This is a genomic window from Duganella sp. GW822-FHT06D06 (assembly GCF_058799615.1).
The window spans coordinates 280993-335787 of sequence record NZ_JBXALQ010000007.1; the positions used below are offsets into that span (position 1 = coordinate 280993).

Below are 54795 nucleotides of genomic sequence, written 5' to 3' on the forward strand. Positions count from 1 at the left end.
AGGGCGTGTCTGGTTCTGTGCTTGCCGCCGACCGTGAGGGCTCCGCTGCCATGCTGTCGTATGTGCGTGAGGGCGACACGATTCACGTCTACGCGGTTGATCGTCTGGGCCGTGACGCTATCGACGTACAGACCACTATCCGGGCCTTGCTGACGAAGAAGGTCACTGTACATGTCAACGGCCTTGGCCCGATTGGTCCCGGCGTAGGTGAATTGATCGTGGCTGTGCTGGCGCAGGTAGCGGACATGGAACGCGCACGCATCAACGAACGCACCGCAGCAGGCCGTCGGCTTGCCAAGACCACGTTAGCGGCCACCGGCAAGACCCACCGGGGCAAAGACAGCCTTGGCCGTCCTGCGAAGGCAGACGCAGCAGCAGTCAAGGCATGGCGTATCGACGAGAAGAAGTCCATCAGTGAGACAGCCGAACACTTCAAGCTGTCGGAGTCCACCGTGAAGCGTTACTGCGGCGCGGCGTAGGGAGTGATAGGACGCCCGTAGCGGCCTCGCTCATCGGCAGGCAGTGCAACACTGCTTACCAGCGCCAACAGCGCGCTGCGCCATATTTTAAAAAGCTGTCTGGCGAATTCTCCCCAGCTGGCAACTCGTTAAGTGGCCTACCGGACCTCCCGACCTTCCAGACTGTACCGACCGCTCGACAGATATCTTGCTGCGCTCAGCGAAAGTTTCTGTACGGCTGGCAGGGTATTGAATGAAGCGCTGGACCTGAAGAATTTTTTCACAGCTAGATCAACGAGAATAAACCGATTCATTTTTCCGATTTACTCTGCTCCTTCGGACAAGCTGTACTGAAATAATTGCAGAGAAAACCTTTGTTACTGTTTCTTCCCCTGCGGAAGTTAACCCGAATTAAATCATCTGGATTAATAAGTGAAATAATTTGCTGGTCACTCATTATAATTAAAGAATGTTCAAATCTCCTTAAAACTACGCCCTTGATTACTTGAGTGGAGTCCTTGTTTTTTAAGACCAACTCATCTTCAACTTTTTCGCTTAACAGGATTTTTGCGCTTATCGTTGCCATTGCAAACAATATACATGCTCCCAAAATTGCCAAGGCACTATACAAGAACGTCCGCTGATAGGCACTCGGTATATGTTTCTTTGTAAGAAAAGCAAACAGCATTGTGAACATACCTAGGCCCGTCACTCCCATCGAGACAGACCTGTCTCCAAGCATTAACCAGATTCCAATATTGGATATTGCAACAAAAAATAAGGCAATATTTTCAATCTTGTCCTTTTGGCTGAGAGTAATATTGTTCTTTTGAGCGGCAATCGCATCCTTTTTTCCAAAATAGAACCCTACAAAAGCGGTGAATACAACGTAAATCGCCGTATAAGGAAGCCAGATAATTGCACTTCGCAAGTGATCAGAAAATGATGTAGGCACTTCTCTCAAGCTAAGTCCGAGTCCGTACAGATACCCGGAATCGTATATGACGGAGAATCCAACGCATAATGTTCCAAATAGTGCAATAATCTTTGAGCTAAGCTCTGCGATTTTCGACAGTGTTTCAGTTTGCAAGATTAATCCAGTTAAAGAAATTGTGAGGTAGCATGATATTCAAACAGTGCCAGCAAAGCGCCCCGTGCCACCGGTCGCTGCGATAGTTACAGCCAGCGCTGGAAGCTACTAATAACCTTTACCGCAACGTGGACTTTGATTTAGTAACTTTAACCCCAACAATGCCCTGACTACGTAGAAAAGTCTCGACCTGTTCCTGACTTTCGACGCAGCCCGGCCCAATCACTACTTCACGAATCGATTGTTGAACCTTATCGGGATAGTCAAAGTAAGGTGTTATACCGTACATGCCTACTCTCCATTTGCGCTCTTTGATGACTCCCGCCACAGTTTCTTTTTCACCTAAATTCCCAGGATCAATTATCACTGGCGAGTACATTAGACGGTGTTCGTTTTCAGCGCGAAATGCATGACTCTTCACCGTCTTACAAGCAGCAATAATAAAACGATTGAAAGAATTAATATCCTTGTACGCATCATCTGGATTGAAGGCCAACATTGTATCTTTGAACTTACGCGCAAATTCATCGACTTCATCCGGCTGCAGATAAGTCACCTTAGCCAATTCCACTTTTGCCGATCGATCTTTAGTGCGTTTCACTATAACGGACATATTATCGAAATCAAAATGCAAACGGTGCGGACAGAGTTCGGAAGGGTCAAAGCCAAGGGAAATACCCTTTCCTTTCCCTCCATATGCTTGCCATTGATAAAGATCATCGCCATCCTCCGAGAAGCAAGATGAATAGCAATCAGCATCTGCTATTGCGGAATGAATTAAATTCTTTTCATTAATAAGGTTGGGATTGCTAGATACGGCCTTAATCACTGCTGGAAGTACCGCATTACGAAAGAAACTCATCTCCCCGGAATCATTCATAGAGAATACCGAAGACAACCTCAGCGTATTGGTTTGAATGATCGACAGGAATGCGTTTGTATCGCAGTAATGGTAGATTAACGACATGGTTTTATCCCTCAACGTAAGGTAGCTTTGGAGCGCTTCACCTCAGGGTTCATGCCATAAGTACGAAGAAAGTCCTCTAGGTGTTCTCCACCTATCTCTGTGCAGTTAGGTCCGAGTATGATTTCCCGTATGTGTCGCCGTACATCCTTATATTCAAAGTAAGGAGTTAAACCATGCGGTCCATATCGCCACATCCTCTCTTTTAGAGGACCATCAACGGTTCCCATTTCATTTAGGTTATATGGTTTGTTAATTCTTGGGGCGTAGAGCAAGCGACGCTCTTTTTCAGCTTTAAACTTATGATTCTTAATGGTAGAGCTAATGATGTTGATTACGCTCACGATTGAATCTATCGGATGAGTCATTCCATGTATATCAACATTTACTAATTCTTCGACCCGTCGCGCACAGAGCTCAATTTCTTCATCGTTCATATACAAAACAGATGAAAGGCCGAGTTGATGACCAACATCCTTATCTGGCCCGCTTATCCGATCAACAAAGCCAGCGAAAGAAAAAGACGCTGGCTGGAATGGGCATAATGTTTCTGAATCAAATCCAATTGCAAAGCCTCTTCCTTTCTGCCCGTAAGCCTGCCATTGATATAAGTCATCGTCTTCGGTTGAAAAGCAAACTCCGTAGTAATCAGTTCGATAGGTCTGCGCTAAAAAATCAAAGCCTTGATCACTTCGGTATAAGCTGATTCGCTCTCGTACGATGGGTAAGACTTTATTGAGGAAGTATTTAAGCTCCCCCGTGTCGTTCATTGAATAAAGGGAGGACAGCCATAAAGCATCATTCTGGATAATCGAGAGAAATGCATTGGCGTCACAATAGTGATAAATGGTCGGCATGATTGACCTATGGGTAGATTTAACTCCAGCTTAACATGACGGAGCAGTCTGGCAATCATCTACCGACGAAAACTGCGCACCGTTAAACTTGCTGCTCCCGGCTTACGTCTGGGGGGGAGCGTCTGACACGTAACTCTGTACTTTAGCCCAGCCCTCTTTATACTGTGTTTTTATTCAGTATCTTGATGGGGATAGTCGTAAAGGTGCGAGTAGTCAAGATGTTTGCCAAGGGCGTGGCGGTAGAACGTCGGATGCTGAGCGACCGCTACACCATCAAGTACGAAGGCAAGCTGGTCATCATGGACGCCACCGACCAAGGACGGCACAGACCCGTGAAGGTGGCCTGATTGATAAACGAAAGGGGCATCGCCTGCGAACTTCAAGACGTGCATGTAGTCTAGTCTAGCGACAACCGTATCACCTTCACCGGCGATGAACGGATCAAGAGCGAAAACGGCAGCACGTGCATTCTGCCGTAGTGGTTTAAGAAGAGATACTCGCGTGTTGTTACCCAGTTTAGTAGTCTCCATACGACGCCCGGCAGTGAACATTTGATGCTTAGCTCGCTTAGGCGCGCTTCTTCATCTGCGGTGAGTAACCGGGTTCGACCTTGTGGCGTAGCGGGCTTACGGACTAGCGCACATGGGTTTGCCGTCGGAAGACCCCACTCCTTGCGTGCATGGCTGATGACGCTCGATAGGATGCTCAGTTCTCTGATGATGGTAGCAGGTGCAACCGTCTTGAGGCGTTCGTCACGATAGCTAGCAACGATAGCCGGATTGAGTTTTTCCATACTGTATGCGGCGATTTTTTGGCGCTGCATAAATTGAATCGCCTGCTTCTCCCGCTTCTCGCTGCGCTTAGTCGGGCTGACTTCTTCCACGTAGCGCTGGAGAATGTCGGTTAGCAGGATGTTTCGTGCAGAATGGGTTGTTTGGTGAACTCCCTGATCCATTGCGGATTCGATAGAGCGTGCCCATCTTTGGGCTTCTGCTTTCGTGTCGAACGAACGAACTTCATCGGGATAGCCTTTGCGGTGCACGCGGGCTTGCCATACGCCTGATCTTTGTCGAATTGATGCCATGTTCACTCCAGTGAGACAGGAGTGGGACAAGAACTGTTTTTAACTTCATTTCGATATCGGCTTGCAAGATTGTCGAGCAGGACGCCAAGGTCAGGTGGTAATTTGATCGCGGATAACTTCTTAACCGAATCAGATACTTAGCTGGTCGCGCTCCAATCGCCCGACTTGCCGCCATGTTTTTCCATCACGCGGATATCGGTCATCACCATGCCCCGGTCCACCGCCTTGCACATGTCGTACACCGTCAGCAGGCCGACCTGCACCGCCGTCAGCGCCTCCATCTCCACCCCGGTCTTGCCGTAGGTTTCGACCTGGGCCTTGCAGTGCACGCTGGAATTGGCCACATCGGTCTCGAAATCGACCGTCACCCGGGTCAGCGCCAGCGGGTGGCACAGCGGCACCAGGTCGCTGGTGCGCTTGGAGGCCATGATCGCCGCGATGCGCGCGATGCCCAGCACGTCGCCTTTCTTGGCGGTGCCGCCGGTGATGATGGCCAGTGTTTCCGGCTTCATGCGGATGCTGCCGCTGGCCAGCGCGATGCGGTGCGTCTCGGCCTTGGCGCCGACATCGACCATGTGCGCCTGGCCGGAGCCGTCGAAGTGGGTCAGTTGATCTGCGGGGGCGGAATTTTCGATGGTCATGGTGGGCTTTAAAACGTAACAAAATAATTCGTCGGCGGACGCCGCGCTGGTGCGCCCAAGTTGCGGGTATCATATCATCGTGAATACAAAACGCTCCCCCCGCTCTCTGCGCATGCGTGTAGTTGCCGCCGCGCTGCTGGTCGCCATGCCCCTGGCCATGGCCCAAGACGTGCTGGCGCCCGCCAGGATCCCCAACCTGCCCGCGCTCGGCGATACCGAACGCCAGGACTTGTCGCCGCTGATGGAGCGCAAGCTGGGCGAGGAAATCATGCGCGATATCCGCCGCGACCACGATTTCCTCGACGACGGCCCCATCCTCGAATACCTGAACAGCTTCGGCAACTCGCTGGTCGCCGCCCGTCCCGGCGCGCGCGGCGAGGCCAATTTCGACTACTACTTCTTCGCCGTGCGCGATCCGATGCTGAACGCCTTCGCGCTGCCCGGCGGCTTCATCGCCGTGCACTCGGCGCTGCTGCTGGCGGCGCAGTCCGAGTCCGAGCTGGCCTCGGTGCTGGGCCACGAGATCGGCCACGTGGCGCAGCGCCATATCGCCCGCTCGATCGGCCAGCAGAAGCAGGACGCCTTGATTCCGCTGGCGGCGATGATCCTGGCGGCGCTGGCCTCCAAGGCCGGCGGCGACGCGGCCATCGGCGTGTTCTCGGCCGGGCAGGGCCTGGCCATCCAGCGGCAACTGAACTTCGGCCGCGAGGCCGAGCGCGAGGCCGACCGCATCGGCTTCCAGATCATGGGCGCGGCCGGCTTCGACACCTCGGGCATGGTGGGCTTCTTCCAGCGCATGCAGGCCGCGACCCGCAACTACAGCGACCTGGTGCCGGCCTATCTGCAAAGCCACCCGCTGACCACGGAGCGCATCGCCGACATCCAGGCCCGCATCCGCGAGCAGCCGTACAAGCAGCGCCAGGACAGCCTGGATTTCTACCTGGTGCGTTCGCGCGCGCGCGTGCTGCAGGACCCGAGCACGGCCGGCCAGGCCGAGGCCAAGGCGTTTTTCGAAGGCCAGATGCGGCAGGAAAATCGCCAGCAGGTCACCGCCGGCCAGTACGGCATGGCTTTCCTGTCGCTGAAAAAAGGCGACACCGCGCAGGCCCAGGTCTGGCTCGACAAGGCGCGCGCGACTTTCGACAAGCCGCCCGCCGCCGGCACCTTCAGCATGGCCGCGCGGCCGGCGCAGGATTCGATCTTCGTCAGCACCTCGATCGAGATCAAGCTGGCGCAGCCGGACAACAAGGCGATGATCGAAAAGGGATTGGCCGAGGCGGACGCGGCGCACGTGCAGTTCCCGCTGTCGCGCGGCATCGCGCATCAATATGGCGAGGCCTTGATCGCGGCCGGCAAGCTGGAGCAGGCGGCCGTCTATCTGCGCGACCAGGTGCAGCTGTACCGAGAAGATCCGGACGCCTACGATTTGCTGGCGCAGACCTATTCCAAGCAGGGCAAGCTGGCCTTGCAGCATATCGCGCTGGCGGAATCGTATGTGTTGCAGGGTGGCGTGTTGTCGGCGCTGGACCAGCTGAGCTACGCGCGCAAGGCGCCCGATGCTTCCTTCTACGACCAGGCCGTGATCGATGCGCGCGAGCGCGAGTTGCAGGCGCGTCGCCGCGAGGAGCTGGGCGAGAAGGGCAAGAAGGATTTACGCGAGGCCGATGCGCGCCCGGCGTTCAAGGCGGAGATGCGCAGCGGCGCGGAAGGCGCGGCACCGGCCAGTCCGTTCGAGCGTCAGCGCCAGGAGTCGGAACTTATGCAGCGGCGCACGGCACGCTGACATAGCCGTAGCGCGCCGGCAGTTCGGCGGCGGCCACGCGCCGCACGGCCACGCCGTCCAGCGTCAGCGCGCCGGACGCCGCACCTTCCATCCACGCCAGCAGGTCTTCATCGACCACGGCGGCGCCGTTCATTTTCAGCAGCGGCAGCACGTGGGCGAAATCGCGGTCGTCCAGCTGCGCCACCACGGCGCCGCTGCGCAAGACCAGCGCGCCAGTCTCCGTCAGCACCACTTCCTCGACCGCTCCCAGCGCCGCGCCCGTGTGCAAGGCCCAGCCCAGCGCGGGATCGGTGCGGACGATGTAGGGTGTGGCTTCCAGCTGCACGTACACGCGCTGCGGACCGTTCTGGAAATACCAGCAGCCGCGCTCGTCGGCCGCGTAGTTGCGCACGATGAAGGCGACCAGCGCCGCGTGCTGCAGTTTGTCGCCCGGCAGGTTCAGATGCTGGGCGCGCTCGTCGCGCATGCGCCAGTTGCCGCGCGCATCCAGTCCCAGCCAGCCGTAGCAGTAGGGCACGTTGGGCCACTTGGCCAGCGCTTGCTTGACGATGTCATCCATGTTGTTCGGTCAGTGCGTCGTTGGTGGCGCTGACGCCTTCCATGAAGTGGATCAGGCGCTGCGGCAGCCAGTGCAGCTTGCCCGGCAGGCCGCCGACGGCAAAGCCCACATGGCCGCCCTCGGCGGGATAGTCCAGCACCACGTTCGGCGCCGCGCGTTGCGGCAGGTGGCGGCCGGGCAGGAAGGGATCGTTCTTGGCGTTCAGCACCAAGGTCGGCACGGTGATGTCGTCCAGCACATGCTTGGCGCTGGCGCGGTCCCAGTAGTCGTCGGTGTTGCGGTAGCCGTGCAGCGGCGCCGTCACCACGTTGTCGAAGGCGTACAGGTCGCGCGCGGCGTGCAGCGCGTCGAGGTCGAACAGGCCGGGGAACTGCTGGAGCTTGGCGATGCACTTGGGCTTGAGCGTTTGCAGGAACATGCGCGTGTAGATCATGTTGAAGCCGCTCGACAGCGAGACGCCGCCCTGCGCCAGGTCCAGCGGCGCCGATACCGCGCAGGCGGCGTCGACAAAGTCGGCCTGGTGCTGCGACTCGCCCAGCCAGCGCAGCAGCGCGTTGCCGCCCAGCGAGACGCCGGCGGCGTAGAACTTGCCGCTGCTGCGGCCGTGCAGGCGGCGCACGATCCAGTCGATCTCGGCGGCGTCGCCCGAGTGGTAGAAGCGCGGTGCGCGGTTGGGCTCGCCGGAGCAGCCGCGGAAGTGCGGCACCGCGCCCGACCAGCCGCGCGCGGCCACGTCGGCCATCAGCGAGCGCGCGTAGTGGCTGTCGGACGAGCCTTCCAGGCCGTGGAACAGCACCACGAAGGGCTGGCCCGGCTGGCCGTCGACGAAGTCGACATCGATGAAATCGCCGTCCGGCGCTTCCCAGCGCTCGCGCCGGAACCGCACCGCCGGCTTGGCGATGCAGGTGGCGGGATAGATGGTTTGCAGATGGCCGGATGGGAGCCAGAACGGGGCGCGGTACTTCATGACGGACTCAGTACGGCATCAATGCAGGATCTGGCTGTGGGTATCGACCGGCGCCGCGCCCGGCGCCACCGACACATGGTGCAGCACGATGCGCCAGCCGCGCGGCGTCTTGACGTAGACGTTGGTGGCGACCAGGTGCGCGGCCTCGCCGCCGGCGGTGGTGCCCTCGACCACGGTGTGCACCGAGCTCATCAGATTGTGGGTTTCATGCAACTGCGACGGCACGATGTGCAGGCCGCCGTGTTCCAGGATCGCGGCCCACGAGCTGCGGATCGCCGCATGGCCGATCAGGCGCGGTCCGCCCGGATGCACGCAGACGATCTCGTCGTCGTCGGCCCACAGCGCCATCAGCGCGTCCAGGTCGGCGCGGTTGAGCGCGTCGTAAAACGCCGATTCGGTCTCGGCGGCACTGCCATTCAACTGCTTGACTCGCTTGGTGGGCATGCTGGCTCCGGGGCGCTGGCTGGCGTTATATTAGTGGTGACCGACGACGGTGCCCGGCTTCAGGCGATAGGCGGTGCCGCAGTACGGGCACTTGGCGATGCCGTCGTGGTTGAATTCCAGGAACACGCGTGGGTGGGACGACCACAGCGGCATGGCCGGGTTAGGGCAGTGGGCCGGCAAGTCCTTGCCCTCGAGCTCAACTGCATTGGTGGCGGCGGACGTGTGGGCGTTGGTCATATTCGTGTGCTCCGTAAGGCTGAGGAAAACCACGATTTTAACGGATTCGCGCATTGAGCAAAAATCATCGGTAAAATAGCGCCTCTACAACCCCGGTGCGGCCTGCTATGTGGCGGGAATGCCACACGATGACGCACATGACCGAATTGAGCAGCGCACCTCCCCAGCCCTACGTCGCCGAGCACCACGAGCCCTCGTGGCGCGAAGGCCTCAAGACCGGCACTCCCACCTTGTTCGGCATCGGCGCCTGGGGCTTGGTGGTGGGCATCGCCATGGTCAAAAGCGGGCTGACCGTGCCGCAGGCGCTGGGCATGACCTTGCTGGTGTTCGCCGGATCGGCCCAGCTGGCGGCCTTGCCGCTGATCGCCTCGCACTCGCCGATCTGGGTGATTTTCGCCACCGCCTTCGTGGTCAACCTGCGCTTTGTCATCTTTTCGGCGCTGCTGGCGCCGCATTTCGCCCAGCTGCCGTGGCGCAAGCGCTTCGTGCTCGGCTACGTGGCCGGCGACATGACGGTCGCCCTGTTCCTGCATAAATACCCGAGCGCCGCGCCGCAGGTGGGCAAGCTGTCCTACCTGAAAGGCCTGCTGTACCCGAACTGGGGCGCCTGGCAGGTCGGTTCGATCGCCGGCATCTTCCTCGGCAGCGCCGTGCCCGCCGAATGGGGGCTGGGCTTTGCCGGCACCCTGGCCATCATCTGCGTGATGATCCCGCTGATGGTGGGCCGGCCGGCGCTGTGCGGCGTGCTGGTGGCCGGCGCGGTGTCGGTGCTGGCGGCCGGCCTGCCGTACAAGCTGGGCCTGCTGCTGGCCGTGCTGGTCGGCATGCTGACCTCGATGGCGATCGAAGAGGGCGTCGAAAAATGGAGAAAAAACCATGGTTGATTGGGAAATCTGGATCATCATCGGCGTGCTGGCGCTGGCCACCGCCGCCACCCGCAGCTCGTTCTGGCTGATCGGCCAGCACCTCACCATCCCCAAGCGGGTGCAGGAAATGCTGCGCTACGCGCCGGCCTGCGCGCTGGCGGCCATCGTCGCGCCGGACCTGATCATGGTGAACAGCCAGCCGCTGCTCGATTTGAGCAATCTCAAACTGGTATCAGGCATCGTGGCGACGATCTTTTATTTGCTGCGACGCAATATGTTGCAGACAATTGTGTTCGGCATGGCCTTTTACACGGCTTTGCGGCTGATCCATGTATTTTAATAACAGTTAAAACACCCCCGTCCTTGCGGTAAAATAGCGCTCTTTCTTCAACTCGACCTTTGGGTAACCATGTCCGCTGTTTTGAACTTCATCCGTCTGCAAGATCTCATCGCCCAGAATGCGCTGCAAGGCAAGCGCGTTTTCATCCGCGCCGACTTGAACGTGCCGCAGGATGATAGCGGCAATATCACCGAAGATACGCGCATCCGCGCGTCCGTACCGGCCATCAAGGCGGCCGCGGCCGCCGGCGCCAAGGTCATGGTCACGTCCCACCTGGGGCGCCCGACCGAAGGCGAGTTCAAGCCGGAAGACAGTCTGGCGCCGGTCGCCGCGCGCCTGGCCGAGCTGCTGGGCCAGCCGGTCGAGCTGAAACAGAACTGGGTTGACGGCTCTGGCCTGGAATCGCTGCAGGCCGGCCAAGTGGTATTGCTGGAAAACGTGCGCGTCAACCAGGGCGAAAAGAAAAACAGCGACGAACTGGCGCGGAAAATGGCCGCTTTGTGCGACATCTACGTCAACGACGCTTTCGGCACCGCGCACCGCGCGGAAGCCTCGACGCACGGCATCGCCAAGTTCGCGCCGGTCGCCTGCGCCGGTCCGCTGCTGGCCGCCGAGCTGGATGCGCTGGGCAAGGCGCTGGGCGCCCCGGCCCGTCCGCTGCTGGCCATCGTCGCCGGTTCCAAGGTGTCGTCCAAGCTGTCGATCCTGAAGGCGCTGGCCGACAAGGTCGACAACCTGATCGTCGGCGGCGGCATCGCCAACACCTTCATGAAGGCCGTCGGCCTGAACATCGGCAAGTCGCTGGTGGAAAACGAGCTGGTCGAAGAAGCCAAGGCCATCATCGAGATCATGGCCCAGCGCGGCGCGCAGGTGCCGATCCCGGTCGACGTCGTCTGCGCCAAGGAATTCGCGCCGACCGCCGTCGCCACCGTCAAGGATGTGGCTGACGTGGCCGACGACGACATGATCCTGGACATCGGCCCGAAAACCGCCGCCATCCTGGCCGCGCAGATCGGCGCCGCCGGCACCATCGTCTGGAACGGCCCGGTCGGCGTGTTCGAGTTCGACCAGTTCGGCGAAGGCACCAAGACGCTGGCGCTGGCCATCGCCAACTCGAAGGCGTTCTCGATCGCCGGCGGCGGCGACACGCTGGCGGCCATCGCCAAGTACCACATCACCGAGCAGATCGGCTACATCTCGACCGGCGGCGGCGCCTTCCTGGAGTTCCTGGAAGGTAAGACCTTGCCTGCGGTGGAGATTTTGACGCAGCGTGCTGCGGCGCAGTAAAAATAGTAACTATAAAAGCACGGTCGTGCGGTGTAGCAAATTAACAGTAAAATCCAGTTAATGCCTGATTAAGGTCTGAAATTTGTAGCTTTGCTACAAATTTTGGCCCTTAGCAACACAAACAGCGCAGCTTTTCCGGGTCTCCGCCGCCTTTGCGGAGACTGTTCGCATGACCCAACGCTCAAGGAATACTATGTCCCGTGGTACCAAAATTGTTGCAACGATCGGCCCAGCCTCCACAGACTTCAACGTCCTGGTCAAAATGATACGTGCGGGCGTTGATGTCGTGCGCCTGAACTTCTCGCATGGCAAGGCCCAGGATCATATCGACCGCGCGCGCCTGGTGCGTGAGGCGGCGGCCGAATGCGGCCGCGAAGTGGCGATCATGGCCGACATGCAGGGTCCTAAAATCCGCGTCGGCAAGTTTGAAAATGGTAAGATTGACCTTGCGAACGGCGATAAATTCATCCTGGACGCGAAATGGGGCGAAAACGGCGAGCTGGGCAACCAGGATCGCGTCGGCCTGGACTACAAGGCGCTGCCGCAGGATTTGCGCGCCGACGACAGGCTGTTGCTGAACGACGGCCTGATCGTGCTGGTGGTCGACAAGATCGTCGGCCATGAGATTTACACCACCGTGAAGATCGGTGGCGAGCTGTCCAATAACAAGGGCATCAACCGCCAGGGCGGCGGCTTGACCGCGCCGGCGCTGACCGCCAAGGACATGGAAGACATCAAGACGGCCATGAGTTTCCAGTGCGATTACCTGGCGATCTCGTTCCCGAAAAGTGCGACCGACATGGAAATGGCGCGTCAGCTGGCCAATATCGCCGGCGAGCCGTTCGGCCACAAGCCGCTGATGATCGCCAAGATCGAACGCGCCGAAGCGATCCCTGTGCTGCAAGAGATCCTCGACGCTTCCGACGGCATCATGGTGGCGCGTGGCGATTTGGCGGTGGAAGTGGGCAACGCGGCGGTGCCGGCGCTGCAGAAGCGCATGATCCGCATGGCGCGCGAGTCGAACAAGCTGGCGATCACCGCGACCCAGATGATGGAGTCGATGATCTTCAACGCCGTGCCGACCCGCGCCGAGGTATCGGATGTGGCCAACGCGGTGCTGGACGGCACGGATGCGGTGATGACCTCGGCGGAAACCGCCTCGGGCCGTTATCCGATTGAAACGGTGGAAATGATGGCCGCCATTTGCGTGGAAGCCGAGCAGTCCGAGTACAACAAGCTCGACGCCGACTTCCTCAATGCGACCTTCACCCGGATCGACCAGTCGATCGCCTATGCCGCGCTGTTCACCGCGCACCATCTGGCGGTGAAGGCGATCGTGGCGCTGACCGAGTCCGGCTCGACCGCGTTGTGGATGAGCCGCCACAACATCGATACGCCGATCTTCGCGCTGACGCCGAGCGTGACGACCCAGCGCAAGGTGGCGCTGTACCGCAACGTGAAGGCCTACAATCTGCTGCAGAAGGCCGGCAGCGCGGAAGTGTTGAAACAGGCCGAGGATCTGCTGGTCGAGAACGGCATCGCCAAGAAGGGTGACATGATCGTCGTCACCTGGGGCGAGCCGATGGGCCAGGTCGGCGGCACCAATGCGCTGAAGATCGTCAAGGTTGGAGAATTTACCAAGTAAGTCCGGCAGCGCCCCCTCGCGGAACGAGGGTGGCCAGCCTCGAACAACGAGGCTGGCCGGCTCCGGCAACCAGGTTTTTTTATTGTTTGGAGTATTACCATGTCCCTCGTATCCATGCGCCAACTGCTGGACCACGCCGCTGAAAACGGCTATGGCATCCCTGCATTCAACGTCAACAATCTGGAGCAAGTGCAGGCCATCATGGCCGCGGCCGACGCGCTGAACAGCCCGGTCATCATGCAGGCTTCGGCCGGCGCCCGCAAATATGCCGGCGAAGCCTTCCTGCGCCACCTGATCGACGCCGCCGTCGAAGCCTACCCGCACATCCCGGTCGTCATGCACCAGGACCACGGCCAGTCGCCGGCGGTCTGCATGGGCGCGATCCGCTCCGGCTTCACCTCGGTGATGATGGACGGCTCGCTGGAAGCGGACGGCAAGTCGGTCGCCTCCTACGACTACAACGTCGAAGTGTCGCGCGAAGTGGTCAAGTTCTCGCACGCCATCGGCGTCACCGTGGAAGCCGAACTGGGCGTGCTCGGTTCGCTGGAAACCATGAAGGGCGACAAGGAAGACGGCCACGGCGCCGACGGCACCATGACCCGCGAACAGCTGCTGACCGACGTGGCCCAGGCCGCCGACTTCGTGCAGCGCACCCAGTGCGACGCGCTGGCGATCGCCATCGGCACCTCGCACGGCGCCTACAAGTTCACCCGCAAGCCGACCGGCGACATCCTGGCCATCGACCGCATCAAGGAAATCCACGCCCGCATCCCCAACACCCACCTGGTGATGCACGGTTCGTCGTCGGTGCCGCAGGAACTGCTGGCCATCATCCGCGAATTCGGCGGCGACATGAAGGAAACCTACGGCGTGCCGGTCGAAGAGATCCAGGAAGGCATCCGCCACGGCGTACGCAAGATCAACATCGACACCGACATCCGTCTGGCCATGACCGCCGCCGTGCGTCAATACCTGTTCCAGAACCCGTCGAAGTTCGACCCGCGCGACTTCCTCAAGCCGGCCCGCGCCGCCGCCGAGCTGGTCGTGCGCGCCCGCTTCCAGGCCTTCGGCTGCGAAGGCCAGGCGTCGAAGATCAAGGTCATCCCGATGGAAAAAATGGCCGAGCGCTACAAGGCCGGCGAGCTGTCGCAGATTGTGAAGTAAAATTCTGTTTTGGAACGGACTGATTCTTTCGGGAATCGGTCCAACTCTCTTGACCGGCTAGCAAGGTTTTCCCTGCGCCGGTTTTCGCTTTTCTATACCGCTAGTCTATCCACCTCCCGCTATGAACAGCCTTTACCAGACCTCCATCCACTCCCTGCCACTGCTCGGCCACGGCAAAGTCCGCGACAACTACGCAGTCGGCGACGACAAGATCCTGATCGTCACCACCGACCGCCTGTCGGCGTTCGACGTCGTCATGAACGAGCCTATCCCCGGCAAGGGCATGGTCCTGAACCAGATGAGCGATTTCTGGTTCGAGAAACTCGGCCACATCGTGCCCAACCACCTGACCGGCGTGGCGCCGGAATCGGTGGTCGCCGCCGACGAAGTGGAGCAGGTCAAGGGCCGCGCCGTGGTCGCCAAGCGCCTGAAGCCGATCATGGTCGAGGCGGTGGTGCGCGGCTACATCATCGGTTCGGGCTGGAAGGACTACCAGGACACCGGCAGCATCTGCGGCATCAAGCTGCCGGCCGGCCTGCAACAGGCTGAGAAGCTGCCGGAGCCGCTGTTCACCCCGGCCGCCAAGGCCGACCTGGGCGAGCACGACGAGAACATCAGCTTCGCCGACATGGAAAGCCGCATCGGCGCCGAACTGGCCGCCAAGATGCGCGACGTCAGCATCGCCCTGTACAAGGCCGCCGCCGACTACGCCGCCACGCGCGGCATCATCATCGCCGACACCAAGTTCGAATTCGGCCTGGACGACAACGGCGTCATGCACCTGATGGACGAAGTGCTGACCGCCGACTCGTCGCGCTTCTGGCCTGCGGATTCGTACCAGCCCGGCATGTCGCCGCCGTCGTTCGACAAGCAGTTCGTGCGCGACTACCTGGAAACCCTGAGCTGGGGCAAAACCGCACCGGCGCCGGCGCTGCCTGCCGACGTCATCGACAAGACCCAGGCCAAGTACTTCGAAGCGATCGAGCGCCTGACCGGCCAGAAGCTGAAGGCATAACATGGATCAGAACAAGCCACTGGTCGGCGTCATCATGGGTTCGTCGTCGGACTGGGACGTGATGCGGAACGCGGTCGCCATCCTCAAGCAGTTCGGCGTGCCGTTTGAAGCGCAAGTGATTTCCGCGCACCGCATGCCGGACGAGATGTACGCCTATGCCAAGAGCGCCCGCGCGCGCGGCCTGCGCGCCATCATCGCCGGCGCCGGCGGCGCCGCCCACCTGCCTGGCATGGTGGCGGCGATGACCATCGTGCCGGTGCTGGGCGTGCCGGTGCCGTCCAAGTACCTGCGCGGCGAGGATTCGCTGCTGTCCATCGTGCAGATGCCCAAGGGCGTGCCGGTGGCCACCTTCGCCATCGGCGAAGCCGGCGCCGCCAACGCCGCGCTGACGGCGGTCGCCATGATCGCCGCCAACGACGATGCGCTGGCCGACCGGCTGGAAGCATTCCGCGTCACGCAAACCGAAGCCGCCAAGGCCATGACTTTACCGCTGGAATAAATGAGCAAACTGTTTACACCTATCCTTCCAGCCGCCAATCCGCCAGCCTGGCTGGGGGTGATGGGCGGCGGCCAGCTGGGCCGCATGTTCGCCCAGGCCGCGCAAAGCATGGGCTATCAAGTGGCCGTGCTGGAACCGGCGGCCGATTGTCCCGCCGGGCAGGTCGCGCAGCGCCTGGTTGAAGCCGGCTACAGCGATGCCGCCGGCCTCGACGCGCTGGCCGCGCAATGCCTGGCCGTCACCACCGAATTCGAGAACGTGCCGGCCGACAGCCTGTCGCGCCTGGCGCAGCAAGTGTTTGTCGCACCGAACGCGCACGGCGTGTCGGTGGCGCAGGACCGCATCGCCGAGAAACGCTTCTTCGTCGATTGCGCGCCCAAGTCGGGCGTGCTGCCGGCGCCGCACAAGGTGATCGCCTCGCATGAGGACATCGCCGCCATCGGCGACGAGCTGCTGCCGGGCATCCTGAAGACCGTGCGCATGGGTTACGACGGCAAGGGCCAGGTCCGGGTGCGCAGCCGCGAGGACGTGCGCGCCGCCTTCGACAGCATGGACGGCGTGACCTGCCTGCTGGAGAAGATGCTGCCGCTGGCCTACGAGGTCTCGGTGCTGACCGCCCGTGGCGCCGACGGTGTATCGGTGGTCTATCCGATCGCCGAGAACGTCCACCGCGACGGCATCCTGTTCACCACCACCGTGCCGGGCCCGAACGTGTGCGACGCCAGCGCCAGGATCGCGCAACAGGCGGCGCAAGCCATCGTCGCCGAGCTCGGTTACGTCGGCGTGCTGTGCATCGAGTTCTTCGTGCTCACCGACGGCAGCCTGGTGGTCAACGAGATGGCGCCGCGTCCGCACAACAGCGGCCACTACACGATGGACGCCTGCGTCACCAGCCAGTTCGCGCAGCAGGTGCGCGCGATGGCGCGGCTGCCGCTGGGCGATGTGCGCCAGCATTCGCCGGCCGTGATGCTCAATATTCTCGGCGACGTCTGGTTCACCGACGACAGCGATGAAGGTGATGGCAACCCGCGCGAACCGGCGTGGGACCAGGTGCTGGCGCTGCCGGGCGCCTGTCTGCACCTGTACGGCAAGGACGATCCGCGCCGCGCCCGCAAGATGGGTCACCTGACCTTCATCGCGCCGACCTTGGCGCAAGCGCAGCAGCAGCTCAACGCCGCCTGCGTGATACTCGGTATCGCACCGTGAAGCAGCAGGCCGCATCGGTAGCCGATCGCAGCGCCATCGCGGCGGCGGCGGCGATCCTGGAGCAGGGCGGCCTGGTGGCCTTCCCCACCGAGACCGTCTACGGCCTGGGCGCCGACGCCGAGAACCCGGCGGCCGTGGCCCGCATCTACCAGGCCAAGGGCCGGCCGAACGACCATCCGGTGATCGTGCACGTCGCCCCCGGCGCCGAGCTCGACTACTGGGTCACCGACATTCCGCCGGAAGCGCGCCAGCTGGTCGACGCCTTTTGGCCGGGACCGCTGACCCTGATCTTGAAACGCGCCAGCCACATCCCCGACGCCGTCTCCGGCGGCCAGGACACGGTCGGCATCCGCTGCCCGTCGCATCCGGTGGCGATCGCCTTGCTGAGCGCCTTCAAGGGCGGCAAGGGCGGCGTGGCCGCGCCGTCGGCCAACAAGTTCGGCAACGTCAGCCCGACCACCGCGCAACACGTGCGCGACGAGTTCGGCCTGGACCAGCGGGACGACGGCGCCACCGACGGCGAAGCCTGCAGCGGCGCGTTGCTGAGCACCGTGCTGGAAGGCGGCGCCAGCCAGGTCGGCATCGAATCGACCATCGTCGACCTGTCGCGCCTGGCCACGCACGGCCCGGTGCTGCTGCGTCCCGGCCACATCAGCGCGCAGCAGATCGCCGACGTCATCGGCGCGCTGCCGGCCGCGCCGGACCAGGCCGCCCCGCGCGCCTCCGGCACGCTGGAATCGCACTACGCGCCGCGCACCCCGGTCACCATGCTGGCGCAAGCCGAGCTGACCGCCGCGCTGGCGCAGTTGCAGGCGCGCGGCGTCAAGCTGGCGTTGATCGGCCACGCCCTGCCGGCGCTGGCGCAGCTGCGGTCGCAACGCATGCTGCCGGCCGATCCGGCCGGCTACGCCTACGGCCTGTACGCGGCGCTGCGCGACATGGACCAGACCGGCTCCGACCTGATCCTGGTGGAGACCCCGCCGCAGGGCCCACAATGGCTGGGCGTCAACGACCGCCTGCGCCGTTCGGTGTTCGGCTCGGCCGGTATCATCGCGTCACTGTTGAAAAAATGAGTTGTGTGGCCGTCGCAACAGGGTGGTGCGACGGGCTTGCTTTTCTGCTAAGCTAAAGCGTTGCCGGACGAAAAAACAGCCCGGCGACCTTGACCTACCGGCAGAGGCTGCTCGCGCGCCCTGCGCCTTATCCAAGGATGCATCATGTTCAACGCCGCCCGCTATTCCCCGATCTCCCTCGTCGTGTTGCTGGTCTGTTGTGGCGGTGGCGGCGGCTCGGCCGGCGACCGCAGCGGCGGCAGCGTGGTGACGCAGCCGCCGGTCCAGCTGCGCGGCGTGCCGATCGGCGGCGCCACGCTGGTGCCGGCCGCGATCGGCGGCGGCGCCATGGCCAGCACCGTCGATCCGGCCGTCATGAGGAAGCTGGTCGACAGCGCCATTCTCCTCGGCAGCGCCATGACCGGCACGCCGACCTGCGCCGTGACCACCTACACCCTCAAGTACCACACCGTCGACTCGGTGGCGGCCGACACCGACGCCAGCACCGCCATCATCGTGCCCTCCGGCAGCAACCCGGCCTGCCAGGGCGCCCGTCCGGTGATGTTGTACGCGCACGGCACGTCGCCGCGCAAGAGCACCGACATGTCCAATCTGTCCGGCACCGAGGCGCTGCTGGTGGCGGCGATGTTCGCGACCCAGGGCTACATCGTGGTGGCGCCGAACTACGCCGGCTATGCGGGCTCGTCGCTGGCCTACCACCCCTACCTGGACGCCGACCAGCAATCGAATGACATGGTGGACGCCTTGCGCGCCGCCCGCAGCGTGTTCGGCAGCATCGGCGCCACCCCTTCCAGCCGGCTGATGGTGAGCGGTTACTCTCAAGGCGGCTTCGTGGCGCTGGCCACCCAGCGCGCGATGCAGGTCAAGTATCCGAGCGAATTCACGGTCACGGCGGCGGCGCCGATGTCCGGCCCGTATGCGCTGCTGCAGTTCGGCGACAGCATCTACAACGGCGCGCCGACCATGGGTTCGAGCGGCTTCCTGCCGATGCTGATCAACGCCGGCCAGCGCGCCGGCGGCGCCATCTACAACAGCCTGGACGATATCTACGAAGCCAAGTACGCCACCGGCATCGACACGCTGCTGCCGGGCACGCAGGGGCTGGGCGACCTGGTCGCGGCCGGCAAGCTGCCGAACGATGTGCTGTTCGCCCAGGATTCCTTGCCGCAGGCGTCAGGCTACGCCTCCTATTTCGGCGCCGACCACCTGATGAAGACCAGCTACCGCAACGGCTACCTGGCCGACCTCAAGGCCAATCCGTGCAACGCCAGCCGCGGCGCGCCGCTGGCCTGCTCGCCGGCCCAGCCGCTGCGCAAGTGGCTGCTGCGGAACGACCTGCGCACCTACACGCCGACCGCGCCGCTGTTCCTGTGCGGCGGCAACCAGGATCCGCTGGTGCCGTTCGCCAATACCGACGCCACCAGCGAGTATTTCAGCGTGCGCGGCATCGCCTCCGGCCTGCTGACGGTGCTGGACGTGGACGACTCGGCGTTGCTGGTCCCGTATCGCACCACGCGCGCCGAATTCGCCGCCGCCAAGCAGGTGCTGCGTCTTTCCGTGCTCGCCGCCACCGGCTCGTCGGTGGCCGCCGACAAGGCGGTCAACGACGCCTATCACGCCGGCCTGGTGGCGCCATTCTGCCTCCGCGAAGCAAGAAACTTCTTTGATTCTGCACCAGGCCGGTGAAATAGATTTGGTGTAAGTTGTCTCTATGAAAATACAGCCGAGCAAGCGTTCTTTTTTGCCACAAACGCTAGCCAATTGCCCGGGTTTTTATGTGCTCCCCTATACATTCCCGGATAAGGCTGGCATATTAGTTGGGTTGCGAATAGCACGGCCGTTCGTATCACACTATAAAAAAATTTTTCTAGGAGACAACATGCGTCATACTAAATTTGCACTCGCGGCAATGACCCTGGCCGTTCTGGCGGGTTGCGGCGGCACCGATCCCAAGCCCGGCGACCAAACCATCAAGGTCAAGTATAGCGGCCAGGTATCGTTCGGCGACAGCCTGTCCGACGTCGGCTCCTACGCAGTCGGCACGGTCGCGGCGCTCAAGGGTGGCAAATTTACGATCAATGGCGATAGCTCCGCCACCGTCTCCACGCTGACCGGCAAGAACTGGACCGAACTGGTCGCCGCCCAGCTGGGCGTTGCCGCGCCGTGCGCGGCCCTGACCGGCCTCGACGGCGACGCCACCAAAGGTTTCTCGGTGCCGCAAGTGGCCCACGCCAACTGCTACGGCTACGCCCAGGGCGGCGCCCGCGTCACCAATCCTGTCGGCCCGGGCAACAAGCTGACCGGCAGCCCGCTGGGCGCGCTGACCATCCCGGTCGCCACCCAGATCGACAACCACCTGAAGGCGGTCGGCGGCAAGTTCAAGGGCGATGAAATGGTGTTCGTCATGGCCGGCGGCAACGACGCACTGTTCAATCTGGCCAAGCTGAGCGCCGAGGCCACCGCTGCCGGCACCGCCGCCGGCGGCGTCGCCTATGTCACCAGCCTGGTCGGCCAACTGGCCGCCGGCGCCACCGATCCGAAGAGCGCCGCCGCCGCCATAGGCCTGGCCGCGCAAACGGAAGCAGCCCGCGCCGGCAGCAGCCAGACCAGCATCACCCAGGTCGCGGTTGGCACCGCAGCGGTCCAGCCAGGCAATTCGGCGGTCGCTTCGCAGGCTGTCTGGGGCCCGATGGTGGCCAAGGCCACCACCGACGCTACCGCCGCCGGCGCCAAGGCCGGCGCCGACTACGCCGCCGCGCACGGTCCGGAGCTGATCACCGCGATGGCGACCGCCGGCACGGAACTGGCAGCCCTGGTCAAGACCAAGATCGTCGCCAACGGCGCCAACTACGTCACCGTGAACAACCTGCCGGACGTGGCCACCACGCCGTCGGGCCGCAGCAAGCCGAGCACGCAGCCGCTGATCAATGCCATGGTCTCGGCCTTCAATGGCGCGCTGACCACCGCCCTGGCGTCGGAACCGAAAGTGTTGATCGTCGACGTGTTCTCCGTCAGCCACGACCAGGCGACCAACCCTGGTCCATACGGCCTGACCAACGTGGAAGAACCGGCCTGCAACCTGACCGCAGCGACCAATCCGCTGGGCACTTCGTTGACCTGCAACGCCGGCAACGTCAAGGCTGGCGACATCAGCCACTGGTCCTTTGCCGACGAAGTCCACCCGACGCCATTCAACAACCTGCTGCTGGCCCGCTACGTGGCCGAGAAGCTGGTCGTCAAGGGCTGGCTGTAATTCAGTCGTCGCAGGCAGCCGCCGCCTCCGGGCGGACGGCTGCCGGACTCACAACACAATAAATCAGGAGACGATATGAAGAACACGGTAAAACTGCTGGCGCTGGCCGCCGCACTGACGGTAGCCTCGGCGGCATCGGCGCAACAAACCGCCGGCACCTGGCTGGGCACGCTGGGCATCAACAAGATCACGCCGAAAGTGGATTCGGGCGATGTCTCGGCGCCGGCGCTGCCGGGCACCAAGGCCGACGTCGGCGCCGACACCAAGCCGCGCTTCGCGATTGCCTACATGCTGACCGATAACATCTCGGCCGAGATCGACCTGGGCCTGCCGTACAAGCACGACCTGATCGGCGCCGGCGCCATCGAGGGCACGGGCAAGCTGGGCACCTCGGAAGTGTTGCCGCCGACGGCGTTTGTGCAGTACCGCTTCCTGCCGGCCAATTCGATGTTCCGTCCGTATGTGGGCCTGGGCATCACCTACGCGATGTTCCAGAAAGAGACCGGTTCCGGCCAGCTGACCGCGCTGCTCAATACCGGCGGCCCGGGCACCACCTACAAGCTGGACGACAAGTGGGCGCTGAGCTACCAGATCGGCGGCACCGTGAAGATCAACGAGAAATGGTTCATCGACGCCACCGTCATCAAGACCAAGCTGAAAACCAAGGTCCACTTCTCGACCGGCCAGACCCAGGACGTGCGCCTGGATCCGCTGGCCGTCAGTGTCAGCATTGGCTATAACTACAAAGGCTTCTAAAAAGCTGAGCGAAAAAAAACCCGCCAGCCTGAACGCGCTCAAGATCGCGTTCGGTGCCGGCGGGTTTTTTTACGTCCAGCGTTTTATTGGAACGCCTGGATGCCGGTCTGGGCGCGGCCCAGGATCAGCGCGTGGATGTCGTGCGTACCTTCGTAGGTATTGACCACTTCCAGGTTGACCATGTGGCGGATGATGCCGAACTCGTCCGAGATGCCGTTACCGCCCAGCATGTCGCGCGCGACGCGGGCGATGTCCAGCGACTTGCCGCAGGAATTACGCTTCATCATCGAGGTGATTTCCACCGCCGCCGTGCCGGCGTCCTTCATGCGGCCCAGCTGCAGGCAGCCTTGCAGGCCCAGCGTGATCTCGGTCTGCATGTCGGCCAGCTTCTTCTGCACCAGCTGGTTGGCGGCCAGCGGACGGCCGAACTGATGGCGGTCCAGCACGTACTGGCGCGCGGTGTGCCAGCAATCCTCGGCCGCGCCCAGCGCGCCCCAGGCGATGCCGTAGCGTGCCGAGTTCAGGCAGGTGAACGGACCCTTCAGGCCGCGCACGTCCGGGAAGGCGTTCTCTTCCGGGCAGAACACCTCGTCCATCACGATCTCGCCGGTCACCGAAGCGCGCAGGCCGAACTTGCCGTGGATCGCAGGGGCGCTCAGGCCGGCCATGCCTTTTTCCAGCACGAAGCCGCGGATCGCGCCCTCATCGTCCTTGGCCCAGACCACGAACACGTCGGCGACCGGCGAGTTGGTGATCCACATCTTGGCGCCGCTCAGCGAGTAGCCGCCCGGCACCTTCTTGGCGCGGGTGATCATCGAGCCCGGATCGGAACCGTGGTTGGGCTCGGTCAGGCCGAAGCAGCCGATCCACTCGCCGGTGGCCAGTTTCGGCAGGTATTTCTGTTTCTGTTCTTCGGTGCCGAACTCGTAGATCGGCACCATCACCAGCGACGACTGCACGCTCATCATCGAACGGTAGCCGGAGTCGATGCGTTCGACTTCGCGCGCGATCAGGCCGTAGGCCACGTAGTTCAGGCCGGGACCGCCGTACTGTTCCGGGATGGTCGGGCCCAGCAGGCCCAGTTCGCCCATCTCGCGGAAGATCGTGGTGTCCATCTTCTCGTGGCGGAAGGCGTCCAGGATGCGCGGCGCCAGTTTGTCCTTGCAATAGGCGGCGGCGGCGTCGCGCACCATGCGCTCGTCGTCGGTCAGTTGCTGGTCCAGCAGCAGGGGATCATCCCAGTGGAATTGGGCGCGGGCTTGGCTCATAGTGGTCTCTCATTATGAAAATTGGTGAAGGCTGCCCGCATTCTATGCCGCGGCCACCGGAACGGCTTTTCAAATGGCGACACCAATTTCCGTTTTTAGCCCAGGCTGCCGAACTGGCCGCTGTGGAAAATCAGCGGCGGGGAGGGGGAAAACTCGCACAGCTCGACCTCGCCGACGAAAATCACGTGGTCGCCTTCCGGGTAGCGGCTGCGGTTGTGGCATTCGAACCAGGCCGAGGCGCCCTTGAGGATGGGCTGGCCGGTGCGCGACAGCTCGTATTCGGTGTTGAGCCACGGATCGATGCCGCGCGTGGCGAACTGCTTGGCCAGATGCGCCTGGTCGGCCGACAACACATTGATGACGTAGTGCGAATTGCCGGTGAAGATGGGCATGCTGTTGGCCGTGGTCGCCAGGCTCCACAGCACCAGCGGCGGGTCCAGCGACACCGAATTGAAGGAGCTGGCCGTCAGGCCGCGGAAGGTGCCGTCCGCCAGCCGGGTGGTGATGACGGTGACGCCGGTGGCGAACTGGCCCAGCGCCTGGCGAAAATGGCTGGTATCGAAGGGGCGCTGGTCGGCGCGGGGAGAGCGAGTGTGCATGGTGGACCTGTGACTTTTCAGCCATTATGCCAAAGTTTGTCGTCCGATAGCGTATTGCCTTGGTTTGCACTACAAGGAGCACCTGAATATTTTTCGACACGAGGGCGTCATGACTACTCGGTCCTTGCCAGACACAGCGCTTAAAAAGACGCATCTGGCCGGCGGCCCCTTAAGGCGATTTTTTATAGCTCGCCACACTATCGTTATAGTTGTTCTTTATTCGTTTAAGTAGTGTCGGATTGTTCTTGTATTTGTCTTTTAGAATGCCAAACTGGCTTTTGGCTCCCCCGCAATATTTGTCAATGTCTCTCCGTATCTGCTCTTTCTCTTCCTTGGGAAGCTCTCCGTCGTATTCGCCCCCTAAATGCTCACATGCACCAGCGTTGTAAATAAATTTCCTTACATCTTGAGGTGAATTTTCGACAGGGAAAGCTAGCGAAGACGTGAGGATGAGAGGAAAAAATAAGTATCGAACTCGCATATCAATCTCCTTGATCTATCGACCATTGTTTGACCAATGTGGAAAATCTCGCCCAGGTCCATTGTATTTTTTCACGCCATAAGTCCTCGCAACGTCTATCAATTGCTTGTTCATGCCGGTCCTTGGCAACGTATTGATTTTGACTATGGTGCCACTCGCGTCCTTGATTTCGACCATTTTTCCCCATGAAATATTCATATCGATAGCAAGCCCTGCATTGTGTTGAGAGCGGAGGGCCGGTTTTGTCTGCAGTGTTTGTATGTCTAAAGCCGAAGTCATGTCCCTGGCAGCTTTTACGGATTCCTCTTTTGTACCGTGGTCCCAGTTTATGTTCACTCCCTGCATTGAAGGAACTTTTTTCGGATCATATCCATTTTTTGCAATTCTATAAGAATAGTGCATAAGATATGATCGTTTCGTCGGTCTAAAAGTGGCATTGATTTTTACTTTAATTCCCGCCTCTTGCATCGCATAAATAAAGCCTTCCACAGCAAGACGAAAATTCCCCGATAGATCTTTTGTGTCTACACTTCCCGGAAATTTCCTAGCCCATTGTTTTCCGCTTAGTTCCAATTCCTGATCCATTTCTCAAGCTCCCGCTGTTGCGCAAAGAACTAAAAATTACAGCGGGCTCAAGTACTGTGATTTGAGAAAAAATAACGATTTAGCCTGTCTTTGATTCCGCCTCATTGTGAGTCGGGTTTGTCATGGTCTCTGCGCTGAAGCCAAATGCAGGTGCACGCGCTGCTGGTTTGCGTTACAGTGAACCCATGGGCATTCTTCTACGCGAGGGAGTCATGACTAGTCAGTCCGCGCCGGGCACGGCGCTCGAAACGGCCTATCTGGGCGGCGGCTGCTTCTGGTGCACCGAGGCGGTGTTTGCCCGCGTCAAGGGCGTTGCCCATGTCGAGTCCGGCTACACCGGCGGCCACCAGCCCGATCCCACCTACGAGCAGATCTGCGCCGGCGACACCGGCCATGCCGAGGTGGTGAAATTGCAATTCGATCCCGCCGTCATCGGTTTTCGCGACCTGCTGGAAATCTTCTTCACCATCCACGACCCGACCACCTTGAACCGCCAGGGCAACGACGTCGGCACCCAGTACCGCTCGGTGATCTTTTACCAGTCGCCGCAGCAGGAAGCCACGGCGCGCCAGGTGATCGCGCAGATGGCCGGGGTCTGGGACGCGCCCATCGTCACCGAACTGGCGCCGGCCTCGACCTTCTATGCGGCCGAGGCCTACCATCAGGATTACTTCAGCCAGCATCCGCTGCAAAGCTATTGCGCCTTCGTGGTGGCGCCCAAGGTCGCCAAGTTCAAGAGCACCTACGCGCATCGCTTAAAATAAAACAACCAGGGGATACGCATGAAGGTGGTGCTGGTCGACGATACCCATATCAACCTGGTGCTGATGTCGCGCCTGGTCGACAAACTGAAAGACGTGAGCACGATCAGCTTCCAGTCGGCGCGCGAGGCGCTGACCTGGTGCAACACCCATCCCTACGACCTGCTGATCGTCGACTACATGATGCCGGACATGAACGGCCTGGAACTGATCGCCCGGCTGGAGGCGCCGCCCGACCAGCGCCCGCCGGTGCTGATGGTCACCGCCAGCGTCGACGTCGACGTGCGCCACCGCGCGCTGGAAAACGGCGCCAGCGATTTCCTCATCAAGCCGATCGACAAGGTCGAGTTCCTGGCCCGCACCCGCAACATGCTGGCACTGCGCAGCGCCACGCTGAGCTTGCAGCACCGCGCCACCTGGCTGGCCGAGGAGGTGGCCAAGGCCACCGCCGAGCTGCGCGCGCGCGAGCAGGAAACCATCATGCTGCTGTGCCGCGCCTCCGAATACCGCGACCCCGAAACCGGCGCCCACATCCAGCGCATGGCCCACTACTCGCGCCTGATCGCCGAGCAGCTGGGCCAGTCCGAGGAACAGCAGCAGGACGTGCTCAACGCCGCCCCGATGCACGACATCGGCAAGGTCGGCACGCCCGACCACATCCTGCTCAAGCCCGGCCGCCTGGACCCGGAAGAGATGGTCGTCATGCGCCAGCACGCCGAGATCGGCTACAACATCCTCAAGGATTGCCAGGCGCGCATGCTCAAGCTGGCGGCCGAGATCGCGCTGACCCACCACGAGCGCTACGACGGCCAGGGTTATCCGCGCGGCCTGGCCGGCGAGGCCATCCCGCTGGTGGGCCGCATCGTCGCCGTGGCCGACGTGTTCGACGCGCTGACCAGCGTGCGCCCGTACAAGCAGGCCTGGAGCATGGAGGACGCGCGCCAGCACCTGCTGGACAACTGCGCCACGCATTTCGATCCGCGCTGCGTGGATGCGCTGCTGCAGCGCTGGGACGACGTGCAGGCCATCCGCGCCCGCTTCCGCGACGAGCATGGCGCCGCCGCCGCGCCGACGGCCTGACGCGGCCATGGACCAGGACCGCCACGTCGCCCTGATACGGCAAGCACTGCACACCTCCGACGCGCAGGAACTGGCGCGCCTGCTGGAGCCGCAACTGGCCGCGCTGGCCGAGATGGAGGCGGAAGTGCTGCAGCTGCGCTCGGCCAACGCGCTGCTGCGCAAGGAAAACCGCCAGCAGCGCGGCAACGTCGGCACCTGGCGCGACAAGCGCACCGCGCGCCTGGCCGGCTTGCAGCGCGAGCTGCACGCCGACCTGCAGGTGCAGCTGCGGGCGCCGTCCGAAGACCGGGCCGCCCGCGACCAGCAGGAGCTGACCGAGCAGATCCTCGACCAGCTGCCCATCCCCATCTTCCTCAAGGACCGCGACGGCCGCTTCCTGCGCTTCAACAGCCGCTTCGAGGAATTCACCCAGCGCTCGCGGGCGGAAATCCTCGGCCGCACGGTCGAGGAATTCGCCACGCCGCGCTGGGCCGCCGCCACCCAGCTGGAAGACGAACTGGCCTGGTCCAGCGGCCGCATGGTCACCACCGAGCGCCGCATGGCCACCTTCGATCCGCCGCTCGACGTGCTGGTCAGCCGCAAGGTCATCAACAGCGGCGGGCTGTCCTACATGCTGGGCTACTTCATCGACATCAGCGAGCAGCGCGCCGCCCGCGCCGCCATGCAGCACGCGGTCGAATCGGCCGAGGCGGCCAGCCGCGCCAAGAGCGAATTCCTGGCCAATATGAGCCATGAGATCCGCACGCCGATGAACGGCATCCTCGGCATGACCGAGCTGGTGCTGGAGTCCGACATCGACGCCCACCAGCGCGCCGACCTGATGCTGGTGAAAGCCTCGGCCGATGCGCTGCTGCACATCGTCGATGACATCCTGGATTTCTCCAAGATCGAAGCGGGCAAGCTGGACATCGAGGAAGTGCCGTTCGACCTGCGCCAGCTGGTCGGCGACACGCTGCGCGCCATGAGCCTGCGGGCGCGGCAGAAAGGGCTGGCGCTGGCGGCCGAGATTCCGCCGCAACTGCCGCGCATCATGAAGGGCGATCCGGGGCGCCTGCGGCAGGTGCTGCTCAACCTGGTGGGCAACGCCATCAAGTTCACCGGCGAGGGCGGCGTGACGGTGCAGCTGTCGATCGCCGCCGAGCACGACGACCGCAGCGAGATCGTGTTCGCCGTGCGCGACACCGGCATCGGCGTGCCGCCGGAAAAGCAGCACATGATCTTCGAAGCCTTCGCCCAGGTCGACGGCTCGACCACGCGCGAGTACGGCGGCACCGGCCTCGGGCTGGCGATCTGCCGCCGGCTGGTGATCCTGATGCAGGGCCGGATCGAAGTCCACAGCGCGCCGGGGCAGGGCAGCGTGTTCAGCTTCACCGTGCCCTTGCTGCACACCGGCGTGGCGCAGGCCGCGCCCCTGCCGCCGCTGGCCGTGCTGGTGCCGGGACAAAACCTGAACCGCAGCGCCCACGACAACGGCTTGCTGGTGGGCGTAGACGATCTTCCGCCAGCCGCGCCGGCGCTGGCGCGCGGCGGCCTGCGGGTGCTGCTGGCCGAGGACAACCCGGTCAACCAGCGGCTGGCGATGCGGCTGCTGGAAAAACTGGGCCACCGCGTCACGCTGGTCGACAGCGGCATGGCCGTGCTGGACCGGGCCGGCCAGGGCGAGTACGACCTGATCCTGATGGACGTGCAGATGCCGGGCCTGGACGGCCTGGCCGCCACCCGCCAGATCCGCCTGCGCGAATCGGCGCAGGGCGGCCACGTGCCGATCATCGCGATGACCGCGCGCGCCATGACCGGCGACCGCGAGCGCTGCCTGGACGCCGGCATGGACGACTACCTGGCCAAGCCGGTCGACAGCCAGCAGCTGCGCGAAATGTTGCTGCGCTACCAGCCGGACAGCGGCCAGCAACTGCTGGACTGGCGCGGCGCGCTGCAAAGGCTGGACGGCGACGCCGAACTGCTGCTGGAACTGGCCGCGCTGTTCCTGCACGACGGCCCGCAGCTGTGGCAGGACCTGTGCGCGGCGCTGGCCTCGGGCGAGCTGCAGCGCAGCACGCGCGCGGTGCACAGCCTGAAGGGCGTGCTGGTGAACTTCGGCGCGGCGCGCGCGGTGGCGTTGGCCGAGCAACTGTCGGCCGCGCTGCACGCCGGCCAGCCGTGGCAGCTGGCGGCCGGCCGGCTGGAGCCGGCCCTGCGGCAAGTCTACGTGGCGCTGAAGGACTTGATAGCCGGCGGCGTCGACGCCATGGCCGCGCCGCCGTCTTCCTGAAGCAGCGTGAACGACGGCACGCCGCCATCGCTCAGCGCGTAGTGCGCGCCGACGGCGGCCGGCTGCGGATACATGTGCCGGCGCGACCACGGCAGCGCCGCGCTGCGCTGGCCCGCCTTGCGGCCGACGATCTGGTACAGGCTGATCAAGTCCTGCTCGAACGCGTAGCTGCACCCGGCCAGGTAGACGTGCCAGATGCGATAGCGCTTGTCGCCCGCCAGCGCCTGCGCGCGCGCGGTGTTGGCCTCGAAATTGTCGGTCCAGATGGCGCAGGTGCGGGCGTAGTGGCGGCGCAGGTTTTCCACGTCCGACACTTCCAGCTTGCCCTGCTGCATGGCCTTCAGCACATGGCCGATGTGCGCCAGTTCGCCCTGCGGGAACACGTATTTGTCGATGAAGGCGCCGCCGCCGTAGGGCGTCTCGCCGTTGTCGGGATCGGTGGTGGTGATGCCGTGGTTCATCACCACGCCGTCCGGCGCCAGCAACTGGTGGATGGTGGCGAAATACCCGGGCAACTGCTTGACGCCCACGTGCTCGAACATGCCGACGCTGGTGATGCGGTCGAACTGGCCGCGCACGTCGCGGTAGTCCTGCAGGCGGATCTCGACCAGGTGCTCCAGCCCGGCGCGCCGCACGCGCTCCTTGGCCAGCTGGTACTGGTTTTCCGACAGCGTGATGCCGACGCAGCGCGCCTGGTAGTGCTGCGCCGCCCGTATCGCCAGCGCGCCCCAGCCGCAGCCGATGTCGAGCAGCGTCTGCTTGGGCCGCAGCTCGATCTTGCGCAGGATGTGGTCGATCTTCTTGGCCTGGGCGCTGGCCAGGTCCTCGTCGCCGTGCTCGAAGTAGGCGCAGGAATACACCATGGCCGGATCGAGGAACTGCTGGTAGAACTCGTTGGAGACGTCGTAATGGTAGCGGACCGCCTCGGCGTCCTGCTGCCTGCTGTGGCCCATGCTGCGCACGATGCGGGCGAACTTGCCCTCGGCCTTGAGCGTGGTGCGCGCCAGCGCGTTGACGATGGCGATCATGTCGTGCGCGCGGCCCCTGACCTCGATCGCGCCCTCGACATAGGCCGCGCCCAGGTTGGACAGCGACGGCGTCAGCAGGTAGCGCGCCGCCGACACATTGGGCAGGCGTATCGTCACGCGCGGCGCCTCGTTGGAAAAGTCGACGTGCTGGCCGTTCCACAATTCGATGCGCAACGGCAGCGCGATCTGTTGGCGGATGCCGGCGATCCAGCTACTGAGACGGTTTTGTACGAACACGATCACCTCCGAGTCCAGAAACGAAAAAGACCACCGCAAGCGATGGTCTGGTGTTCTGCGAGGGGGCGTTCCGCTTACGGCTGCAGGCGCTCCTTCACCCAGCTACCATCTGCCTGTTTCAGATACACGATCCGGTCATGGAAGCGCGAACGGCGTCCCTGCCAGAACTCGATGCGCACCGGATCGAGGCGATAGCCGCCCCAGTTGTCCGGCCGCACCGGATGCTCGCCGCCGACCGCGGCGGCGGCATCGTAGTTGGCTTCCAATTGCTCCCGGCTGGCGATGCGCGCGCTTTGCTGCGAGGCGATCGCGGCGATCTGGCTCTTCACCGGCCGGCTGTAAAAGTACTTGTCGCTTTCCTCGGCGGAGGTCTTGACGACCTTGCCTTCTATCCGTACCTGGCGTTCCAGTTCGCTCCAAAAGAATAGCAGCGCGGCGTGCGGATTGTCGCCCAGTTGGCGGCCCTTCTGGCTGCCGTAGTTGGTGTACCAGGTGAAGCCGCGCGCGTCGTACTGCTTGATCAGCACAATGCGCGAGCTGGGCTTGCCCTCCGCGTCCACCGTGGCCACGCTCATCGCGTTCGGTTCGTTGACCTTGGCGCGCATGGCTTCTTCAAACCACTTGCCGAACTGGGCGATCGGATCGTCCAGCACATCGTGTTCCGTCAAACTGGCGCGGCCGTAATCGAGGCGCAGATCGGCCAGCACCACGCCGTCGGCCACCGCGTCGGTCACCGCCACCTGCTGCTGCTCCGGCACCTGGCTGTGCGGCAGGTCGGGCGTGATGCCGCGCCGCACCTGCATCGCGCTGCCCAGTTGCGCCATCTGCTCGGGGCTGAACAAACGCTTGGCCATCGGCGCGATGTTGGTTTCCTCGGTGACCATGTGGGCCGCGTAGCTGTCGCAGAAACGCTGCACCTGCTCGGCCGACAGGGCGTTGTTTTGCCCGTTGGCAATTTGATCAAGTTGCGAATTAATTATATGCCAGTCCTGGTCCATTTGCTGGTGGTCGGCCAGGATGCCGGGCACCAGCTCGGCCAGCAGCGCGGCGTCGGCGTCGCGCGCGGTCGCTTGCAGCATCGGCACCAGGTTTTGTTCCTCGTCGTCGTGGTGCAGCGGGGCCGCTTTGTTGAAATATTTCTGCACCGCCTGGGCGGCTTTTTGCGCCTCGGCGTCGGCGCCGTGCTTGGGCAGGTGGGCCAGCAGTTTTTGCAGGGTCTCCAGTTGCTTGCGTATGCGGTCGTGGCAATGTTTCAAGACTGCTATCGGCTGGCTGAAGTCGGGGGCGGTGTCGGGTAGGGAAATGCTCATGGGAGGGCGCTCTGGCTGGGTGGGAAAGTCATTCTAAAATATTTTTTGCGGCAGCGTCCGTTAAAATGTCGGCATGAACTCCATAGCACCTACCCAATTCGACGATGTCGACTTCGAACGCCGCTTCGGCGGCATCGCCCGCCTCTATGGCGACCGCGCGCTGGCGCGCTTCCGCAGCGCCCACGTGTGCGTGGTCGGCACCGGCGGCGTCGGCTCCTGGATCGTCGAGGCGCTGGCCCGCAGCGCCATCGGCCAGCTGACCCTGATTGATCTGGACAACGTCGCCGAGTCCAATATCAACCGCCAGATCCAGGCCCTGGGCAGCACCGTCGGCCAGGCCAAGATCAGCGCGCTGGCCGAGCGCATCGCCGACATCAACCCGTTCTGCGTGGTCAACCAGATCGAAGACTTCGTCACGCCGGACAACCTGGAGCAGATGCTGGGCGCCGGCAACTACGATTTCGTGGTCGACGCCATCGACAACGTCAAGGCCAAGGCCGCGATGATCGCCTGGTGCCGCCAGCACCAAATGCCGATGATCATCATCGGCAGCGCCGGCGGCCAGACCGACCCGACCCAGATCGCCGTGCGCGACCTGGCCCGCACCGAGCAGGAGCCGCTGCTGAAGAAGGTGCGCAAGCTGTTGCGCACCCAGTACGGCTACCCGCGCGGCGAGAAGACCAAGTTCCTGGTCGACGCGGTGTTCTCGATGGAGCCGCTGAAGTTCCCGGAGACGGCCGAAGTGTGCGCGGTGGACGGCGGCGAGCGCGCCGGCGGCGTCACCGGCCTCAATTGCGCCGGCTTCGGCTCGGCGATGGTGGTCACCGCCACCTTCGGCATGGTGGCCGCCAGCCAGGTGTTGCGCAAGCTGGCCGACAGCGTGCAAGCGCCGGTAGCGCCGGCCGAAACGATTTAGATTTTATCCAGCTGGCGTGGCGGGTTTGCTATCATGGTGCGCGCTGGCACGGGGACCGTGCCGTCCACAGACCACATCGAAAGAATACAACCATGACACGTAGTTCCGTATTAGTAGCAATGCTGTGCGCGCTGGCGGCCTCCGTGGCCCAGGCGCAGACCCCGACCGCGCCGGCTGCCCCGGTCGCGCCGGCCGATGTGCCGCCGCCGCCGCCGATGGTGGTGGGTTCGGCCACGCCCGGCCCGGCCGCCGAGCAGCTGATCGTCACCGACACCAGGATCGGCACCGGCAAGGAAGCGAGCACCGGTTCCACCGTCTACATGCACTACTCGGGCTGGCTGTATCGTCCGCTGGCCAAGGCCATGCACGGCAAGCTGTTCGATTCCTCGATTCCGCGCGGCGAACCGCTGGACTTCGTGCTGGGCACCGGCCGCGTCATCAAGGGTTGGGACCAGGGCATCCAGGGCATGAAAGTGGGCGGCAAACGCACGCTGATTATTCCGTCGGAACTGGCCTACGGCTCACGGCCGACGCCGGGCAGCGGCATTCCGCCGAATTCCGCGCTGATCTTCGATGTCGAGCTGGTGGACGTGAAATAAAGGCGTAGACTGGAATCTCCGTCCCATTCGGAGGTTCCTGATGAAGATAGCCAACGACGTAACCGAACTGATAGGCCGCACCCCGCTGGTGCGGCTGAACCGCTTGGCCAAGGGCAGCACCGCCCAGGTACTGGCCAAGCTGGAATACTGCAACCCGGCCCATAGCGTGAAAGACCGCATCGGCCTGTCCATGATCGAGGCGGCCGAAGCGGCCGGCCAGATCCGTCCCGACACCGTCATCCTCGAACCGACCAGCGGCAACACCGGCATCGCGCTGGCGATGGTGTGCGCCGCGCGCGGCTACCGCTGCACGCTGGTCATGCCCGACACCATGAGCCGCGAACGCCGCATGCTGCTGCGCGCCTACGGCGCCGAGCTGGTGCTCACGCCCGGCGCCGAGGGCATGCTGGGCGCGATCCGCGCGGCCGAGGAACTGGCCGAGCGCGACCCGCGCTACCTGATGCCGCAGCAGTTCAACAATCCCGCCAATCCCGATGTGCACCGCCGCACCACGGCCGAGGAAATCTGGGCCGACACCGACGGCCGCATCGACATCCTGGTGGCCGGCGTCGGCACCGGCGGCACGATCACCGGGGTGGGCGAGGTGATCAAGGCGCGCAAGCCGGCGTTCCGCTGCATCGCGGTGGAGCCGGAAGCGTCGCCGATGCTGGCCAAGGGCACCAAGGGGCCGCACCCGATCCAGGGCATAGGCGCGGGCTTCGTGCCGGCCGTGCTCAACACCAAGGTGTACGACGAGATCATCGGCGTGAAGAACGACGATGCGTTCGCGACCGCGCGGCTGGCGGCCAGCCAGGAGGGACTGCTGGTGGGGATCTCCTCCGGCGCCGCGCTGTGGGCGGCGTTGCAGGTGGCGCGGCGGCCGGAGAATGCGGACAAGATCATCGTGACGATCATCCCGTCCTTTGGCGAGCGCTATCTGAGCACGGCGCTGTACGCCAATCTGGCGGATTAGACGACGTTAGTGCGGCTGCTCTTGCAGGCTGCACTCGTGCGCGGTGGTGCCGAGCCGTACTTGCAGCGTGCTGTGATCGATGGAGAATTCCTCCTTTAGCTGCGCGCTGATGGCGTCCATCGCGGCGTCGCCCGGATGGCCGGCCGGCGTCACCAGCTGCGCCGTCAGCGCGTTCTCGGTGGTGCTCATCGACCAGATGTGCAGGTCGTGCACGTCCGTCACGCCGGGCTGGGCGCGCAGGAATTGTTCGACGTCGGCGTGGTTCAGGTTGTCCGGCACGGCGGCCAGCATCATCCGCATCGATTGCTTCAGCAGCGACCAGGTGCTCCAGACGATGATGGCGACAATGGCCATGCTGACCAGCGGGTCCAGCCAGTTCCATCCCGAGTAGCGCACGATCACGCCGGCCACCAGCACGCCCAGCGAGATCGCGGCGTCGGCCGCCAGGTGCAGGTAGGCGCCGCGGATGTTGATGTCGTCCTTGCTGCCGGACATGAACAACCACGCCGAGAAGCCGTTGACCAGGATGCCCGCGCCGGCCACCACCGAGACGGTCAGGCCGGCCACCGGTTCCGGGCGCATCAGCTGCTGCACCGCTTCCCACGCGATGCCGCCGCAGGCCGCCATCAGCAGCATGGAATTGAACAGCGCCGCCAGCATCGAGGTGCTGCGCAGGCCGTAGGTATAGCGGCCGTTCGGCACGCGCTTGGCCAGGATCGCCGCGCCCCAGGCCAGCATCAGGCCCAGCACGTCGGACAGGTTGTGGCCGGCGTCGGCCATCAGCGCGGTGGAGTTGGCCAGGAAACCGTAGAAGAATTCGATCGCCACGAATACCGTGTTGAGCACGATGGCGATGGCGAAGGCGCGGCCCATGGTGTTCGGATCGCCGTGGTGGTGATGGTGGCCGCCGTGGCCGTGGTCGTGCCCGTGGTTGCACGCGTTGGCTTTGGCTTCAGCCTTGGCCGGCGCGTGCGCATGGCCGTGATCGTGGTCGTGGTGATCGTGGTCGTGGTGCTTGCTCATGCTTCGTTCCCATTGGAAGGTTCTGCGATATGTTCGAGCATATCGTTGAGTACGCCGCTGATATGGGCGTCGGCGGCGGAATAGAACACTTGTTTGCCCTGGCGCTCAGACTTGACAATGCGCGCCGCGCGCAGCAAACGCAAGTGGTGGCTGACCAGCGAGCTGCTCAGCTCCAGCGAGGAGGCGATGTCGCTGACGGCGATCGGCGCCGCCACGCAGGCCAGCACGATGCGCAGGCGCGTCGGATCGCCCAGCAGATGGAACAGATCGGCCAGCTGGGCAATCGCGGGATCGCAAACGGAATAGTCGTGTTGACAGCTCATAATGCTAACAAGTGAATAGGTGTTCACATGTTAGCAGAAGAATGACTAGTCTGCAGAGGAGTTGAGCTTGCCCTATGTCCATGTGAGCCGCGCAGCTTTAAGTCCGCCTGGTTTGACCGTGTGGCGAAAAAGCGTCGAATTTCCGATCAGGAGTTGTGTAGAGTGGTACAGGAGGTGTGGCAGGGCCTTGGCATAAACTTGGCAGTTGCTGGGGGGAGAGATTTTGGAGATGTGCGATGTCGACTGATGCTAGAGAAAACCTCGTAAAGATCGCCGGCCGTAAGGTCAAGGCCAGGAGCGATGCATTTGAAGCTATTCATGAGGCGGCAAGTGCTCTACTCGAGGTAGGGGCGATCGATAAGAAAACGATGCGGGAATTTGACGGTTCATGTCTTGCTCCGCCGGCCTTGACTGCGAAAGAGGTCAAGCGCATTCGCCTCAAACTTCGTGTTAGTCAGGATGTTTTTGCCAGAGCCATCGGTGCCACCAAATCGACCGTGGCCAAATGGGAGTCTGGCGTTAATACGCCTAGTCCGATTGCACAACAGCTGTTGCGGGTGATCGACAAGCACAGCCTGGACATTCTTGGCTGACTGGACGTTGGCGTAACTCATTCCATACCCCGCCATCTGCGCGTGGGCCGGCGGGACAGCGGTCGGCGCGGCCAGCAGCAAAGACTTGCAGGCGTTTAGTTTCAAGGAGATGGTTGCCTCGATGAAAGGTTGACGTATTTGTAAGCCCAAAGCATGGCACAGAAGCCTGGACCGATCAACGGCCGCACGATACGGCAGAGGGCAGGTGGGCGCTCTCGTCCTGGCCGTCCCGGATGCTCGCCACGATGATGTTCTCGTACAGATCGTACTGGCCGGCCGGCAGCACCGGCCGCAGCGTTTCCAGGCTTTTCCCGGCGCCGAACAGCCGTTCGACCACCCAGCCGACCAGGTACAAGGCGGCCAGGCAACCGCCCGCTGTCGCCACGTTGCCGACGCTCATGAACGGCCGCTGGTCCGCTTCCACGCCGGCCGCGCGCAGTGCGTCGCGGGCGTCGGGATGGGTGGTGGCGCGCCGGCCCGGCAGCAAGCCCAGCTGCGCCAGGATGAAGGCGCCGCCGCAGATGGAGCCGATCAGCTGCCGCGTCGGGTCCAGTTGAAACGCGCCCATGAAGTCCGGGTCCGCCAGCGCCGCCGGCACGCCTTCCTTGCCGCTGGCGAACAGCACCACGTCGGCCTGGTTCGCTTCGGCCAGCGCCCCGTGCGTCTCCACCAACAGGCCGTGAGCCGACCGCAACCGGCCTTGCTTGCCGACGATGCGCACGCGCCAGTCGTGGCGATTGCGGCCGAGGATATCCCACATCAAAAACAGGTCGATGTCGGTGAAGTTGTCGAAGGCGACGAGGGCGATGGTCTTCATGGCGGTTCCATGGTTGGGGTAGGAAGCCGCAGTCTAGCCATGCCGGTGCTACCATACACAGTCTGTATGTTTTCAAGGTGAGACCAGTGTTGACGCGTGACCATTGGATTGCAGCGGGCTTCGATGCCCTGGACCACGACGGCGATGCCGGCATCTCGGCCGAGCGCCTGGCGCGCCGCCTGAATGTGACGCGCGGTTCGTTCTACCACCACTTCCGCAGTCGCAACGATTTCGTCCATGCCTTGCTGGCGGCGTGGGAAGCCGACTACGCCGACCGCATGCTGGCCCATGCCGCCGCCGGCCGCAGCCTGGAACAGGTGCTGGAGCGCTACCTGGCGATCGCCGCCGAAAAACAGCCGGGCCGCGAAACCGCCATCCGCGCCTGGGCCCGCCACGATCCGCTGGTGGCCGGCTACCAGCAGCGCGTCGACCAGACCCGGCTGACGTTCGCCATCAACGCCTGCCGCACCCGCACCGACGCGTCGGTGGATGCGGAGCTGGTGGGCCGCCTGGCGCACTTGTGCCTGATCGGCGGCCAGGAATCCGGCGACCGTATCCGGCCGTCCGCCTTTGCGCGGCGGGTGCAGGATGCCTTGACCCTGCTGGGCAAATCGCCCTTCCTGCATCGTGCATGAACCCCCGTTGGACCTGAACCCGCTGGAACGCTGGCTGGCCGGATGGAGCTAGGCGCGCCTCACGAGTGCGGCGCTTCCTTGGCGGACTTGGCCAGCTTGTCCCGTAGTGCCTGCAGGTTGCCGTCCGTGCTGGAGTAGGCGCTGATCATCTGCGACAGCATGCGGTAGATGGCCTTGGGGTCGCCTTCGCCCATCTGTATGTCGCTGACCGTGTTCAGCATGGCGGCGCCATTGAGGAAGTTGTTGCTGCCGCTGCTGCTGATCGATTGCACGTCGCGCATGTTGGCGTAGATGCCGGAGTAGCGTTCCAGCTGCTGCTGCGGCATCCAGCTGACCGCCTGGCTGGCGACGGCCACTTCCCACGCTTCACGGCGCAATGACGGCGACATGATGCTGAGCCCCAGCTTGTGCTGCTGCGTCAGCTGCTTGATCAGCGCCTGGCTATCGAGCCTGTCTTTGATGCCGACCAGCAGCAGCTCGCGCGCCAGCTGTATTTTTTTCAACTGGTCGTTGTTGTGGTTCAGCGCTTCGTCCAGCTCCTGGACATTGACCTGGATCTCGGCGTCGATCTTGGCGGCGGCTTCATGCGCCAGGTGGCGGTGGTGCAGCGTCTGCACGCCATGCTCCAGCGCCAGCGCGGTGGCGATACTGATCACGATCATCAAATACTCGCCACCGAATTCCTTGATGGTCTTGGCTTTGGGGACTTCAAAGTGCATGCATCTTCCTTATTTCTGTAGTTCGGCCTGTAGCTGTTCGCGTACTTTCGGATCCAGCTTCTGGATCGCCTTGTGCAGCTTGTCGGCGCTGGCCAGCGCGGCGCTTTGCTCGGCCGTCAAGCCCGGCTTGGAGAAGGCCGCCTGCCCACCGAGCACCAGCAGCGCGCTGAGCACGGCGACCCCGGCGGCCGCGGCCAGCAGCCGCAGTTCGCGCGGCGTGACGGCCGGCGCTTGCGTGGCGAGCGGCCGCACCGGGCCGGCGGCGGGCGCGGGCGCATAGGTGGAGGGCGTGTCGGCGCCGGCGGCGGCCGGTTCGTTGGTGGCGTCCAGCACCGGCGGCTTGCGGCCGCCGTCGTGCTGCGCGCCCAGTCCGCTTGCGGCCCTGGCGTGCTGCACCAGTTCCTGCGAGGCGGCGTCGATCAGCGCGATGTGGCGTTCGACCGTCTCGGCCAGCACCGCCTCGTTCAGCGCCACCAGCGCGAACACCGGGTCGTCGATGTCGATCTTGACGCCGGTTTTTTCAAAGACCAGGCTGCGCAGCTTCTGCTGATCCATGGCGGCCTACCACTCCACTTTGTCGAGTTGCTCGAACAAGTCGCGGAACACCACCTTGATGCGCTGCTTTTCCATCAGGTTGAACTTGTCGCTTTCCTTGACCTCCTGGGCGGTCAGGCGGGCCGTGTTCATCTTCTTGATGTCGGCGCCGAAGGTGTCGGCGTTGCGCGCCGACAGCACGATGCGGCCCTTCACGCGCGCCGCGTTGTCGGCATAGGTCTGCGATTCGGTGAACTGCTTGCCGGACGCCGATTGCAGCAGGCCGAAGTGCTCGTTCTCCCACAGCACCAGCGGCACCTTGGTCGACTTGGCGGTGGAGACGAAGCCCATGGCGGTGTCGTGCAGCGTGTCGCCGCCGCCGACGATGGTGTGGATGTAGACCTTGCGGCCCGATTCCTCCAGCAGCGCGAAGCAGTCGTTCTCGATCAGGTAGCCCATCAAAGGGGAGAAGGTGTTGGCGCCGTTGTCGATGACGCAGTTGCCGTCCTCTTCCAGGATGTCGATCATCAGCGCGTCGAAGCGCTTGGGGTCGATGGTGCGGCTGTCGGTCATCACCGGCACATGCTTGACGTCCATCGCCTTGTAGCGCGAGAAGGTCGCGTTCTCCTGGTCGGTGTCGTAGCAGCGCAGCGGCTGCTGCCCTTCCGTCACATCCTTGGCCGTGATCCACTGCGCCAGGATGGTCGACACCAGGGTCTTGCCGATGCCGCCTTTACCTTGGAGAATAAAATGTACCGAATTTTGCATCAATTACTCCAGAATCGCTCGAATGCGTCGAGAGTAATTGTTTTGTGGCGGGATGGCAACCGCCAGCCCGCATTCAGTCGATAAAGCGTAGCAGACCCTGCAACGCATGGATGACGGTCTGCTCGCGCACCGCCTGGCGGTCGCCGGCAAACACCAGCCGCTCGGTGTGCACGGTGTCGCCGTTGGCCCAGCCGAAGCACACGGTGCCGACCGGCTTGCCCGGCACGGCGCCGGTGGGGCCGGCGATGCCGGTGGTCGAGACCGCCAGGTGGGCGTTGCTGGCGCCCAGCGCGCCGCTCGCCATGGCCGCCGCCACCTCTTCGGACACGCTGCCCATCTGCGCGATCAGCGCGGCGGACACGTCCAGCATCTCGGTCTTGGAGGCGTTGGAATAGGTGACGAAGCCGCAATCGAACCAGGCGGTCGAGCCGGCGATCTCGGTGATGGCCTGGGCCACGCCGCCGCCGGTGCACGATTCCGCAGTGGCCAGGATCAGGCCCTTCGCTTGCAGGGACTTGCCGACTTGCGCGGCCAGGTCGAGGATGGTGTCGCTGTTCGATTTCATGGAGCTCTCCTTCTGTTGCGGCAATCTGCGGGCTGGCTACCACTGTACCATGCAGGTCGCAATCGATGCCAGTGGCGCGCCGCCGATTTGCCTGAACAGCAACATGCCAGAAAACATTAGACCGCCGATTTGAACTTGCGTACACTCGGAGGATAGCCCGGTCGCCGCTGCCCAGACATCGCAGCCGTGCGCCGCCAATTGGGCAGACTGTTAAGCTTGCTCGAGTACAGGACGCGGTCCGAGCCGGCCATCACGCCGGTTCATCGGCGACCGCACGGAGGCGCATCCCATGATCAGCCAGACCGACATCTTCAAGGCCAGCATCCTGATCGTCGACGATCAGCCGGTGAACGTGGAATTGCTGGAGTTCCTGCTCAAGTCCACCGGCTACACCGCCGTCAGCTCCACCACCGATCCGTATGTGGTGGCCGGCTGGCACGCCGAACACCAGTACGACCTGATCATCCTCGACCTGCAGATGCCGGGCATGACCGGCTTCGACGTGATGGAGGCGATCCGGCCGCTGGAAACCGAGGCCTGGCTGCCGGTGCTGGTGGTCACCGCCCAGCCCGATCACAAGATCAAGGCGCTGGAACTGGGCGCGCGCGATTTCGTCAGCAAGCCGTTCGACCCGGTCGAGGTGCTGACCCGCATCCGCAACATGCTGGAAGTGCGCCTGCTGCACCGCGAGACGCGCGGCTACAACACGCTGCTGGAGCAGACCGTGCGCGAGCGCACCGCCGAGCTGCAACGCTTCCGCAGCGCCATGGACGCCACCGCCGACGCCATCTTCCTGCTGGACGCGGCCAGCGCCGAGCTGGTCGACGTCAACGACGGTGCCTGCCGCATGCTGGGCTATCCGCGCAGCGAGATGCTGGGCCAGACCGCCAGCCGCATCGGCCTGGGGGCGCCGGCCGCGCTGTGCGAGCAGGCCGAGCGCCTGATCGCTTTCGCCGCCGCCTTCGGCCCGGCGCGCGCGCCCGAGCTGCTGGAGCTGGAGCTGATGCGGCGCGACCTGATCGCGGTGCCGGTGGAGCTGTACTGGCAGTTGTTGCAGCGGCCCGGCCAGCCCGCCGTGCTGCTGGGGGTGGCGCGCGACATCAGCGAGCGCCGCCAGTCCGAGGAGCTGTTGCAGCACATGGCCCACTACGACAGCCTGACCGGCCTGCCCAACCGCACGCTGTTCTTCCAGACGCTGGGCGACGCCATCGCGCTGGCGCAGGAAAAGGCCTGGCGCATCGTGGTGCTGTTCATCGCGCTGGACCGCTTCAAGAACATCAACGATTCGCTGGGCGCGGCGCTGGGCGACGAGCTGCTGCGCCAGTTCAGCAACCGGCTGGTGCAGTGCGTGCGCATCCGCGACACCGTCGGCCGCATGGGCGGCGACGAGTTCGCGCTGATCCTGACCATGACGCGCGACCAGCAGGACGCGGTGCACACCGCCAACGAAGTGCGCGAGGCGCTGCGCCTGCCGTTCGACCTGGACGGCCATCCGGCCGCGCTCAGCGCCAGCATCGGCATCGCCATGTACCCGGACGACGCCACCGATCCGCACACCCTGGTCAAGTACGCCGACACCGCGATGGAGCGCGCCAAGCAGGCCGGACGCGACGGCTACCGCTTCTTCACCGCCGGCATGAACGTGCAGGTGCTGGCGCGGCTGGACATGGAGCTGGCGCTGCGCCGCGCGCTCGAGCACAACGAACTGCTGCTGCACTACCAGCCCAAGGTCAACCTGCACACCGGCGAGATCGCCGGCGCCGAGGCGCTGCTGCGCTGGCAGCGGCCCGGCTGCGGCCTGGTGTATCCGGCCGAGTTCGTGCCGGTGCTGGAGGATACCGGCCTGATCGTGCGGGTCGGCGCCTGGATCATCGACGCCGCCTGCCGCCAGATCGGCGCCTGGCTGCGCGGCGACGTCGGGCCGGTGCGGGTGGCGGTCAACGTCGCCAGCCGCCAGTTCGTCGAGGGCGACCTGGAGCTGATGGTGCGCAGCGCGCTGCTGCGCCACGACGTCCCGCCCGAGCTGCTGGAACTGGAGCTGACCGAGACCGCGCTGATGACCAACACCGAGCGCACCATCAGCGTGTTGAGCAGCCTGAAGGGGCTGGGCGTGAAGGTGGCGATCGACGACTTCGGCACCGGCTATTCATCGCTGGCCTACCTGCAGCGCTTCCCGATCGACAAGCTGAAGATCGACATCGCCTTCGTGCGCGACATCACCACCAACCCCAACGACGCCGCCATCGCCCAGGCCATCATCAGCATGGCGCACAGCCTGAAGCTGCGGGTGATCGCCGAGGGGGTGGAGACGCGCGCCCAGCTGGAGTACCTGCGGCGCAGCCGCTGCGACGAGATCCAGGGCTATTACTTCAGCCGCCCGGTGGCGCCGCTGGAGATGGGCGCGCTGGTGCTGTCGGGCCACTGCCTGCCGCCGGACCCGGCGCAGGAAGGCCAGCCGGCGCAAACCCTGCTGATCGTCGACGACGACGTCAACGTGCTGTCCTCGCTGCACCGGCTGTTCCGCCGCGACGGCTACCAGATCCTGACGGCGGCCACGCCGGGCGAGGGCTTCGAGCTGCTGGCGCTGCACGCGGTGCAGGTGATCGTGTGCGACCAGCGCATGCCGGGCCTGAGCGGCACCGAGTTCCTCAGCAAGGTCAAGGAGATGTATCCGGAGACGATACGCATCATCCTGTCCGGCTACACCGGGCTGGACGCGGTGCTCGATTCGATCAACCGCGGCGCCATCTACCGCTTCTACACCAAGCCGTGGGACGACACCCAGCTGCGCGACAACATCCGCCTGGCCTTCCACCACTACTGGCTGATGCACGGCAGCGGCCGCCGCGTGGGGCAGCCGGGCGAGGACGTCACCGCGCTTCAGGACGTGAAGTGATCGAAGCCGTGCAGTTGCAGGTCGAGCGCGGCGCCGGCCGCGTCCACCAGGCGCAGGCCGGGCGCGGCCTCGATGCGGCCGACGCGGGTGACCGGCGTCGCCACGCTGGCGGCCGCCGCCAGCACCGCCGCGCGCGCCGAGGGCGGCGCGGTGAAGCACAGTTCGTAGTCGTCGCCGCCGGCGGCGGTGTAGGCGCGCCGCAGCGCCGTCGCGCGCGTGGCCAGCACGGCGCCGGCCGGCAGCGCGTCGACGTCCAGCGTGGCGCCCACCCGCGATTGCTTGAGGATGTGCCCGAGGTCGCCCACCAGGCCGTCGGAGATGTCGATCGCCGCGTGGGCGATGCCCTGTTCGGCCAGCAGCGTGCCCAGCGCCACGCGCGGCGTCGGCGTGTGCAGGCGCGCGGCGGCGGCCAGCAGGCTGGCCGCGTCCATCGCTTGCTCCAGCCGGTAGCCGGCCAGCGCCAGGCGGGCGTCGCCCAAGGTGCCGGAGATCCAGATGTCGTCGTCCGGCCGGGCCGCGGCGCGCCGCAGCGCCTGGCCCGGCCGCACTTCGCCGAACACGGTGATGCAGATGTTGAGCGGGCCCTTGGTGGTGTCGCCGCCGACCAGCTCGATGTCGTGGGCGTCGGCCAGCGCGAACAAGCCTTTGGAAAAGCCGGCCAGCCAGTCGCGGTCGGCCGACGGCAGCGCCAGCGCGAGGGTAAAGCCGACCGGGCGCGCGCCCATCGCCGCCAGGTCCGACAGGTTGACCGCCAGCGCCTTGTGGCCCAGGCGGGCGGCGTCCTCGCCGGCGAAGAAGTGGCGGCCCTCGACCAGCATGTCCGACGAGATCGCCGTCTGCATGCCGGGCGTGGGGGTGAGCAGGGCGCAATCGTCGCCGATGCCGAGCGTGGCGCGCGCCGCGTGCCGCGGGCGCTGGAAGTATTCCTGGATGAGGTCGAATTCTGAGAGCATGCGCTATTGTACTGAAGACCCGCGCGGCCGGCTCCGGCCGGCCATCATAGCTAATTGGTAATTTCAATCAAATTTCATCGCTCGATACAAAATAGTGATAGGTACGGAAAATTGATCATATTGGTGCAATTGATAGGTTAATGCCGCTAAAAACGTCAAAAATTCGGCTGATGTTGCCTTGAATCATAAATAATGCTGATATCTGTCATAGCTGTTGGTGAAAATACCTACTTAATTGAAAGAATTGGTCTGATAAAATCGGAAGCTTTCCGACAGTACAAACAGGAAGGCCGCACAGCATGGATTCGTCATCTGATAAAAAAGAAGAACTTCGTCAACAATTGCGCCTCGCGGCGCTCGAATACCACGAGTGCCCGACGCCAGGCAAGATCAGCGTCACGCCGACCAAGCAACTGACCAACCAGCGCGACCTGGCCCTGGCCTACTCGCCGGGCGTGGCCGCGCCGTGCGAGGAAATCGTCATCGACCCGGCCAACGCCTATAAATACACGGCGCGCGGCAACCTGGTCGCGGTGATCACCAACGGCACCGCCGTGTTGGGCCTGGGCAACATCGGCCCGCTGGCGGCCAAGCCTGTGATGGAAGGCAAGGGCGTGCTGTTCAAGAAATTCGCCGGCATCGACGTGTTCGACATCGAGATCAACGAGCTCGACCCGGACAAGCTGGTCGACATCATCGCCTCGCTGGAGCCGACCTTCGGCGGCGTCAACCTGGAAGACATCAAGGCGCCCGAGTGCTTCTACATCGAGCGCCAGCTGCGCGAACGGATGAAGATCCCGGTGTTCCACGACGACCAGCACGGCACCGCCATCATCGTCGGCGCCGCCATCATGAACGGCATCCAGTACGTCGGCAAGGACATCGCCCACTGCAAGCTGGTGGTGTCGGGCGCCGGCGCGGCCGCGCTGGCCTGCCTGGACCTGATCGTCGACCTCGGCTTCCCGCTGGAAAACATCTACGTCACCGACCTGGCCGGCGTGGTCTACAAGGGCCGCCAGGAATTGATGGACCCGGACAAGGAACGCTTCGCCCGCGAAACCTCGGCCCGCACCCTGGCCGAAGTGATCAGCGACGCCGACATCTTCCTCGGCCTGTCGGCCGGCGGCGTGCTCAAGCAGGACATGGTCAAGGCCATGGCGCCCAATCCGCTGATCCTGGCGCTGGCCAACCCGAACCCGGAAATCCTGCCGGAAGACGTCAAGGCGGTGCGCGGCGACGCCATCATCTGCACCGGCCGTTCGGACTATCCGAACCAGGTCAACAACGTGCTGTGCTTCCCCTACATCTTCCGCGGCGCGCTCGACTGCGGCGCCACCACCATCACCCGCGAAATGGAAATCGCCGTGGTGCGCGCGATCGCCGAGCTGGCCCACGCCGAGCAGTCCGACATCGTCGCCACCACCTACGGCTTCAGCAACCTGTCGTTCGGTCCCGAGTACCTGATCCCGATGCCGTTCGATCCGCGCCTGCTGATCAAGATCGCCCCGGCCGTGGCCAAGGCGGCCGAGGACTCGGGCGTCGCCACCCGTCCGATCAAGGACCTGCAAGCCTACGCCGACAGCCTGCAACAGTTCGTCTACCGCAGCGGCACCTTCATGAAGCCGCTGTTCCAGGTAGCCAAGAAGACCGCCGCCGAACTCAAGCGCATCGTCTACGCCGAGGGCGAAGAAGAGCGCGTGCTGCGCGCGGTGCAGGTGATCGTCGACGAAAAGCTGGCGCGGCCCATCCTGGTCGGCCGTCCGGCGGTGCTGGAAACCCGCATCACCAAGTTCGGCCTGCGCCTGAAGCAGGGCGTGGACTTCGACGTCATCAACCCCGACCACGACGAGCGCTACCGCGAATACTGGCAGGCGTATTACGAGCTGACCGCCCGCAAAGGCGTGACGCAGGAATACGCCAAGCTGGAAATGCGCCGCCGCCACTCGCTGATCGGCGCCATGATGATCAAGAAGGGCGACGCCGACGGCATGATCTGCGGCACCTTCGGCACCACCCAGCTGCACCTGCACTACATCGACCAGGTGCTGGGCAAGCGCGAAGGCGCCTGCGTGTACGCCGCGATGAACGTGCTGATCATGCCGGATCGCCAGCTGGTGATGGTCGACACCCACGTCAACGAGAACCCCAACGCGAAAGAGCTGGCGGCGATCACCGTGATGGCGGCCGAAGAGATGCGCCGCTTCGGCCTGTCGCCGCGCGCGGCGCTGCTGTCGCACTCCAATTTCGGCTCGTCCAACAGCGAATCGGCGCAGAAGATGCGCGCCGCGCTGGAGCTGGTCAGGCAGATGGACCCGACCTTGGAAGTGGATGGCGAAATGCACGGCGACACCGCGCTCGACGCCAAGCTGCGCAACTCGATGATGCCGGGCACCACGCTGACCGGCGACGCCAACCTGCTGGTGATGCCGAACATCGACGCCGCCAACATCGCCTACAACCTGGTGAAGTCGGCGGCCGGCAACGGCATCGCGGTCGGCCCCATCCTGCTCGGCTGCGCCAAGCCGGTGCACATCCTGACGCCGTCGGCCACGGTGCGCCGCATCGTCAACATGACCGCGCTGTGCGTGGTCGACGCGGTGGCCCAGCGCAAGGTCTAAACCAAGCCGGGGGTCAAGTCTGACATTCGGACACGAGCTCTACCGTAACCTGCGTTACGGTAGAGCTCGTGTCCGAATGTCAGACTTGACCCCCGCGTCTAATGTCAGACTTGACCCCCGCGTCTTTAGTCATCACCGGCGTTGATGGTAACAAGATGTAAGGGATGTAATCGATATAATTGGTGAGAAGTGGTGCATAAACGCTCTGTTACAATAGCGGGTTGTAAAGTCACCCATGATTTGGATGGTCACTCACCATGAATAAAACAAAAAAAGCCCTGATTACGGGTATTACCGGCCAGGACGGCGCTTATCTGGCGGAACTGCTGCTGGAAAAAGGCTATGAAGTCACTGGCACCTATCGCCGCACCAGCTCGGTGAATTTCTGGCGTATCGAGGAACTGGGCATCCAGTCGCATCCGAATCTGAAACTGGTCGAGTACGACCTGACCGACCTCGGCTCCAACATCCGCCTGCTGCAAAGCGCGCAGCCGGACGAGGTCTACAACCTGGCGGCGCAAAGCTTCGTCGGCGTGTCCTTCGAACAGCCGGTCACCACTGCGGAAATCACCGGCATCGGCCCGGTCAACCTGCTCGAAGCGATCCGCATCGTCAATCCGAAGATCCGCTTCTACCAGGCGTCGACCTCGGAAATGTTCGGCAAGGTGCAGGCCGTGCCGCAAAAGGAAGACACCCCGTTCTACCCGCGCAGCCCGTACGGCGTGGCCAAGCTGTATGCCCACTGGATGACCGTGAACTACCGCGAATCGTATGGCATCTTCGGCTGCTCCGGCATCCTGTTCAACCACGAATCGCCACTGCGCGGCCGTGAGTTCGTCACCCGCAAGATCACCGACTCGGTGGCCAAGATCCATCTGGGCCAGCTCGAGGTACTGGAACTGGGCAACCTGGACGCCAAGCGCGACTGGGGCTACGCCAAGGAATACGTCGAAGGCATGTGGCGCATCCTGCAAGCGGACCAGCCGGACACCTATGTGCTGGCCACCAACCGTACCGAAACCGTGCGCGACTTCGTCAGCATGGCGTTCAAGGCGGTCGACGTGGCGCTGGCGTGGAGCGGCGAGGCCGACCACGAAATCGGCAGCTGCAAGAAAACCGGCAAGGTGCTGGTGCGCGTCAATCCGAAGTTCTACCGTCCGGCCGAGGTGGAACTGCTGATCGGCGATCCGAGCAAGGCTGAACAGGAACTGGGCTGGAAGCCGCAGACCACGCTGGAGCAGCTGTGCCAGATGATGGTCGAGGCCGACCTGCGCCGCAACCAAGCCGGCTTCTCTTTCTAAGGGAACGACGATGGCAGCTGTAGTCATGCAGGGCGCCGAAGGCGTCGGCAAGCGCGCCCTGATCACGGGGCTGGCCGGTTTCACCGGCCGCTATGTCGAGCAAGAGCTGCTGGCCGCCGGCTATGAAGTCTACGGCACCATCACGCCCGGCCACGCGCCCGGCGCGCGCCAGTTCGCCGTCGACCTGAACGACCGCGCCGGCCTGGCCGCCATGGTGGCCCAGGTGCGGCCGGACGTGGTGGTGCACCTGGCCGGCATCGCCTTCGTCGGCCACGGCGATGTCGAACAGATCTACCGCGTCAACGTGGTCGGCACCCGCAACCTGCTGGAGGCGCTGGCCGCCGCCGGGCACCGGCCGTCGGCCGTGCTGCTGGCCTCCAGCGCCAATATCTATGGCAATACCGACGTCGGCCTGATCGGCGAAGAGGTGCCGGCCGCGCCGGCCAACGACTACGCGGTCAGCAAGCTGGCCATGGAATACATGGCGCGCCTGTGGCAGGACAAGCTGCCGCTGATCGTGGTGCGCCCGCTGAACTACACCGGCGTCGGCCAGCACGAGAACTTCCTGCTGCCGAAGATCGTCGGCCACTTCCGCCGCCGCGCCGCCGACATCGAGCTGGGCAACCTGCACGTGTGGCGCGATTTTTCCGATGTGCGCATGGTGGCGCACAGCTACCGCCGCCTGCTGGCCGCCGGCCCCGCCGCCGCCGGCCAGACCTTCAACATCTGCTCCGGCCAGGCTTATTCGCTGGGCGAGGCGTTGGCCATGATGGCCGACATCGCCGGCTACCAGATCAATGTCCACGTCAATCCGGCCTTCGTGCGCGCCAATGAAGTGGTGCGGCTGGTCGGCGACAACCGCCGCCTGCAGGCCGTCATCGGCCCGCTGGCGACGGTGCCGCTGGCCGACACGCTGCGCTGGATGTACACGGCGTGAGCGCGGTCCCCGCCACGGCCGCGCGCATGCTGCGCGTGGGCCTGTCCACCACCACCGCCGAGCCGGCGCTGACCGGCGGCCGGCTGGACGGCATGGGCGTGTACAGCCGCGCGCTGCTGGAACACCTGCCGCAGGCCGGCGCCCAGGTGCTGCCGTTTTCCTTCCCGTCGCCGGGCGCCAGCGAGCGCCTGACGGTGGGCCGCGCGCTGCCGCTGTCGTTCCCGCTGGCGACGCTGGGCAACCTGCTGCTGCCGTCGTCGGTGCACATGAACATCAGCCGCCTGGCGGGCCGGGACGCGCCGCCGCTGGACCTGTTCCACGCCACCGACTACCGCATCGTGCGCATGGATTGCCCGGTGGTGGCGACCTTGCACGACGCCGTGCCGATCGCCCATCCCGAGTGGTGCAAGCCGCGCCTGCGCGGCCTGAAGAACTGGCTGCAGGTCCAGGCCGCGCGCCGCGCCCAGCATGTGATCACCGGTTCCCACTACTCGATCCGCGAGCTGGTCGAATGCTTCGGCGTCGACGAGCGCAAGATCAGCGTGGTGCACCACGGCGTGCGGCCCGAATGGTTCGAGGCGCCGGCGCCCGAGGCGCGCGACGCCACGCTGGCGCGCTACGGCCTGACCGCCGGCTACTTCCTGTTCGTCGGCACGCTGCAGCCGCGCAAGAACGTCGGCCGCCTGCTGCAGGCCTATCTGGCCCTGCCGCCGGTGCTGCGCGCCGCGCGCCAGCTGGTGATCGTCGGCGCGCCGGGCTGGCTCAGCGACGAGCTGGTGGCGCAGATCAAGGCCGCCGGCCAGCGCGGCGAGAACGTCATCTGGCTCAGCCAACTGACCGACGACGCCCAGCTGCACCACCTGTACGCCGGCGCCGGCGCCTTCATCTTCCCGTCGCTGCACGAGGGCTTCGGCCTGCCGCTGGTGGAAGCCTTCGCCAGCGGCGTGCCGGTGGCCACCTCCAACGCCACCTCGCTGCCGGAAGTGGCGCAGGGCGCGGCGCTGGAATTCGATCCGCTGTCGGTGCCGGAAATCAGCGCCGCGATGACCACGCTGGCGCGCGACGACGCCCTGCGCCAGCGCTGCATCGCCGCCGGCCACCGCCGCGCGCTCGAACTGACCTGGGATGCCGCGGCGCGCCGCACCGTCGCCGTGTACCGCCAGGTCCTCTCCAATTGAAGCATCACTGAAGCTGCCAATGCGCGTCCTCCATTTTTACAAGACCTATTACCCCGATACCTGGGGCGGCATCGAGCAAGTGATACGCCAGCTGTGCGTGGGCACCGGACGCCTCGGCGTCACCAATGAAGTGTTGACCCTGACGCGCGACCGCGGCCCGACCCGGATCGAGTTCGAGGGCCACACCGTGCACCGCATGCCGCTCGATTTCGAGATCGCCTCCACCGGCTTCTCGTTCGCGGCGATCCGCCAGCTGGCGCGCCTGGCGCGCGAGGCCGACGTGATCCACTACCACTTCCCGTGGCCGTTCATGGACCTGGCGCACTTCATGGCGCGGATCGACAAGCCGAGCGTGGTGACCTACCACTCCGACATCGTGCGCCAGAAAAACCTGCTGCGCGTGTACAGCCCGCTCAAGCGCCGCTTCCTGCGCAGCATCGACACCATCGTCGCCACCTCGCCCAACTACCTGGCCTCGTCGCCGGTGCTCAAGCGCTTCGAGCACAAGACCCGCACCATCACCTACGGCCTGGACAAGACCATCTATCCGCAGCCGCCGGCCGCGCTCAAGGACCAGTGGCGCGAGCGCTGCGGCGAGCGCTTCTTCCTGTTCGTCGGCGTGCTGCGCTATTACAAGGGTTTGCACATCCTGCTCGACGCCATGGCCAAGCTGGATTATCCGGTGGTGATCGTCGGCGCCGGCCCGATCGAGCAGGAGCTCAAGCAACACGCGCAGCGCCTCGGCCTGACGCATGTGCTGTTCGTCGGCGCGGTCGAGGAGCTGGACAAGGTGGCGCTGCTGGAGCTGTGCTATGCGATGGTGTTCCCGTCGCACCTGCGCTCGGAAGCGTTCGGCATCTCGCTGCTGGAAGGGGCGATGTACGGCAAGCCGATGATTTCCAGCGAGATCGGCACCGGCACCACCTACATCAACCTCGACAACGAGACCGGGCTGGTGGTGCCGCCCGACGATGCGCCAGCCCTGGGCGCCGCCATGCGCACGCTGTGGGAGCAGCCGCAACGCGCCGCCGAAATGGGCCGCCGCGCCGAGGCGCGCTACTGGGAACTGTTCACCGCCGAGACCATGGCGCGCAACTACCACGCGCTGTACCGCGAACTGGCCGGCCGCCAGCGCCCCGCTTGATCTGGCGCAAGTGCGCCGCTGGCGGGCACGGCTATTATGGCGGTCGAACTCCGCGCCCTGCCGATGGTCCTCATCAATGACGCTGCCAAGACGGCGCCACCCCCTGTGCGACGCAACGACGTCGTCCGGGCGGGAGTTCACCACCGCGCTTGCTCCGCGGCTCCCCGCCGCGGGGTAGAATAGCCGCCATCCCCCGTATCCCGGAGTCCCGCGTGCGCTGCCTGGTCATTGAAGACGAAGCCGAAACCTCGAACTACATCTGCAAGGGTCTGCGCGAAGCGGGCCACCTGGTCAGCGCCGGCGACAACGGCCCGGACGGCCTCGCGCTGGCGGCCGGCCAGGACTGGGACATCATCATCCTCGACCGCATGCTGCCGGGCGGCATCGACGGCCTGTCCATCGTCGACCGGCTGCGCGCGCTGGGCAGGCAGACCCCGGTCATCATCGTCAGCGCGCTGACCTCGATCGACGCCCGCGTCAGCGGCCTGCGCGGCGGCGCCGACGATTATCTGTCCAAGCCGTTCGCCTTTTCCGAACTGCTGGCGCGCGTCGAGGCGCTGCGGCGGCGCAGCGCGCCGGGCGCCGACAGCGCGCAGCTGCAGGTGGCGGACCTGAAGCTGGACCTGCGCACGCTGCGCGTCACGCGCGGCGCCCGGGTCATCACGCTGCAGCCGCGCGAGTACCGGCTGCTGGAGTACCTGATGCGCAACGTCAACCAGGTGGTGACCCGCACCATGCTGCTCGAATCGGTGTGGGACTACCATTTCGACCCGCAGACCAATGTCATCGACGTCCAGATCAGCCGCCTGCGCGCCAAGGTCGACAAGGATTTCCCCGTCATGCTGATCCACACGCTGCGCGGCGTCGGCTACCGCATGGGCCCGCCCCCGGCCGACGACGGCGCGCCGCCGGCCGGGGGCGGGCCCGCTTGATCACGCTGCGCGCCTCGACCGCCGCCAGGCTGGTGCTGGGCTACGGCCTGCTGGGCACGGCGTCCATCGCGCTGGTGTCGGCGGTGTTCTACCACGGCACGGTGGGCGTGCTGGACCGGGAGATCGACGGCCGCATCGTCGCCCAGTCGGAGCGCCTGCTGGCCCACGCCGCCGGCCAGGCCCACGGCGCGCTGCTGGCCGAGGTGCGGCGCCAGCTGGACGACGGCGTCGACAGCGAGCTTGAACTCATCGGGCTGCTGGCGGCCGACGGCCGGCCGCTGGCCGGCAACCTGGGCGCCTGGCCGCCGGCCGCCGCCGCTCCCATCCTGTTCAACACCGTGGTCGCGCGCGGCGGCCGCCAGGCGCCGGCGCGGCTGTACCGGCGCGCGCTGGACGACGGCGGCGTGCTGATCGTCGGGCGCGACCTGAGCGAGCAGGAAGCGCTGCGCGCCGTGATCTGGCAGGCGCTGCTGGCCGGCGCCGGCGTGTCGCTGCTGCTGACGGTGGCCGGCGCGCTGCTGTTCCGGCGCGTGGTGGAGCGGCGCCTGGGCGCGATCCGCCGCACCGCCGCCCAGATCGAGGCGGGCGACCTCGGTTCGCGCATCCCGGTCAGCGGCCGCGACGAGTTCGCGCTGCTGGGGCGCGACATCAACCGCATGCTGGACCGCATCGAGCTGCTGATGGACGGCATCCGCCACGTGTCGAACGCCATCGCGCACGACCTGCGCACGCCGCTGGGCCGCGTGCGCAGCAAGCTGGACGACGCGCTGCGGCACCAGGCCACGCTGCCGCGCCTGTCGGACGCCGCGCACGACGCGATCGACGACATCGACGAGCTGATACGGCTGTTCGAGCGCCTGCTGCAGATCGCCGAGGCCGAATCGGGCATGCGCAGCCGGCTGTTCGAGCGGCTCGACCTGGGCCGGATCGCCGCCGACATCGGCGACCTGTACGAGGCCAGCGCCGAGGACGGCGGCGTGCGCCTGACGGTGGACGCGCCCGGGCCGCTGTACGTGGACGGCGACCGCAACCTGCTGGCCAGCGCCGTCGCCAGCCTGCTGGACAACGCCATCAAGTACGCCGGCAGCGGCCAGGCGATCGCGCTGCGCGCCGGCCGCTCGCACGGCGGCCTGGCCTCGATCGCGGTGCACGACAACGGCCCCGGCATCCCGGCGGCCGAGCGCGGCAAGGTGACGCAGCGTTTCTACCGCCTGGACGGCAGCCGCCACCTGCCGGGCAACGGCCTGGGGCTGGCCATCGTCAGCGCCACCGCGCTGGCGCACGGCGGCGAGTTGCGGCTGGAGGACGGCGCGCCCGGCCTGGTGGCGCGCATCCTGCTGCCGCTGGCGCCGCCGGCGCCTGCGCCTGCGCCCGGCGGGGCAGACCGCTAGCCGCAGGCCTGCTCGGCCCAGCGCTGCTTGACCTCCAGCAGCGCCGGCATCTGCGTCAGGAACAGGTCGACCAGCTCGGCGTCGAAGTGCTTGCCGCGCTGCTGCTCCAGGTATTCCACCGCCTGCGCGATCGGCCATTCCGGCTTGTACGGCCGGGCCGAGGTCAGCGCGTCGAACACGTCGGCGATGGCGACGATGCGCCCCACCAGCGGGATCTCGCGGCCGGCCAGGCCGTTGGGGTAGCCGCTGCCGTCCCATTTCTCGTGATGCGTCATCGCCACCTGGTGCGCCATCGCCAGCATGCCGCCGGCGTGCTGGCCGATGATGTCGCCGCCGATCGCGGCATGGGTCTGCATCACCTTCCACTCCGCCGTCTCCAGCGGGCCGGGCTTTTGCAGGATGCTGTCCGGGATGCCGATCTTGCCGACGTCGTGCATCGGCGCCGCGTGCAGCAGGTCGTCCGCCTCGGCCGCGCTCATGCCGGCCGCGCGCCCCAGGATGCGCGAGTAGTGGCTCATGCGGATCACGTGCAGGCCGGTTTCATTATCCTTGTACTCGGCCGCCAGGCCCAGGCGCTGGACGATCTCCAGCCGGGTGCGGGTCAGCTCGTCCATGCGCACCAGCGACAGGTGGGTGCGCACGCGGGCCCGCACGATGGGCGGGCTGACCGGTTTGGTGATGTAGTCGACCGCGCCGGCGTCGAAGCCGACCACCTCGTCGCTGGCGTCGCTGAGCGCGGTGACGAAGATCACCGGGATGGCGGCGGTGGCCTGCTCTTCCTTCAGCTGGCGGCACACTTCATAGCCGGTCATGCCGGGCATCATGACGTCCAGCAGGATCAGCTGCGGCCGCTCCTGGCGCGCCAGCTCCAGCGCGCGCGGGCCGTCCTTGGCGAACAGCAGGCGGTACTGGTCCTGCAGGATATGGCGCAGCAGCTGCAGGTTGCTGGCCTCGTCGTCGACGGCCAGGATCAGCGGCAGCTCGTTGGTGGGGTCTGTCATCATGGGGTCTCCTTGGCCAGATGGTCGGCCAATTCCAGCAGCGTGGCATGGGCCTTGGGGAAATCGAAATCGTTGAGGGCGGTGTGCAGCGCCGCCAGCCGCTGCGCCAGCGCGGCCGACAGGCCGGCGCCGCGCATGGCGCTCGCCAGCGCGGCCAGCGCGGCGTCGTCCAG

The 54795-nt window shown here is 64.4% G+C and carries 54 protein-coding genes and 1 pseudogene (1 of these 55 only partly in view); 32 read left to right on the forward strand and 23 right to left on the reverse strand.

The annotated features are described in order from the left end of the window. Positions 1-479, forward strand: partial view of a recombinase family protein gene (locus AC1RMD_RS15785; RefSeq protein ID WP_492927621.1) — the 3' portion only. Its footprint begins 7 nt before the window's first position; 479 of the gene's 486 nt are visible here — the last part of the coding sequence; the start codon falls outside the window, past its left edge; its stop codon occupies positions 477-479. A gap of 289 nt (positions 480-768) precedes the next feature. Here the strand turns inward: AC1RMD_RS15785 and AC1RMD_RS15790 are convergent, their stop codons facing one another. The 3 genes from AC1RMD_RS15790 to AC1RMD_RS15800 all read right to left on the reverse strand — a co-directional run bounded on the left by AC1RMD_RS15790 (position 769) and on the right by AC1RMD_RS15800 (position 3369). Beyond that, positions 769-1548, reverse strand: coding sequence for a hypothetical protein (locus AC1RMD_RS15790; RefSeq protein WP_492927622.1), 780 nt, complete (start codon positions 1546-1548; stop codon positions 769-771). Positions 1549-1666: 118 nt separating this feature from the next. Then, a complete protein-coding gene (locus tag AC1RMD_RS15795) occupies positions 1667-2515 on the reverse strand; it encodes a DUF2971 domain-containing protein (protein ID WP_492927623.1) in 849 nt (282 codons plus the stop codon). An 11-nt stretch (positions 2516-2526) separates the two neighbouring features. Next, positions 2527-3369, reverse strand: coding sequence for a DUF2971 domain-containing protein (locus AC1RMD_RS15800; protein ID WP_492927624.1), 843 nt, complete (start codon positions 3367-3369; stop codon positions 2527-2529). A 185-nt stretch (positions 3370-3554) separates the two neighbouring features. Between AC1RMD_RS15800 and AC1RMD_RS15805 the strand changes: the two genes are divergently transcribed. Further along, positions 3555-3716 carry a hypothetical protein gene (locus AC1RMD_RS15805; protein WP_492927625.1) on the forward strand — a complete coding sequence of 54 codons (162 nt, stop codon included), beginning with the start codon at positions 3555-3557 and terminating at the stop codon, positions 3714-3716. Between the two features lie 50 nt (positions 3717-3766). Here the strand turns inward: AC1RMD_RS15805 and AC1RMD_RS15810 are convergent, their stop codons facing one another. Beyond that, on the reverse strand, positions 3767-4453 hold the full coding sequence (locus AC1RMD_RS15810; RefSeq protein ID WP_492927626.1) for a site-specific integrase: 687 nt from the start codon (positions 4451-4453) through the stop codon (positions 3767-3769). 137 nt (positions 4454-4590) lie between these two features. Next, positions 4591-5094 (reverse strand): cyclic pyranopterin monophosphate synthase MoaC, encoded by a 504-nt coding sequence (moaC, locus tag AC1RMD_RS15815; RefSeq protein ID WP_116992142.1) that lies wholly within the window; start codon positions 5092-5094, stop codon positions 4591-4593. 112 nt (positions 5095-5206) lie between these two features. On the opposite strand from moaC, the gene AC1RMD_RS15820 reads away from it, so the two are divergent. Further along, positions 5207-6877: a M48 family metallopeptidase gene (locus AC1RMD_RS15820; protein WP_492927627.1), complete on the forward strand. Its 1671-nt coding sequence runs from the start codon at positions 5207-5209 to the stop codon at positions 6875-6877. On the opposite strand, the gene AC1RMD_RS15825 is transcribed toward AC1RMD_RS15820, so the two are convergent. Genes AC1RMD_RS15825 through AC1RMD_RS15840 form a run of 4 tightly spaced genes read right to left on the reverse strand, consistent with a single transcriptional unit; the run spans position 6852 to position 9084 of the window. Next, positions 6852-7436, reverse strand: coding sequence for a DUF2946 family protein (locus AC1RMD_RS15825; RefSeq protein ID WP_492927628.1), 585 nt, complete (start codon positions 7434-7436; stop codon positions 6852-6854). The genes AC1RMD_RS15820 and AC1RMD_RS15825 overlap by 26 nt on opposite strands. Beyond that, positions 7429-8403, reverse strand: a complete 975-nt coding sequence (locus AC1RMD_RS15830) for a YheT family hydrolase (RefSeq protein ID WP_492927629.1) — start codon at positions 8401-8403, stop codon at positions 7429-7431. Before AC1RMD_RS15830 ends, AC1RMD_RS15825 begins: the two co-directional genes overlap by 8 nt. Before the next feature lie 18 nt (positions 8404-8421). After that, a complete protein-coding gene (locus AC1RMD_RS15835) occupies positions 8422-8847 on the reverse strand; it encodes a YybH family protein (RefSeq protein WP_492927630.1) in 426 nt (141 codons plus the stop codon). A 30-nt stretch (positions 8848-8877) separates the two neighbouring features. Further along, positions 8878-9084: a zinc-finger domain-containing protein gene (locus AC1RMD_RS15840; protein WP_117014229.1), complete on the reverse strand. Its 207-nt coding sequence runs from the start codon at positions 9082-9084 to the stop codon at positions 8878-8880. Between the two features lie 137 nt (positions 9085-9221). Between AC1RMD_RS15840 and AC1RMD_RS15845 the strand changes: the two genes are divergently transcribed. The 12 genes from AC1RMD_RS15845 to AC1RMD_RS15900 all read left to right on the forward strand — a co-directional run bounded on the left by AC1RMD_RS15845 (position 9222) and on the right by AC1RMD_RS15900 (position 22188). After that, a complete protein-coding gene (locus AC1RMD_RS15845) occupies positions 9222-9968 on the forward strand; it encodes an AzlC family ABC transporter permease (protein WP_492927674.1) in 747 nt (248 codons plus the stop codon). Next, positions 9961-10290 (forward strand): AzlD domain-containing protein, encoded by a 330-nt coding sequence (locus tag AC1RMD_RS15850; protein ID WP_492927631.1) that lies wholly within the window; start codon positions 9961-9963, stop codon positions 10288-10290. The genes AC1RMD_RS15845 and AC1RMD_RS15850 overlap by 8 nt, the downstream gene beginning before the upstream one ends. A gap of 69 nt (positions 10291-10359) precedes the next feature. Next, positions 10360-11577, forward strand: a complete 1218-nt coding sequence (locus tag AC1RMD_RS15855) for a phosphoglycerate kinase (RefSeq protein ID WP_492927632.1) — start codon at positions 10360-10362, stop codon at positions 11575-11577. A gap of 193 nt (positions 11578-11770) precedes the next feature. Continuing rightward, the gene (gene pyk, locus AC1RMD_RS15860; RefSeq protein ID WP_492927633.1) at positions 11771-13222 is read left to right on the forward strand and encodes a pyruvate kinase; all 1452 of its coding nucleotides are present in this window, start codon (positions 11771-11773) and stop codon (positions 13220-13222) included. Between the two features lie 99 nt (positions 13223-13321). Further along, positions 13322-14386, forward strand: a complete 1065-nt coding sequence (fba, locus tag AC1RMD_RS15865; protein WP_492927634.1) for a class II fructose-bisphosphate aldolase — start codon at positions 13322-13324, stop codon at positions 14384-14386. A 121-nt stretch (positions 14387-14507) separates the two neighbouring features. Then, positions 14508-15401, forward strand: a complete 894-nt coding sequence (locus tag AC1RMD_RS15870) for a phosphoribosylaminoimidazolesuccinocarboxamide synthase (protein ID WP_492927635.1) — start codon at positions 14508-14510, stop codon at positions 15399-15401. Position 15402: 1 nt separating this feature from the next. Next, positions 15403-15900, forward strand: a complete 498-nt coding sequence (gene purE / locus AC1RMD_RS15875; RefSeq protein ID WP_492927636.1) for a 5-(carboxyamino)imidazole ribonucleotide mutase — start codon at positions 15403-15405, stop codon at positions 15898-15900. Further along, positions 15901-17106, forward strand: coding sequence for a 5-(carboxyamino)imidazole ribonucleotide synthase (locus AC1RMD_RS15880; RefSeq protein ID WP_492927637.1), 1206 nt, complete (start codon positions 15901-15903; stop codon positions 17104-17106). After that, complete coding sequence (locus tag AC1RMD_RS15885; RefSeq protein ID WP_492927638.1) at positions 17103-18179, forward strand: L-threonylcarbamoyladenylate synthase; 1077 nt, start codon at positions 17103-17105, stop codon at positions 18177-18179. Before AC1RMD_RS15880 ends, AC1RMD_RS15885 begins: the two co-directional genes overlap by 4 nt. 144 nt (positions 18180-18323) lie before the next feature. Continuing rightward, positions 18324-19865, forward strand: coding sequence for an alpha/beta hydrolase (locus AC1RMD_RS15890; RefSeq protein ID WP_492927639.1), 1542 nt, complete (start codon positions 18324-18326; stop codon positions 19863-19865). 193 nt (positions 19866-20058) lie between these two features. Then, positions 20059-21432: an SGNH/GDSL hydrolase family protein gene (locus AC1RMD_RS15895; protein WP_492927640.1), complete on the forward strand. Its 1374-nt coding sequence runs from the start codon at positions 20059-20061 to the stop codon at positions 21430-21432. A gap of 75 nt (positions 21433-21507) precedes the next feature. Further along, positions 21508-22188 carry an OmpW/AlkL family protein gene (locus AC1RMD_RS15900; protein WP_492927641.1) on the forward strand — a complete coding sequence of 227 codons (681 nt, stop codon included), beginning with the start codon at positions 21508-21510 and terminating at the stop codon, positions 22186-22188. Positions 22189-22271: 83 nt separating this feature from the next. On the opposite strand, the gene AC1RMD_RS15905 is transcribed toward AC1RMD_RS15900, so the two are convergent. The 3 genes from AC1RMD_RS15905 to AC1RMD_RS15915 form a co-directional block, all read right to left on the reverse strand. Next, entirely contained in the window at positions 22272-23456 is a 1185-nt protein-coding gene (locus AC1RMD_RS15905) for an acyl-CoA dehydrogenase (RefSeq protein WP_492927642.1), read from the reverse strand. A 95-nt stretch (positions 23457-23551) separates the two neighbouring features. Then, entirely contained in the window at positions 23552-24055 is a 504-nt protein-coding gene (locus tag AC1RMD_RS15910; protein WP_492927643.1) for a flavin reductase family protein, read from the reverse strand. 496 nt (positions 24056-24551) lie between these two features. Next, positions 24552-25121, reverse strand: a complete 570-nt coding sequence (locus tag AC1RMD_RS15915) for a hypothetical protein (RefSeq protein ID WP_492927644.1) — start codon at positions 25119-25121, stop codon at positions 24552-24554. Between the two features lie 212 nt (positions 25122-25333). On the opposite strand from AC1RMD_RS15915, the gene msrA reads away from it, so the two are divergent. The 3 genes from msrA to AC1RMD_RS15930 are packed head-to-tail and all read left to right on the forward strand — an operon-like array spanning position 25334 to position 29231. After that, a complete protein-coding gene (gene msrA, locus AC1RMD_RS15920) occupies positions 25334-25885 on the forward strand; it encodes a peptide-methionine (S)-S-oxide reductase MsrA (protein WP_492927645.1) in 552 nt (183 codons plus the stop codon). Positions 25886-25903: 18 nt separating this feature from the next. Beyond that, positions 25904-26962 carry an HD domain-containing phosphohydrolase gene (locus AC1RMD_RS15925; RefSeq protein WP_492927646.1) on the forward strand — a complete coding sequence of 353 codons (1059 nt, stop codon included), beginning with the start codon at positions 25904-25906 and terminating at the stop codon, positions 26960-26962. Between the two features lie 7 nt (positions 26963-26969). Continuing rightward, a complete protein-coding gene (locus tag AC1RMD_RS15930; protein ID WP_492927647.1) occupies positions 26970-29231 on the forward strand; it encodes an ATP-binding protein in 2262 nt (753 codons plus the stop codon). On the opposite strand, the gene AC1RMD_RS15935 is transcribed toward AC1RMD_RS15930, so the two are convergent. Both AC1RMD_RS15935 and pdxH read right to left on the reverse strand, forming a co-directional pair. Beyond that, positions 29165-30496, reverse strand: a complete 1332-nt coding sequence (locus AC1RMD_RS15935) for a class I SAM-dependent methyltransferase (protein WP_492927648.1) — start codon at positions 30494-30496, stop codon at positions 29165-29167. The two genes, AC1RMD_RS15930 and AC1RMD_RS15935, sit on opposite strands and share 67 nt — an antisense overlap. 74 nt (positions 30497-30570) lie before the next feature. Further along, positions 30571-31806 carry a pyridoxamine 5'-phosphate oxidase gene (gene pdxH / locus AC1RMD_RS15940; protein WP_492927649.1) on the reverse strand — a complete coding sequence of 412 codons (1236 nt, stop codon included), beginning with the start codon at positions 31804-31806 and terminating at the stop codon, positions 30571-30573. A 73-nt stretch (positions 31807-31879) separates the two neighbouring features. Between pdxH and tcdA the strand changes: the two genes are divergently transcribed. The 3 genes from tcdA (at position 31880) to cysK (ending at position 34294) form a co-directional block, all read left to right on the forward strand. Continuing rightward, on the forward strand, positions 31880-32722 hold the full coding sequence (tcdA, locus tag AC1RMD_RS15945; protein WP_492927650.1) for a tRNA cyclic N6-threonylcarbamoyladenosine(37) synthase TcdA: 843 nt from the start codon (positions 31880-31882) through the stop codon (positions 32720-32722). A 119-nt stretch (positions 32723-32841) separates the two neighbouring features. After that, the gene (locus AC1RMD_RS15950; protein ID WP_492927675.1) at positions 32842-33321 is read left to right on the forward strand and encodes an FKBP-type peptidyl-prolyl cis-trans isomerase; all 480 of its coding nucleotides are present in this window, start codon (positions 32842-32844) and stop codon (positions 33319-33321) included. Positions 33322-33361: 40 nt separating this feature from the next. Continuing rightward, positions 33362-34294, forward strand: coding sequence for a cysteine synthase A (gene cysK, locus AC1RMD_RS15955; protein ID WP_492927651.1), 933 nt, complete (start codon positions 33362-33364; stop codon positions 34292-34294). A 6-nt stretch (positions 34295-34300) separates the two neighbouring features. On the opposite strand, the gene AC1RMD_RS15960 is transcribed toward cysK, so the two are convergent. Both AC1RMD_RS15960 and AC1RMD_RS15965 read right to left on the reverse strand, forming a co-directional pair. Then, entirely contained in the window at positions 34301-35317 is a 1017-nt protein-coding gene (locus tag AC1RMD_RS15960) for a cation diffusion facilitator family transporter (protein WP_492927652.1), read from the reverse strand. Beyond that, positions 35314-35640, reverse strand: a complete 327-nt coding sequence (locus AC1RMD_RS15965) for an ArsR/SmtB family transcription factor (protein WP_332853957.1) — start codon at positions 35638-35640, stop codon at positions 35314-35316. The genes AC1RMD_RS15960 and AC1RMD_RS15965 overlap by 4 nt, the downstream gene beginning before the upstream one ends. A gap of 102 nt (positions 35641-35742) precedes the next feature. Here AC1RMD_RS15965 and AC1RMD_RS15970 point away from each other — a divergent pair. Further along, positions 35743-35907 (forward strand): annotated as a pseudogene (locus AC1RMD_RS15970) (hypothetical protein); the annotation flags it as partial. After that, on the forward strand, positions 35877-36233 hold the full coding sequence (locus AC1RMD_RS15975) for a helix-turn-helix domain-containing protein (RefSeq protein ID WP_492927653.1): 357 nt from the start codon (positions 35877-35879) through the stop codon (positions 36231-36233). The pseudogene AC1RMD_RS15970 and the gene AC1RMD_RS15975, both read left to right, overlap by 31 nt. A gap of 175 nt (positions 36234-36408) precedes the next feature. Here AC1RMD_RS15975 and AC1RMD_RS15980 read toward each other — a convergent pair whose 3' ends face one another. After that, on the reverse strand, positions 36409-37050 hold the full coding sequence (locus AC1RMD_RS15980) for a DJ-1/PfpI family protein (protein WP_492927654.1): 642 nt from the start codon (positions 37048-37050) through the stop codon (positions 36409-36411). An 86-nt stretch (positions 37051-37136) separates the two neighbouring features. Here AC1RMD_RS15980 and AC1RMD_RS15985 point away from each other — a divergent pair, with 86 nt between their 5' ends. Further along, positions 37137-37685: a TetR/AcrR family transcriptional regulator gene (locus tag AC1RMD_RS15985; protein WP_492927655.1), complete on the forward strand. Its 549-nt coding sequence runs from the start codon at positions 37137-37139 to the stop codon at positions 37683-37685. Positions 37686-37744: 59 nt separating this feature from the next. On the opposite strand, the gene AC1RMD_RS15990 is transcribed toward AC1RMD_RS15985, so the two are convergent. From AC1RMD_RS15990 to AC1RMD_RS16005, 4 genes are all read right to left on the reverse strand, one after another. Next, positions 37745-38404: a hypothetical protein gene (locus tag AC1RMD_RS15990; RefSeq protein ID WP_492927656.1), complete on the reverse strand. Its 660-nt coding sequence runs from the start codon at positions 38402-38404 to the stop codon at positions 37745-37747. 9 nt (positions 38405-38413) lie between these two features. Then, entirely contained in the window at positions 38414-38959 is a 546-nt protein-coding gene (locus AC1RMD_RS15995) for a hypothetical protein (RefSeq protein WP_492927657.1), read from the reverse strand. Positions 38960-38965: 6 nt separating this feature from the next. Beyond that, the gene (locus AC1RMD_RS16000; RefSeq protein ID WP_492927658.1) at positions 38966-39706 is read right to left on the reverse strand and encodes a P-loop NTPase family protein; all 741 of its coding nucleotides are present in this window, start codon (positions 39704-39706) and stop codon (positions 38966-38968) included. Between the two features lie 73 nt (positions 39707-39779). Beyond that, entirely contained in the window at positions 39780-40271 is a 492-nt protein-coding gene (locus AC1RMD_RS16005) for a CinA family protein (protein ID WP_492927659.1), read from the reverse strand. Between the two features lie 289 nt (positions 40272-40560). Here AC1RMD_RS16005 and AC1RMD_RS16010 point away from each other — a divergent pair, with 289 nt between their 5' ends. Next, the gene (locus AC1RMD_RS16010) at positions 40561-43167 is read left to right on the forward strand and encodes an EAL domain-containing protein (protein WP_492927660.1); all 2607 of its coding nucleotides are present in this window, start codon (positions 40561-40563) and stop codon (positions 43165-43167) included. Here AC1RMD_RS16010 and thiL read toward each other — a convergent pair. Then, a complete protein-coding gene (gene thiL / locus AC1RMD_RS16015) occupies positions 43152-44120 on the reverse strand; it encodes a thiamine-phosphate kinase (protein WP_492927661.1) in 969 nt (322 codons plus the stop codon). The genes AC1RMD_RS16010 and thiL overlap by 16 nt on opposite strands. Before the next feature lie 299 nt (positions 44121-44419). On the opposite strand from thiL, the gene AC1RMD_RS16020 reads away from it, so the two are divergent. The 7 genes from AC1RMD_RS16020 (at position 44420) to AC1RMD_RS16050 (ending at position 53621) form a co-directional block, all read left to right on the forward strand. Continuing rightward, entirely contained in the window at positions 44420-46738 is a 2319-nt protein-coding gene (locus AC1RMD_RS16020; protein WP_492927662.1) for an NADP-dependent malic enzyme, read from the forward strand. 257 nt (positions 46739-46995) lie between these two features. Further along, positions 46996-48039: a GDP-mannose 4,6-dehydratase gene (gene gmd, locus AC1RMD_RS16025; protein WP_492927663.1), complete on the forward strand. Its 1044-nt coding sequence runs from the start codon at positions 46996-46998 to the stop codon at positions 48037-48039. Positions 48040-48049: 10 nt separating this feature from the next. Continuing rightward, entirely contained in the window at positions 48050-48976 is a 927-nt protein-coding gene (locus AC1RMD_RS16030; protein WP_492927664.1) for a GDP-mannose 4,6-dehydratase, read from the forward strand. Then, complete coding sequence (locus AC1RMD_RS16035) at positions 48973-50154, forward strand: glycosyltransferase family 4 protein (RefSeq protein ID WP_492927665.1); 1182 nt, start codon at positions 48973-48975, stop codon at positions 50152-50154. Before AC1RMD_RS16030 ends, AC1RMD_RS16035 begins: the two co-directional genes overlap by 4 nt. 19 nt (positions 50155-50173) lie before the next feature. Next, a complete protein-coding gene (locus AC1RMD_RS16040) occupies positions 50174-51298 on the forward strand; it encodes a glycosyltransferase family 4 protein (protein ID WP_492927666.1) in 1125 nt (374 codons plus the stop codon). 212 nt (positions 51299-51510) lie between these two features. Beyond that, entirely contained in the window at positions 51511-52230 is a 720-nt protein-coding gene (locus tag AC1RMD_RS16045) for a winged helix-turn-helix domain-containing protein (RefSeq protein ID WP_492927667.1), read from the forward strand. Continuing rightward, on the forward strand, positions 52227-53621 hold the full coding sequence (locus AC1RMD_RS16050) for a HAMP domain-containing sensor histidine kinase (RefSeq protein ID WP_492927668.1): 1395 nt from the start codon (positions 52227-52229) through the stop codon (positions 53619-53621). The genes AC1RMD_RS16045 and AC1RMD_RS16050 overlap by 4 nt, the downstream gene beginning before the upstream one ends. On the opposite strand, the gene AC1RMD_RS16055 is transcribed toward AC1RMD_RS16050, so the two are convergent. Continuing rightward, a complete protein-coding gene (locus tag AC1RMD_RS16055) occupies positions 53618-54625 on the reverse strand; it encodes a response regulator (RefSeq protein WP_492927669.1) in 1008 nt (335 codons plus the stop codon). The genes AC1RMD_RS16050 and AC1RMD_RS16055 overlap by 4 nt on opposite strands. Positions 54626-54795 lie beyond the last annotated feature (170 nt).

What these genes read in the sequence shown, in the direction of transcription:
- AC1RMD_RS16055 (WP_492927669.1), bottom strand. Translation starts at nt 54,625, where the DNA reads ATGATGACAGACCCCACCAACGAGCTGCCGCTGATCCTGGCCGTCGAC.
- AC1RMD_RS15795 (WP_492927623.1), bottom strand. Translation starts at nt 2,515, where the DNA reads ATGTCGTTAATCTACCATTACTGCGATACAAACGCATTCCTGTCGATC.
- AC1RMD_RS15900 (WP_492927641.1), top strand. Translation starts at nt 21,508, where the DNA reads ATGAAGAACACGGTAAAACTGCTGGCGCTGGCCGCCGCACTGACGGTA.
- AC1RMD_RS15800 (WP_492927624.1), bottom strand. Translation starts at nt 3,369, where the DNA reads ATGCCGACCATTTATCACTATTGTGACGCCAATGCATTTCTCTCGATT.
- AC1RMD_RS16005 (WP_492927659.1), bottom strand. Translation starts at nt 40,271, where the DNA reads ATGAAATCGAACAGCGACACCATCCTCGACCTGGCCGCGCAAGTCGGC.
- AC1RMD_RS15825 (WP_492927628.1), bottom strand. Translation starts at nt 7,436, where the DNA reads ATGGATGACATCGTCAAGCAAGCGCTGGCCAAGTGGCCCAACGTGCCC.
- fba (WP_492927634.1), top strand. Translation starts at nt 13,322, where the DNA reads ATGTCCCTCGTATCCATGCGCCAACTGCTGGACCACGCCGCTGAAAAC.
- AC1RMD_RS16020 (WP_492927662.1), top strand. Translation starts at nt 44,420, where the DNA reads ATGGATTCGTCATCTGATAAAAAAGAAGAACTTCGTCAACAATTGCGC.
- tcdA (WP_492927650.1), top strand. Translation starts at nt 31,880, where the DNA reads ATGAACTCCATAGCACCTACCCAATTCGACGATGTCGACTTCGAACGC.
- AC1RMD_RS15915 (WP_492927644.1), bottom strand. Translation starts at nt 25,121, where the DNA reads ATGGATCAGGAATTGGAACTAAGCGGAAAACAATGGGCTAGGAAATTT.
- AC1RMD_RS16010 (WP_492927660.1), top strand. Translation starts at nt 40,561, where the DNA reads ATGATCAGCCAGACCGACATCTTCAAGGCCAGCATCCTGATCGTCGAC.
- AC1RMD_RS15925 (WP_492927646.1), top strand. Translation starts at nt 25,904, where the DNA reads ATGAAGGTGGTGCTGGTCGACGATACCCATATCAACCTGGTGCTGATG.
- gmd (WP_492927663.1), top strand. Translation starts at nt 46,996, where the DNA reads ATGAATAAAACAAAAAAAGCCCTGATTACGGGTATTACCGGCCAGGAC.
- AC1RMD_RS15890 (WP_492927639.1), top strand. Translation starts at nt 18,324, where the DNA reads ATGTTCAACGCCGCCCGCTATTCCCCGATCTCCCTCGTCGTGTTGCTG.
- AC1RMD_RS15855 (WP_492927632.1), top strand. Translation starts at nt 10,360, where the DNA reads ATGTCCGCTGTTTTGAACTTCATCCGTCTGCAAGATCTCATCGCCCAG.
- AC1RMD_RS15990 (WP_492927656.1), bottom strand. Translation starts at nt 38,404, where the DNA reads ATGCACTTTGAAGTCCCCAAAGCCAAGACCATCAAGGAATTCGGTGGC.
- AC1RMD_RS15820 (WP_492927627.1), top strand. Translation starts at nt 5,207, where the DNA reads ATGCGTGTAGTTGCCGCCGCGCTGCTGGTCGCCATGCCCCTGGCCATG.
- AC1RMD_RS15975 (WP_492927653.1), top strand. Translation starts at nt 35,877, where the DNA reads ATGTCGACTGATGCTAGAGAAAACCTCGTAAAGATCGCCGGCCGTAAG.
- pdxH (WP_492927649.1), bottom strand. Translation starts at nt 31,806, where the DNA reads ATGAGCATTTCCCTACCCGACACCGCCCCCGACTTCAGCCAGCCGATA.
- AC1RMD_RS15960 (WP_492927652.1), bottom strand. Translation starts at nt 35,317, where the DNA reads ATGAGCAAGCACCACGACCACGATCACCACGACCACGATCACGGCCAT.
- AC1RMD_RS15910 (WP_492927643.1), bottom strand. Translation starts at nt 24,055, where the DNA reads ATGCACACTCGCTCTCCCCGCGCCGACCAGCGCCCCTTCGATACCAGC.
- AC1RMD_RS15995 (WP_492927657.1), bottom strand. Translation starts at nt 38,959, where the DNA reads ATGGATCAGCAGAAGCTGCGCAGCCTGGTCTTTGAAAAAACCGGCGTC.
- AC1RMD_RS15980 (WP_492927654.1), bottom strand. Translation starts at nt 37,050, where the DNA reads ATGAAGACCATCGCCCTCGTCGCCTTCGACAACTTCACCGACATCGAC.
- msrA (WP_492927645.1), top strand. Translation starts at nt 25,334, where the DNA reads ATGACTAGTCAGTCCGCGCCGGGCACGGCGCTCGAAACGGCCTATCTG.
- AC1RMD_RS16040 (WP_492927666.1), top strand. Translation starts at nt 50,174, where the DNA reads ATGCGCGTCCTCCATTTTTACAAGACCTATTACCCCGATACCTGGGGC.
- AC1RMD_RS15850 (WP_492927631.1), top strand. Translation starts at nt 9,961, where the DNA reads ATGGTTGATTGGGAAATCTGGATCATCATCGGCGTGCTGGCGCTGGCC.
- AC1RMD_RS15830 (WP_492927629.1), bottom strand. Translation starts at nt 8,403, where the DNA reads ATGAAGTACCGCGCCCCGTTCTGGCTCCCATCCGGCCATCTGCAAACC.
- AC1RMD_RS15870 (WP_492927635.1), top strand. Translation starts at nt 14,508, where the DNA reads ATGAACAGCCTTTACCAGACCTCCATCCACTCCCTGCCACTGCTCGGC.
- AC1RMD_RS15805 (WP_492927625.1), top strand. Translation starts at nt 3,555, where the DNA reads ATGGGGATAGTCGTAAAGGTGCGAGTAGTCAAGATGTTTGCCAAGGGC.
- AC1RMD_RS15880 (WP_492927637.1), top strand. Translation starts at nt 15,901, where the DNA reads ATGAGCAAACTGTTTACACCTATCCTTCCAGCCGCCAATCCGCCAGCC.
- AC1RMD_RS16030 (WP_492927664.1), top strand. Translation starts at nt 48,050, where the DNA reads ATGGCAGCTGTAGTCATGCAGGGCGCCGAAGGCGTCGGCAAGCGCGCC.
- purE (WP_492927636.1), top strand. Translation starts at nt 15,403, where the DNA reads ATGGATCAGAACAAGCCACTGGTCGGCGTCATCATGGGTTCGTCGTCG.
- AC1RMD_RS16000 (WP_492927658.1), bottom strand. Translation starts at nt 39,706, where the DNA reads ATGCAAAATTCGGTACATTTTATTCTCCAAGGTAAAGGCGGCATCGGC.
- AC1RMD_RS15930 (WP_492927647.1), top strand. Translation starts at nt 26,970, where the DNA reads ATGGACCAGGACCGCCACGTCGCCCTGATACGGCAAGCACTGCACACC.
- moaC (WP_116992142.1), bottom strand. Translation starts at nt 5,094, where the DNA reads ATGACCATCGAAAATTCCGCCCCCGCAGATCAACTGACCCACTTCGAC.
- AC1RMD_RS15905 (WP_492927642.1), bottom strand. Translation starts at nt 23,456, where the DNA reads ATGAGCCAAGCCCGCGCCCAATTCCACTGGGATGATCCCCTGCTGCTG.
- AC1RMD_RS15845 (WP_492927674.1), top strand. Translation starts at nt 9,222, where the DNA reads ATGACCGAATTGAGCAGCGCACCTCCCCAGCCCTACGTCGCCGAGCAC.
- AC1RMD_RS15965 (WP_332853957.1), bottom strand. Translation starts at nt 35,640, where the DNA reads ATGAGCTGTCAACACGACTATTCCGTTTGCGATCCCGCGATTGCCCAG.
- AC1RMD_RS15840 (WP_117014229.1), bottom strand. Translation starts at nt 9,084, where the DNA reads ATGACCAACGCCCACACGTCCGCCGCCACCAATGCAGTTGAGCTCGAG.
- cysK (WP_492927651.1), top strand. Translation starts at nt 33,362, where the DNA reads ATGAAGATAGCCAACGACGTAACCGAACTGATAGGCCGCACCCCGCTG.
- AC1RMD_RS15835 (WP_492927630.1), bottom strand. Translation starts at nt 8,847, where the DNA reads ATGCCCACCAAGCGAGTCAAGCAGTTGAATGGCAGTGCCGCCGAGACC.
- AC1RMD_RS15895 (WP_492927640.1), top strand. Translation starts at nt 20,059, where the DNA reads ATGCGTCATACTAAATTTGCACTCGCGGCAATGACCCTGGCCGTTCTG.
- pyk (WP_492927633.1), top strand. Translation starts at nt 11,771, where the DNA reads ATGTCCCGTGGTACCAAAATTGTTGCAACGATCGGCCCAGCCTCCACA.
- AC1RMD_RS15950 (WP_492927675.1), top strand. Translation starts at nt 32,842, where the DNA reads ATGCTGTGCGCGCTGGCGGCCTCCGTGGCCCAGGCGCAGACCCCGACC.
- thiL (WP_492927661.1), bottom strand. Translation starts at nt 44,120, where the DNA reads ATGCTCTCAGAATTCGACCTCATCCAGGAATACTTCCAGCGCCCGCGG.
- AC1RMD_RS15810 (WP_492927626.1), bottom strand. Translation starts at nt 4,453, where the DNA reads ATGGCATCAATTCGACAAAGATCAGGCGTATGGCAAGCCCGCGTGCAC.